Origin of the sequence: Pseudomonas sp. BJa5, assembly GCF_030272875.2 — a bacterium.
Classification (GTDB): Bacteria; Pseudomonadota; Gammaproteobacteria; order Pseudomonadales; family Pseudomonadaceae; genus Aquipseudomonas.
The window spans coordinates 112072-166539 of the sequence record NZ_JALRNG020000002.1; the positions used below are offsets into that span (position 1 = coordinate 112072).

58 protein-coding genes (2 of these 58 cut by a window edge) are annotated in these 54468 nt (G+C 65.6%); 17 read left to right on the top strand and 41 right to left on the bottom strand.

The window, feature by feature from the left end; genetic code table 11:
* Both M2D63_RS01700 and M2D63_RS01705 read right to left on the bottom strand, forming a co-directional pair.
* Positions 1 to 331 carry the 5' end (the start) of an ABC transporter permease gene (locus tag M2D63_RS01700; protein WP_285861008.1) on the bottom strand. 593 nt of this gene lie to the left of the window's left edge, so the window shows 331 of its 924 coding nt (coding positions 1-331); its start codon is at positions 329 to 331; its stop codon lies beyond the left edge, outside the window.
* Positions 328 to 1353 (bottom strand): ABC transporter substrate-binding protein, encoded by a 1026-nt coding sequence (locus tag M2D63_RS01705; protein ID WP_285861009.1) that lies wholly within the window; start codon positions 1351 to 1353, stop codon positions 328 to 330. The genes M2D63_RS01700 and M2D63_RS01705 overlap by 4 nt, the downstream gene beginning before the upstream one ends.
* A 281-nt stretch (positions 1354 to 1634) precedes the next feature.
* Between M2D63_RS01705 and M2D63_RS01710 the strand changes: the two genes are divergently transcribed.
* Positions 1635 to 1823 carry a hypothetical protein gene (locus tag M2D63_RS01710; RefSeq protein ID WP_285861010.1) on the top strand — a complete coding sequence of 63 codons (189 nt, stop codon included), beginning with the start codon at positions 1635 to 1637 and terminating at the stop codon, positions 1821 to 1823.
* A gap of 116 nt (positions 1824 to 1939) precedes the next feature.
* On the opposite strand, the gene ribBA is transcribed toward M2D63_RS01710, so the two are convergent.
* Entirely contained in the window at positions 1940 to 3052 is a 1113-nt protein-coding gene (gene ribBA, locus M2D63_RS01715; RefSeq protein ID WP_285861011.1) for a bifunctional 3,4-dihydroxy-2-butanone-4-phosphate synthase/GTP cyclohydrolase II, read from the bottom strand.
* Positions 3053 to 3127: 75 nt separating this feature from the next.
* Between ribBA and M2D63_RS01720 the strand changes: the two genes are divergently transcribed.
* Positions 3128 to 3421: a DUF1330 domain-containing protein gene (locus M2D63_RS01720; protein ID WP_285861012.1), complete on the top strand. Its 294-nt coding sequence runs from the start codon at positions 3128 to 3130 to the stop codon at positions 3419 to 3421.
* A gap of 69 nt (positions 3422 to 3490) precedes the next feature.
* Here the strand turns inward: M2D63_RS01720 and M2D63_RS01725 are convergent, their stop codons facing one another.
* Positions 3491 to 8053: an NEL-type E3 ubiquitin ligase domain-containing protein gene (locus M2D63_RS01725; protein ID WP_285861013.1), complete on the bottom strand. Its 4563-nt coding sequence runs from the start codon at positions 8051 to 8053 to the stop codon at positions 3491 to 3493.
* Positions 8054 to 8229: 176 nt separating this feature from the next.
* On the opposite strand from M2D63_RS01725, the gene M2D63_RS01730 reads away from it, so the two are divergent.
* A complete protein-coding gene (locus M2D63_RS01730; protein WP_285861015.1) occupies positions 8230 to 9237 on the top strand; it encodes an Ldh family oxidoreductase in 1008 nt (335 codons plus the stop codon).
* Positions 9238 to 9355: 118 nt separating this feature from the next.
* Here M2D63_RS01730 and M2D63_RS01735 read toward each other — a convergent pair whose 3' ends face one another.
* The 25 genes from M2D63_RS01735 to M2D63_RS01855 form a co-directional block, all read right to left on the bottom strand.
* Positions 9356 to 10936: an aldehyde dehydrogenase (NADP(+)) gene (locus M2D63_RS01735; protein WP_285861016.1), complete on the bottom strand. Its 1581-nt coding sequence runs from the start codon at positions 10934 to 10936 to the stop codon at positions 9356 to 9358.
* Between the two features lie 24 nt (positions 10937 to 10960).
* Positions 10961 to 12346, bottom strand: coding sequence for a fosfomycin efflux MFS transporter AbaF (abaF, locus tag M2D63_RS01740; RefSeq protein WP_285861017.1), 1386 nt, complete (start codon positions 12344 to 12346; stop codon positions 10961 to 10963).
* 69 nt (positions 12347 to 12415) lie between these two features.
* A complete protein-coding gene (locus tag M2D63_RS01745; protein WP_285861018.1) occupies positions 12416 to 13333 on the bottom strand; it encodes a dihydrodipicolinate synthase family protein in 918 nt (305 codons plus the stop codon).
* Between the two features lie 123 nt (positions 13334 to 13456).
* Entirely contained in the window at positions 13457 to 14485 is a 1029-nt protein-coding gene (locus M2D63_RS01750) for a trans-3-hydroxy-L-proline dehydratase (RefSeq protein WP_285861019.1), read from the bottom strand.
* 113 nt (positions 14486 to 14598) lie between these two features.
* Positions 14599 to 15321 (bottom strand): amino acid ABC transporter ATP-binding protein, encoded by a 723-nt coding sequence (locus M2D63_RS01755; protein ID WP_285861020.1) that lies wholly within the window; start codon positions 15319 to 15321, stop codon positions 14599 to 14601.
* Positions 15314 to 15964: an amino acid ABC transporter permease gene (locus M2D63_RS01760; RefSeq protein ID WP_285861021.1), complete on the bottom strand. Its 651-nt coding sequence runs from the start codon at positions 15962 to 15964 to the stop codon at positions 15314 to 15316. The genes M2D63_RS01755 and M2D63_RS01760 overlap by 8 nt, the downstream gene beginning before the upstream one ends.
* Positions 15965 to 15974: 10 nt before the next feature.
* Positions 15975 to 16640 (bottom strand): amino acid ABC transporter permease, encoded by a 666-nt coding sequence (locus M2D63_RS01765; protein WP_285861022.1) that lies wholly within the window; start codon positions 16638 to 16640, stop codon positions 15975 to 15977.
* Entirely contained in the window at positions 16633 to 18414 is a 1782-nt protein-coding gene (locus tag M2D63_RS01770; RefSeq protein ID WP_285861023.1) for an aconitase X, read from the bottom strand. Before M2D63_RS01770 ends, M2D63_RS01765 begins: the two co-directional genes overlap by 8 nt.
* A gap of 10 nt (positions 18415 to 18424) precedes the next feature.
* Positions 18425 to 19243: a transporter substrate-binding domain-containing protein gene (locus tag M2D63_RS01775; RefSeq protein ID WP_285861024.1), complete on the bottom strand. Its 819-nt coding sequence runs from the start codon at positions 19241 to 19243 to the stop codon at positions 18425 to 18427.
* 242 nt (positions 19244 to 19485) lie between these two features.
* The gene (locus tag M2D63_RS01780; protein ID WP_285861025.1) at positions 19486 to 20235 is read right to left on the bottom strand and encodes an AraC family transcriptional regulator; all 750 of its coding nucleotides are present in this window, start codon (positions 20233 to 20235) and stop codon (positions 19486 to 19488) included.
* A 56-nt stretch (positions 20236 to 20291) separates the two neighbouring features.
* Entirely contained in the window at positions 20292 to 21548 is a 1257-nt protein-coding gene (locus M2D63_RS01785; protein WP_285861026.1) for an FAD/NAD(P)-binding oxidoreductase, read from the bottom strand.
* On the bottom strand, positions 21545 to 21781 hold the full coding sequence (locus M2D63_RS01790; RefSeq protein ID WP_285861027.1) for a (2Fe-2S)-binding protein: 237 nt from the start codon (positions 21779 to 21781) through the stop codon (positions 21545 to 21547). Before M2D63_RS01790 ends, M2D63_RS01785 begins: the two co-directional genes overlap by 4 nt.
* Entirely contained in the window at positions 21774 to 22889 is a 1116-nt protein-coding gene (locus M2D63_RS01795; protein WP_285861028.1) for an FAD-binding oxidoreductase, read from the bottom strand. The genes M2D63_RS01790 and M2D63_RS01795 overlap by 8 nt, the downstream gene beginning before the upstream one ends.
* Complete coding sequence (locus M2D63_RS01800) at positions 22886 to 23818, bottom strand: 4-hydroxyproline epimerase (protein ID WP_285861030.1); 933 nt, start codon at positions 23816 to 23818, stop codon at positions 22886 to 22888. The genes M2D63_RS01795 and M2D63_RS01800 overlap by 4 nt, the downstream gene beginning before the upstream one ends.
* A 190-nt stretch (positions 23819 to 24008) precedes the next feature.
* Positions 24009 to 24680, bottom strand: coding sequence for a GntR family transcriptional regulator (locus M2D63_RS01805; protein WP_285861031.1), 672 nt, complete (start codon positions 24678 to 24680; stop codon positions 24009 to 24011).
* A 248-nt stretch (positions 24681 to 24928) separates the two neighbouring features.
* Positions 24929 to 25492 carry an NUDIX hydrolase gene (locus tag M2D63_RS01810; RefSeq protein ID WP_285861032.1) on the bottom strand — a complete coding sequence of 188 codons (564 nt, stop codon included), beginning with the start codon at positions 25490 to 25492 and terminating at the stop codon, positions 24929 to 24931.
* A 2-nt stretch (positions 25493 to 25494) separates the two neighbouring features.
* Complete coding sequence (locus tag M2D63_RS01815; RefSeq protein WP_285861033.1) at positions 25495 to 26247, bottom strand: GntR family transcriptional regulator; 753 nt, start codon at positions 26245 to 26247, stop codon at positions 25495 to 25497.
* Positions 26248 to 26291: 44 nt separating this feature from the next.
* Positions 26292 to 26681, bottom strand: coding sequence for a carboxymuconolactone decarboxylase family protein (locus M2D63_RS01820; RefSeq protein ID WP_285861034.1), 390 nt, complete (start codon positions 26679 to 26681; stop codon positions 26292 to 26294).
* A 62-nt stretch (positions 26682 to 26743) separates the two neighbouring features.
* The gene (locus M2D63_RS01825; RefSeq protein WP_285861035.1) at positions 26744 to 27229 is read right to left on the bottom strand and encodes a flavin reductase family protein; all 486 of its coding nucleotides are present in this window, start codon (positions 27227 to 27229) and stop codon (positions 26744 to 26746) included.
* A 12-nt stretch (positions 27230 to 27241) separates the two neighbouring features.
* Positions 27242 to 28723: an aldehyde dehydrogenase gene (locus M2D63_RS01830; RefSeq protein WP_285861036.1), complete on the bottom strand. Its 1482-nt coding sequence runs from the start codon at positions 28721 to 28723 to the stop codon at positions 27242 to 27244.
* Positions 28720 to 29553, bottom strand: coding sequence for an alpha/beta fold hydrolase (locus M2D63_RS01835; protein WP_285861038.1), 834 nt, complete (start codon positions 29551 to 29553; stop codon positions 28720 to 28722). The genes M2D63_RS01830 and M2D63_RS01835 overlap by 4 nt, the downstream gene beginning before the upstream one ends.
* Before the next feature lie 26 nt (positions 29554 to 29579).
* Positions 29580 to 30170 (bottom strand): amino acid synthesis family protein, encoded by a 591-nt coding sequence (locus M2D63_RS01840; protein WP_285861039.1) that lies wholly within the window; start codon positions 30168 to 30170, stop codon positions 29580 to 29582.
* A 199-nt stretch (positions 30171 to 30369) separates the two neighbouring features.
* The gene (locus M2D63_RS01845) at positions 30370 to 31416 is read right to left on the bottom strand and encodes a class I SAM-dependent methyltransferase (RefSeq protein ID WP_285861041.1); all 1047 of its coding nucleotides are present in this window, start codon (positions 31414 to 31416) and stop codon (positions 30370 to 30372) included.
* A gap of 96 nt (positions 31417 to 31512) precedes the next feature.
* Positions 31513 to 32109, bottom strand: a complete 597-nt coding sequence (locus tag M2D63_RS01850; protein ID WP_285861042.1) for a DUF4157 domain-containing protein — start codon at positions 32107 to 32109, stop codon at positions 31513 to 31515.
* On the bottom strand, positions 32096 to 32650 hold the full coding sequence (locus tag M2D63_RS01855; protein ID WP_285861043.1) for a TetR/AcrR family transcriptional regulator: 555 nt from the start codon (positions 32648 to 32650) through the stop codon (positions 32096 to 32098). The genes M2D63_RS01850 and M2D63_RS01855 overlap by 14 nt, the downstream gene beginning before the upstream one ends.
* Before the next feature lie 91 nt (positions 32651 to 32741).
* On the opposite strand from M2D63_RS01855, the gene M2D63_RS01860 reads away from it, so the two are divergent.
* The 4 genes from M2D63_RS01860 (at position 32742) to M2D63_RS01875 (ending at position 35711) form a co-directional block, all read left to right on the top strand.
* Complete coding sequence (locus M2D63_RS01860; protein WP_285861044.1) at positions 32742 to 33473, top strand: SDR family oxidoreductase; 732 nt, start codon at positions 32742 to 32744, stop codon at positions 33471 to 33473.
* Positions 33474 to 33505: 32 nt separating this feature from the next.
* Positions 33506 to 34096, top strand: a complete 591-nt coding sequence (locus M2D63_RS01865; protein WP_285861045.1) for a 2-hydroxychromene-2-carboxylate isomerase — start codon at positions 33506 to 33508, stop codon at positions 34094 to 34096.
* Between the two features lie 106 nt (positions 34097 to 34202).
* Positions 34203 to 34823, top strand: coding sequence for a LysE family translocator (locus M2D63_RS01870; protein ID WP_285861046.1), 621 nt, complete (start codon positions 34203 to 34205; stop codon positions 34821 to 34823).
* Between the two features lie 18 nt (positions 34824 to 34841).
* Positions 34842 to 35711, top strand: a complete 870-nt coding sequence (locus M2D63_RS01875) for an alpha/beta fold hydrolase (protein ID WP_285861047.1) — start codon at positions 34842 to 34844, stop codon at positions 35709 to 35711.
* A gap of 141 nt (positions 35712 to 35852) precedes the next feature.
* Here M2D63_RS01875 and M2D63_RS01880 read toward each other — a convergent pair whose 3' ends face one another.
* Positions 35853 to 36761, bottom strand: a complete 909-nt coding sequence (locus tag M2D63_RS01880) for a LysR family transcriptional regulator (protein ID WP_285861133.1) — start codon at positions 36759 to 36761, stop codon at positions 35853 to 35855.
* Positions 36762 to 36857: 96 nt separating this feature from the next.
* Here M2D63_RS01880 and M2D63_RS01885 point away from each other — a divergent pair, with 96 nt between their 5' ends.
* From M2D63_RS01885 to M2D63_RS01900, 4 genes are all read left to right on the top strand, one after another.
* Positions 36858 to 37733, top strand: a complete 876-nt coding sequence (locus M2D63_RS01885) for a pirin family protein (protein ID WP_285861048.1) — start codon at positions 36858 to 36860, stop codon at positions 37731 to 37733.
* Between the two features lie 97 nt (positions 37734 to 37830).
* Positions 37831 to 38517, top strand: a complete 687-nt coding sequence (locus tag M2D63_RS01890; protein ID WP_285861049.1) for a hydrolase — start codon at positions 37831 to 37833, stop codon at positions 38515 to 38517.
* A 54-nt stretch (positions 38518 to 38571) separates the two neighbouring features.
* Positions 38572 to 39198: an isochorismate family cysteine hydrolase YcaC gene (ycaC, locus tag M2D63_RS01895; RefSeq protein ID WP_285861050.1), complete on the top strand. Its 627-nt coding sequence runs from the start codon at positions 38572 to 38574 to the stop codon at positions 39196 to 39198.
* Between the two features lie 106 nt (positions 39199 to 39304).
* Positions 39305 to 40237 (top strand): DNA-3-methyladenine glycosylase, encoded by a 933-nt coding sequence (locus M2D63_RS01900; RefSeq protein ID WP_285861051.1) that lies wholly within the window; start codon positions 39305 to 39307, stop codon positions 40235 to 40237.
* Here the strand turns inward: M2D63_RS01900 and M2D63_RS01905 are convergent.
* From M2D63_RS01905 to M2D63_RS01915, 3 genes are all read right to left on the bottom strand, one after another.
* Entirely contained in the window at positions 40225 to 40452 is a 228-nt protein-coding gene (locus M2D63_RS01905; protein WP_285861052.1) for a DUF6555 family protein, read from the bottom strand. The genes M2D63_RS01900 and M2D63_RS01905 overlap by 13 nt on opposite strands.
* A gap of 92 nt (positions 40453 to 40544) precedes the next feature.
* Positions 40545 to 41105 carry an ATP-dependent Clp protease proteolytic subunit gene (locus M2D63_RS01910; RefSeq protein WP_285861054.1) on the bottom strand — a complete coding sequence of 187 codons (561 nt, stop codon included), beginning with the start codon at positions 41103 to 41105 and terminating at the stop codon, positions 40545 to 40547.
* A 49-nt stretch (positions 41106 to 41154) separates the two neighbouring features.
* Entirely contained in the window at positions 41155 to 41340 is a 186-nt protein-coding gene (locus M2D63_RS01915; protein ID WP_285861056.1) for a KGG domain-containing protein, read from the bottom strand.
* A gap of 306 nt (positions 41341 to 41646) precedes the next feature.
* Between M2D63_RS01915 and M2D63_RS01920 the strand changes: the two genes are divergently transcribed.
* On the top strand, positions 41647 to 41907 hold the full coding sequence (locus M2D63_RS01920; protein ID WP_285861058.1) for a DUF1652 domain-containing protein: 261 nt from the start codon (positions 41647 to 41649) through the stop codon (positions 41905 to 41907).
* Positions 41908 to 41937: 30 nt separating this feature from the next.
* Here the strand turns inward: M2D63_RS01920 and M2D63_RS01925 are convergent, their stop codons facing one another.
* The 3 genes from M2D63_RS01925 to M2D63_RS01935 form a co-directional block, all read right to left on the bottom strand.
* The gene (locus M2D63_RS01925; RefSeq protein WP_285861060.1) at positions 41938 to 42225 is read right to left on the bottom strand and encodes a hypothetical protein; all 288 of its coding nucleotides are present in this window, start codon (positions 42223 to 42225) and stop codon (positions 41938 to 41940) included.
* A gap of 187 nt (positions 42226 to 42412) precedes the next feature.
* Positions 42413 to 42808: a DUF4440 domain-containing protein gene (locus tag M2D63_RS01930; protein ID WP_285861062.1), complete on the bottom strand. Its 396-nt coding sequence runs from the start codon at positions 42806 to 42808 to the stop codon at positions 42413 to 42415.
* 2 nt (positions 42809 to 42810) lie between these two features.
* The gene (locus tag M2D63_RS01935; RefSeq protein ID WP_285861063.1) at positions 42811 to 44013 is read right to left on the bottom strand and encodes an MFS transporter; all 1203 of its coding nucleotides are present in this window, start codon (positions 44011 to 44013) and stop codon (positions 42811 to 42813) included.
* 114 nt (positions 44014 to 44127) lie between these two features.
* Between M2D63_RS01935 and M2D63_RS01940 the strand changes: the two genes are divergently transcribed.
* Entirely contained in the window at positions 44128 to 45024 is an 897-nt protein-coding gene (locus M2D63_RS01940) for a LysR family transcriptional regulator (RefSeq protein WP_285861064.1), read from the top strand.
* A 70-nt stretch (positions 45025 to 45094) separates the two neighbouring features.
* Here the strand turns inward: M2D63_RS01940 and fusA are convergent, their stop codons facing one another.
* Entirely contained in the window at positions 45095 to 47200 is a 2106-nt protein-coding gene (fusA, locus tag M2D63_RS01945) for an elongation factor G (protein WP_285861065.1), read from the bottom strand.
* 179 nt (positions 47201 to 47379) lie between these two features.
* Here fusA and dsdA point away from each other — a divergent pair, with 179 nt between their 5' ends.
* The gene (gene dsdA / locus M2D63_RS01950; RefSeq protein WP_285861066.1) at positions 47380 to 48732 is read left to right on the top strand and encodes a D-serine ammonia-lyase; all 1353 of its coding nucleotides are present in this window, start codon (positions 47380 to 47382) and stop codon (positions 48730 to 48732) included.
* A gap of 2 nt (positions 48733 to 48734) precedes the next feature.
* Complete coding sequence (gene dsdC / locus M2D63_RS01955; RefSeq protein WP_285861067.1) at positions 48735 to 49658, top strand: DNA-binding transcriptional regulator DsdC; 924 nt, start codon at positions 48735 to 48737, stop codon at positions 49656 to 49658.
* Between the two features lie 152 nt (positions 49659 to 49810).
* On the opposite strand, the gene M2D63_RS01960 is transcribed toward dsdC, so the two are convergent.
* From M2D63_RS01960 to M2D63_RS01975, 4 genes are all read right to left on the bottom strand, one after another.
* On the bottom strand, positions 49811 to 50062 hold the full coding sequence (locus M2D63_RS01960) for an Ada metal-binding domain-containing protein (protein ID WP_285861068.1): 252 nt from the start codon (positions 50060 to 50062) through the stop codon (positions 49811 to 49813).
* A 2-nt stretch (positions 50063 to 50064) separates the two neighbouring features.
* Positions 50065 to 50712 (bottom strand): TIGR04211 family SH3 domain-containing protein, encoded by a 648-nt coding sequence (locus M2D63_RS01965; RefSeq protein WP_285861069.1) that lies wholly within the window; start codon positions 50710 to 50712, stop codon positions 50065 to 50067.
* A gap of 181 nt (positions 50713 to 50893) precedes the next feature.
* The gene (ppnN, locus tag M2D63_RS01970) at positions 50894 to 52267 is read right to left on the bottom strand and encodes a nucleotide 5'-monophosphate nucleosidase PpnN (protein WP_285861070.1); all 1374 of its coding nucleotides are present in this window, start codon (positions 52265 to 52267) and stop codon (positions 50894 to 50896) included.
* 94 nt (positions 52268 to 52361) lie between these two features.
* Positions 52362 to 53474 carry a P1 family peptidase gene (locus tag M2D63_RS01975; RefSeq protein WP_285861071.1) on the bottom strand — a complete coding sequence of 371 codons (1113 nt, stop codon included), beginning with the start codon at positions 53472 to 53474 and terminating at the stop codon, positions 52362 to 52364.
* A 178-nt stretch (positions 53475 to 53652) separates the two neighbouring features.
* Here M2D63_RS01975 and M2D63_RS01980 point away from each other — a divergent pair, with 178 nt between their 5' ends.
* Together M2D63_RS01980 and M2D63_RS01985 are read left to right on the top strand one after the other, a co-directional pair.
* Complete coding sequence (locus M2D63_RS01980) at positions 53653 to 54447, top strand: LuxR C-terminal-related transcriptional regulator (protein ID WP_285861072.1); 795 nt, start codon at positions 53653 to 53655, stop codon at positions 54445 to 54447.
* 3 nt (positions 54448 to 54450) lie between these two features.
* Positions 54451 to 54468, top strand: partial view of a glutathione S-transferase family protein gene (locus M2D63_RS01985; RefSeq protein ID WP_285861073.1) — the start only. The gene runs 606 nt beyond the window's last position; 18 of the gene's 624 nt are visible here — the first part of the coding sequence; the start codon lies at positions 54451 to 54453; its stop codon lies beyond the right edge, outside the window.

Sequence of the window (54468 nt, forward strand, 5' to 3'; positions counted from 1 at the left end):
TCGCCCAGGCCAGCGGAAAGCCCAGCAGCACGCTGATCAGGGTCACAAGGCCCGCCACCGAGAAGGTGTTGAACAGCACCCGGGCATAGGCCGAGTTGGCGAACAGCTGCTCGTAATTGCCCAGGCCCGGCACCGGCTCCAACACCCCGCGCAACAGCAGGCCGATCAGCGGGGCGAAGAAAAACAGGCCGAGGAACAACAGGGCCGGCAGCAGGTTGCGGCTGCCGCGCCAGCGCAGGCGCAGGGGCGGTGTCTGCTTCATCGCGGCTCCCTTGGTGCCGGCACCCGGGGTGCCGGACGGGGTTTGCAGGGCATTGATCGCGACTTTCATTTGACCAGCCACTCATTCCAGCGGGTGGCGATGGCCGGGCCGTTCTTGGCCCAGTAGGCAAAGTCCAGGGTGACCTGATCCTGAGCGTAGGCGGTCGGCAGGTTCGGCGCGAGGTCGGCCTTGAGCTGGCCGATGCTGTCGAGGTTGACCGGGGCATAGGCGGTGAGGTTGGCGAACTCGGCCTGGCCCTTGGCGCTGCTGGCTTCGGCCAGGAACTTCATGGCCGCGTCCTTGTTCTTGGCGCCCTTGGGCACGACGAGGAAATCGGCCATGACCAGGTTCTGCTTCCAGCTCACACCGACGGGGGCGCCGTCCTGCTGCAGGGCGTAGACCCGGCCGTTCCAGAACTGCCCCATGCTCGCCTCACCGGAGGCCAGCAGTTGCTGGGACTGCGCGCCGCCGCCCCACCAGACGATGTCTTTCTTGATGGTGTCGAGTTTCTTGAAGGCGCGGTCCAGGTCCAGCGGGTAGAGCTTGTCGGCGGGCACGCCGTCGGCCAGCAGGGCCAGTTCCAGCACGCCGGGGCTTGGCCATTTGTACAGGGCACGCTTGCCCGGGTAGGTCTTGGTGTCGAACAGCGCGCTCCAGTCCTGGGGCTTGTTTGCGCCGAGCTTGCCTTCGTTGAAACCGAGCACGAAGGAGAAGAAGAACGAGCCCACGCCGTGGTCGGAGACGAAACGCGGGTCGATGCGCTCACGCTTGATGGTGGTGAAGTCCAGGGGCTCGAGCAGGCCTTCGGCGGCGGCGCGCAGGGCGAAGTCGGCCTCGACGTCGACCACATCCCACTGCACGTTGCCGCTTTCGACCATGGCCTTGAGCTTGCCGTAGTCGGTGGGGCCGTCCTGGACCACCTTGATCTTGCTGGCGTCACTGAAGGGTTCGGCCCAGGCCTGCTTCTGCGCATCCTGGGTGGTGCCACCCCAGCTGACGAAGCTCAGGCTGTCGGCGGCAAGGCCGACCTGGCAGGTCAAAGTCAGCAGGCTGGCGGCCAGCACTGCACTTGCGCGTTTGGTGAACAGCATAGGTACGCCCTCGTTTCTTGTGTTTATCGGCGGGCTGTCGTTGCCCGCCTTGTAATGGGGAGCATCAGTTCAAGCGTGGTTGTGGCTGGCGGACCTGTCAGGAGCCGTTCAGCAGGTTTTTCGGTCTACGGGATATCATATTATGGTATTCCAAACTTTTGGCAAGCATCTGGAGGCTACCGGCTATCACCCGGCACTGGCGTTCGGGCAGGCAGGTGCGGGCCAGAGCCTTCGCCGGCCAGTGTCTATAGTGAAGTAATCTTTCCGAGCGGAGCCCGGTCATGGAGCTGATCAGTCGAGAACCCTGGTGGCGCGAGCCGCCCAAGCCCGGCCAGCGGGAGGAGGATCTGCATTGGGGGTACCTGGAGATCTACAAGGACGGCCATGCGGTGTTCGTCGACCAGCGTCCCAGTGACCGGGAGCTGGCCGAGCGCAAGAGTTGCCGCAATTTCCCCAAGGCCCAAGAATAGGTGCGGCGGGGCGGGGTGGGAGCGGGCTTGCCCCGCGATGCGATGCGACGGGCCCCGTGCAATCGCGGGGCAAGCCCGCTCCCACAGATCACCAGTCCCCCACAGATCGCCCGTGCCTACACGCCGGTATAGGGCACACATTGCACCACTTCCAGGTCATACCCGGTCAGGCCCGCGTACTTCAGCGGCGGCCCCAGGTGACGCAACTTGCCCACGCCCAGGTCCTGGAGGATCTGCGCGCCAGTGCCCACTTCCGAATAGGTGCGCGACTGACCGCGCTGGTAGGGCCGCGGCAGCTGGGTCAGCTGCGGCACGCGTTCGAGCAGGGCTTGGGAGGACTCGTGGTTGGCCAGGATCACCACTACCCCGCAGCCTTCGGCAGCGACCTTCTGCAAGGCCGCCCACAAGGTCCAGTTGGCGGGGCCGGCATATTCGGCACCGACCAGGTCGCGCAAAGGATCGATCACATGCACGCGCACCAGGGTCGGCTGCTCGCGGCGGATATTGCCCATGACCATGGCCATGTGCACACCGCCTTCGATACGGTCCTCGTAAGTCACCAGGCGGAAGGTGCCATGCACCGTCGGCAGGTCACGCTCGCCGATGCGCTTGACCGTCTGCTCGGTGCTCAGGCGGTAGTGGATCAGGTCGGCGATGGTGCCGATCTTGATGCCATGGCGGGCGGCGAAGATTTCCAGGTCCGGGCGGCGGGCCATGGTGCCATCGTCGTTGAGCACCTCGACGATCACCGAGGCCGGGCTGAAGCCGGCCAGGCGCGCCAGGTCGCAACCGGCTTCGGTGTGCCCGGCGCGGGTCAGCACGCCGCCCTCGCGGGCGCGCAGGGGAAAGATATGCCCCGGCTGTACCAGGTCTTCGGCCCGGGCGTCGGGGGCCACGGCGGCGGCCACGGTGCGGGCGCGGTCGGCGGCGGAAATGCCGGTGGTGACGCCCCTGGCGGCTTCGATCGACACGGTGAAAGCGGTACTGAAGGCGCTGCCGTTGCTCGGCACCATCTGCTCCAGGCCCAGGCGCTGACAGTGCTCGTCGCTCAGGGTCAGGCAGATCAACCCGCGCGCTTCGCGGGCCATGAAGCTGATGGCCTGGGCGTCGCAGCGTTCGGCGGCGATCAGCAGGTCACCTTCGTTTTCCCGGTCCTCGTCGTCCACCAGCAGCACCATCTTGCCCTGGCGGTAGTCTTCGAGGATCTCTTCGATGCTGTTGAAAGCCATTGCTGCGTACTCGCTGTCAGGTAGAGATTTTTATGGTATACCATAATACCAAACAACTTGAAGCGGGAGCGTGCAATGAAGGCTTACTGGATTGCCCATGTCGACGTCAGCGACCCGGAGCAGTATCAGCAGTACACCCAGCGGGCGCCGGCGGCGTTTGCCGCGTTCGGCGGCAAGCTGCTGGCCCGTGGCGGGCGCAGCGAGGCGATGGAGGGCAGGGCGACGCCGCAGCGTAGCGTGGTGATCGAGTTCGAGTCCTACGAGCAGGCTGTGGCCTGTTATCGGTCGGAGCAGTATCAGGCGGCGTGCCGGTTTCGTCAGGGGGTGGCGCAGGCTGAGGTGATCATTGTCGAGGGATGCCAGGCTTGAGGCCTCATCGCGGGGCAAGCCCGCTCCTACAGATGCTGTGGGAGCGGGCTTGCCCCGCGATGACGGTGGTCAACTGCGCGAGGAAGGGCCGGCTTGCGGTTCGCTCTCCCTACGCAGGTAAGCCTCCAGCAACGGCATGCTCAAGTCGAGCCAGGCTTTCTTGACCAGCACCTCCAGCTCCTTGTAGGCCCTGGCGTATTGATCCGAGTTCAGCGACAGGCCGACGCTGCTCACCTCTGAAAGCGGTACGCCCAGTACCACCGCCAGCACCTTGTGCAATTGCTGGCGTTCGAACTCGGAGAGCTCGGCGGGCAGTTCTTCGCCCTCGGCCAGGCTGTCCAGGTAGCCTCCCTGCTGACCTCGCCAGGTGTCGATGTCGGCCATCACCCGGGCATAGGCGAATCTCAGGTAGCGTTGCCAGAACACTTCGCTGACCAGGTAGCCAGGGAACAGGCTCGCCTGGGTGCTCTGCACGGCCGTGGCCGCCTGGTCGAGCATGGCGTCGGTGACCCAGCGGGTATAGACACTGAAGGCCTGGTCGGTGGGGGCGTGCCTGATGCCCAGGCGCGCTGCCAGGTGGCGGAGAAAGTACAGCTGCACCTCCACCGGATCGCGGACGTCGTGCCCCTGGTTGTGCCAGGTGGTCATGTTGCCGGCGACATGCTCCTGCAGGCGCATCCAGCGCCACTGGCTGAGGGCCAGACCGAGCATCTCGGTGTGCACGGCATCCTCCGGGGTTGCGGACATCAGTCGGTCCGCCTCGGCCAGGTGCAGCATCTGCGAGAACATCAGGGCATCGCGGTCGACACAGGTTACCTCGTCGACGATCTGGAACAGGGCGATACGGGTGTTGTCGCGGAACGCGGCGCGAATGAGGGTCTGGATGTCATCCAGCCTTGTACGGTAGCGGCCGTGGATGCGCCGCAGGACAGCGAAGAAGTTCTCGGCAGCAGGTAGTTCGGACAAGCTGTCGGCTTGCTGCCGCTCGCTCTCCGGCATGCCGGTGAACAGTTGTGTCGTCAGGGGGCGAAGGTGATGCCCCGAGTCGAGCAGATCGGCATCGGAACCGCTGTTGAGTTCGCTGGAGTGGTCGCTGGGCAAGAACTCCCCGCCCGCGGTCTCCAGCTCCTGGGCGAAGCGTGCCTGGTCCGCTTCGGGCACAGCCTCCAGGCTGATGATCAGGGCGGCGTTGCTGCCTGCGCCCGGCGGCACGCTGCTGAAGTACAGGCCGCGCAGGTTCACCGACGCCAGACGGTGCAGCTGGTCGAGGCCGATGGGCCATTGGGACAAGCCGGTATTGCGCAGGTCGATTTCTTCCAGGTGTGGCATCTGCCTGAAGTCCGGGCTGGCCAGCAGATGGTTCCCGGACAGGTCCAGCACCCGCAGTGCACTCAGTCGGCCCAGGGACGCGACGTCATCGGGCGTCAGTTGCAGGTCGTTATCGGTCAGGTGCAGGATCTCCAGGCCGGGTGCACGGCTGAGCATGTCGACGACACCCGCTTCGAAGCTGACCTGGGAGCGTTCCATGATCAGTGCCGAAAACACTGGGCTGGCGGTGACGGCGTGCATGTCGGCTACGGTCCAGTGCATGCCGTCGAGGGTCATGTCGTTGAGGTGAAGGTACTGCAGGCGCGTCGCCCGGCCCAGCATCCGCAAGGCCGAAGGCGCGACCCGAGTGCGCGACAGGTCGAGGTTCTGCAGGAACTGCAGGTCGCCCAGAGCCTGCGGCAATGTAGTCAGTGGTGCTCCATGGATGCTGACGCGATGCAGGTTGGGCATTTGCCGGATGAAGTCCTCGCTGATTTCGTGGATGGGCAGGTCGGTGATCGACAACGCCTCGACGGCAGGCAGGGGTACCGGGATGGGCGGTAGCCTGTCCAGGTCCGGGTTGCGCAGGTCCAGCGTCACCGTGATCAGGTTGAATTGCGACTCCCAGGCATAGCGCACGCGCAGCACCGCATCGTCACGTGCCTCCCGGATCGCTTCGTTGGGGCTGCTGTCCACCCAGGCCTGCAGGCCCTGCAGCTGTGCATGTTCGCGTTCCCGCGCCTGGACCCAGGGCAGGATGGGCTCTTCACGCCTGAGCAGGTCGTGCAGCAGCCAGGTAATAAAGGTGCCATCCAGGCGCAGGATGCCCAGGTTACTGTGCAGGGCCTGCAGGCGAGTAGCGGCCGGTTCGCGTTCGAACAGGCCAGGCCCTGCGCCCAGGGGATCGTTGCGCTGCCAGGGATCGAGCGCTGGCGGGGCGAGCCAGGGATTGTGCACCGGCAGGCCCAGCAGCAAGCGGGCGCGTATCGGTCGCTCCATGGCAAGCTGGGTAAGCTGTTGATGCAGGCGTTCGGGTTCATTGGGCCCCAGCCCCAGACTGCGGCAGACCGGCTCTCCCAGGGCGTACAGCAGGCTGCGGTAGAAACCCAGGTCGGTGTTGTCCAGCCCAATGGGGATATGGTCGGCTCTGGTGGCGAACCAGCCTTCATCTTCGTCATGGTACAGGCTGTTGGACTCCACGTCGGTCCTGCCGACCGAGGCCAATACCTCACCCAGGTGCCCGGCCCGCAGGACCAGGGCGGTACCGCTCGGCCAGCCGGGCAGGAACTCCAGCAGGCCGATCGCCAGTCTGAAGGTGTCGTGATTGGCCAGGGTCGGGTAGATGAAGCCTTCCAGTGCCCGGGTCTGGGGCAAGTCGTCCTGCACCTGGTCGATGGCCTGGGTCAGGCTACGCGGAACCGCATGATTGCGCAGTTGCAGTTCTGCGACCAGGTTCGGCCTGACACGATCGAGCAACAGCTGGGCGAGAGGCCTGGGCATCCTGGGGAAGCGGCGCTCTAGTTCGAGCACCGCCACATCCGGGTGGATGTGGGCCAGTTCATAGCGATAGTTGAAAATGGCCGCGTGCAGGCGACTGAACCAGTCCGCGAACAGATCCGCAGGCGGCGCGTCGCAGGCCTGGTCAGCCGGGCACTGGCCCGGGGGCGGCGAGTCGCCCGGGCTGCGCCGCGGACGATTGCCGCCGGGGTGGCGGCCCAGACGAATGTCTACCAACTGGCGGAAGGTGAGCAGTTGGGGGATATGGGCTTCGTCGGGCAGCGTTTGTCCCGCAGCGATCCGCTGCATGTCCCGGCTGACGGCGGCATGCAGGCGCGCGCGCAGGAGCGTGTCGCGCAGCATGGCCGGCGCAGGCTCGTCACAACTGTAGACGCGTCGCAGCTGGGCATTGCTGGTGTTGCTGATACAGGCGAAATCCAGCAGCTGTTGATCGCTGAAGCCTTCGACCATGGGCCCCAGGCGTCGCAGCAGCGACAGCCGGCTCCAGTACTGCGGCTGCTCCAGGCTGTGGTGCCAGGCGCCGCGCTGGTTGTGTTCGAGAATCGGCTGGTAGACGCCATCGGCCGTCGCGCTGTCGAGCCGCCATTTGCCCAGCGCCGCATCCCGGACAATCGGGTAGACGTGCTGGTTGATGCGGATGGCCGGGCGGCCCTTGACCTGGTAGATGCCCTGCACATCGGGTTGGCCGGCATCGACATCGTCAGCAAAGCGGTAGCGGCTAAGGTCGATGCGCCAGCGTTCGAGGCTGCCGTCCGGCAGGCGGACCCAGCGCAAGGACTCGACGCTGTCGGACGGGCTGCGACCTTCATCTTCCTCGCCGGCTGCAATGCCGACCCCGGCACCGAGCATCAAGTGGCTCTGCATGAGCGTGGAAAAATCATGCAATGGATAGCTCGCAAGCGTAGCGCCAGGCTGGGTGGCTTCGGTCAGGAACCTGGCATCGTCGATCAGGCGCTCGACCATTTGGTCCAGCACCCAGTTGTGCCACGACCTAGTCAATGGCGCCGCGTCCAGGGCCGGGCTGGTGTAGGTCGCGGCCGCGTCCTGCAAGCGCGTGCGGAGCATGGCGCGCTGACGCAAGGGGATGAAACGTTCGAAGAACGCCTGGAACGTCGGGTCCACCAGGTCCCGTTGCAGGCTGGCGAAAAAGTGCTGGCGGCTCGGGTACTCCTTCAAGGGGTGTTGCGGGTGACCGGGGATGAACGCCACACAGTGGGGGATATGCTCCCGAGGGGCATCGAACAGCAGGATTTCAGGCAACCTGATGTTCCCCGGCAAGAACAACGACCTTAACGGGGGGCGCGCGCCCTGGTCTGCCGGCGTGTCCTGACGAACACCCTGGGCGAACAGGGCCAGTGCCCGCTTCAGGATGCTGGCCCCGGTTGGTTGCAGATGCCCCTTGATTTCGGCGATCAGTTGTTCTTCGCGCAGCGTTGCCTCGTAGGCATCGAGCTTGAGGCTGCGCAGGCGGGGCGAGCGCAGGCTTTTCATGAGGTAATCGGGGTAGGTTCTCAGGTCGGCATTGCTGTGCCTGTACAGGTCGGCGGGGGTAACGCCCTGGGTGTCCTTGATGGCGAACGGGTCCCACTGCTTGGCAAAGTCATACAGGGTGAACAGGGGGAAGCTCGCCATGGCCGCTTGGCGCGCCTGCCGGCCACGTTGTTGCTGGCCGCCGAGCAGGTGACGCTGGTCTGGCGTGGCCTGGCGCAGCCACAGGGGTTCGTCGGCGGTTTCCAGGGGTGAGCGTCGGGTTCGGATATGGCGTGTCGGCGCCGGGTTGTCGGCGGCAGGTTGGGGAGCAGGCATGATGAAGTCCTCGCGGTGAATGGAGGGCTATCGAATCAAGCGCGGGAGCGGGGCCTGCGGTATCTATGTATGGGGACTGGCGGATTGTGCCAAGTTCGTCATCGCGCCGGCCTAAAGCGATCAAGCCGTAGGCCCTGGGCTCGGGCAGGCTGGAGTGTCTGCTCAAGGAGATGACCATGATCCGATTGACCCTGTCCGAGGCCCGCACGCTTGCGTACTCGATCCTCTTGCACAACGGCTTTACGGCCGACCATGCCAATGCTGTGAGCGACACCATAGTCGCCGGCGAACGCGACGGTTGCGCATCCCACGGCCTGTACCGGGTGCTGGGCTGCGTCAGCTCGCTCAAGGCTGGCAAGGTAGTGCCAGACGCGCTTCCTGAAGTGATCGACCAGGCGCCCTCGATCGTACGCGTGGACGCTGCCGGCGGCTTCTCGCAACTGGCGTTCCAGGCTGGCCTGCCGTTGCTCCAGGCAAAAGCCCGCAGTACGGGTATCGCCGCCCTGGCAATCAACCGTTGTGTGCACTTTTCCGCATTGTGGGTGGAGATCGAACAACTGGCCGAAGCTGGTCTTGTCGCCCTGGCGTTCACCCCCAGCCATGCCTGGGTCGCACCGGCCGGCGGACATCAGCCGGTGTTCGGCACCAACCCCATCGCTTTCGGTTGGCCGCGGGCGGGTAAGGATCCTTATGTATTCGATTTCGCCACCAGCGCCATCGCCCGGGGCGATATCGAACTGCATCGGCGGGCGGGCAAGGCCATTCCCGAAGGCTGGGGCGTGGATGAGCATGGCCGGCCCAGCACCGACCCCAACGTGGTGCTCGACCGGGGGGCGATGCTGACCTTTGGCGGGCACAAGGGCTCGGCGCTGGCGACGCTGGTCGAGCTGATCGCAGGCCCCTTGATCGGCGATCTGACCAGCGCCGAGTCGCTGTCCCATGCCGGTGGCAGCAAGTCTTCGCCCTATCATGGCGAGCTGTTGATTGCCCTGGACCCCAAGCGCTTCCTGGGGGACGCCGCCGATCAGCACCTGGCCCGCGCTGAAGCGGTGTTCGAGAGTATCGAGGGGCAGGGGGCGCGGTTGCCGTCGCAACGCCGTTACGCGGCGCGGGCGCGCAGCCTGGAGGAGGGGGTTCAGATTCCAGAGGCCTTGTACAACGATCTCAAGGCGCTGCTGGATTAACGGGCAATCCTCGGCAGGCTTGCTGTGGGAGCGGGCTTGCCCCGCGATAGCGATAGGTCAGTTGCATCGCTTCGCGGGGCAAGCCCGCTCCCACCGAGGTGCGTGGCAGTGGCTGATCCTATAGTGCGGCGCGGCTGCTCTGGCCGTCTACCAGGCGGGCGATGCCCAGCGGGTTGGCGTTCTGCAGCGCTTCGGGCAACAACGCATCCGGGCAGTTCTGGTAGCAGACCGGACGCAGGAAACGGTCGATCGCCAGGCTGCCCACCGAGGTGCCCCGAGCATCCGAGGTGGCCGGATACGGCCCGCCATGCACCATCGCATCGCAGACCTCGACGCCGGTGGGGTAGCCGTTGAACAGCACGCGACCGACTTTCTGCTCCAGCAACGGCAGCAGCCCGGCATGGGCCTGCAGGTCTTCTGCCTCGGCGATCAGCGTTGCCGTCAGTTGGCCGTGCAGGCCGTCCAGGGCCTGATGCAGTTCCTGCGCATCGGCCACCTCCACCAGCACCGTGGCCGGGCCGAAGACTTCTTCCTGCAACAGCGGGTCACCCTCGATCAGCAGGCGTGCGTCGGCCTTGAACAGTTGCGGCTGCGCCTGGTTACCCTGTTGCGCGCGACCGGCCAGGTGAATGATGCCCGGATGCGCCAGCAGCGCCTGCACGCCCTTGCCGTAGCTGGCGAGGGTGCCGGCATTGAGCATGGTCTGTGCCGGCTGTTCGGCCAGTTGCCCCGCCAGTTGCTCGGCGAAGGCACTGAAGGCCGGCGAGCGCAGGCCGATCACCAGCCCCGGGTTGGTACAGAATTGCCCGCAGCCAAGCACCACCGAGGCGGCCAGTTCGCGGGCGATCTGTTGGCTGCGACTGGCCAGCGCCTGGGGCAGCACCAGCACCGGGTTGATGCTGCTCATCTCGGCGAATACCGGGATCGGCTGTGGCCGTGCCGCCGCCAGGTCGCACAGCGCACGTCCGCCCTTGAGCGAGCCGGTGAAACCAACCGCCTGGATCGCCGGGTGCTTGACCAGCGCTTCGCCGACGCCGGCACCGAAGATCATGTTGAACACGCCCTTGGGCATGCCGGTCTGTTCGGCGGCGCGGATGATTGCATCGGCGACCACTTCGGCGGTGGCCATGTGGCCGCTGTGGGCCTTGAACACCACCGGGCAGCCGGCGGCCAGCGCGGCGGCGGTGTCGCCCCCGGCGGTGGAGAAGGCCAGCGGGAAGTTGCTGGCGCCGAACACCGCTACCGGGCCGACCCCGAGGCGGTACTGGCGCAGGTCGGCGCGCGGCAGCGGCTGGCGATCCGGTTGGGCGCGGTCGATGCGGGCGCCGAGAAAATCGCCCCGGCGCAGCACCTGGGCGAACAAACGCATCTGCCCGCTGGTGCGCCCGCGCTCGCCAAGGATGCGGGCATTGGGCAATGCCGTTTCGCGCGTCACCAGCTCGATGAAGTCATCGCCCAGCGCCTCCAGTTGCGTGGCGATGGCGTCGAGGAATGCCGCCCGCCGTGCAGGCGACAGGCTGCGAAACGCCGGGTACGCCTGTTGTGCGGCGCGGACGGCAGCGTCCACCTCGTCAGGCGTGGCCTGGTGGAAATGCCAGGGCAGGGCTTCGCCGCTGCTCGCCTCATGGCTGTGCAGGGTGACAGTGCCGGCGGCGCTGCGCGCGCCACCGATGTAGTTGTGGCCGATGATATCCGGCATGGAACACTCCATTTCAATAGTGGGTCAGGCCAGCGAATTGCCCTGGCGAACGGCGGCGCTCTGCCCGCTGGCGATGCGCTCGGCGGCCTCGGCGTCGACCTGATGCAGCGACTTGCCACGGGTCTCGCGGGTCAGGCCGACGGCGATGATCGAGATCAGCGAGGCGCCGACCAGGTACAAGGCAATCGGTGTCGAGCTGTGGTACTCGTTGAGCAGGGTGATGGCGATCAGCGGCGCCAGGGAGCCGGCGAAGATCGGCGCGACCTGGTAGCACAGCGACAGGGCGGTGTAGCGCACATGGGTCGGGAACAGCTCGGCCATCAGCGCCGAGTAGGGCGCGTAGGTCATCGACTCGATGGCCAGGCCCAGGGTGATCGCCGCCATGATCAGCAGGTTGTTGCCGGTGTCCATCATCGGGAAGCCGACGAAGCCCCAGAACGCCGTGAGCACCGCGCCGGTCAGGTACACCGGCTTGCGCCCGACCAGGTCGGACAGGTAGCCCATCAGCGGGATCAGGAAGAAGTGCAACAGGTGCGCGCCGAACATCAGCAGGAGGATCTGCGAAGTGTCCTTGTGCACCACCAGCTTGAGGTAGGTGATCGAGAAGGTCACCACCGTGTAGTAGAGGATGTTCTCGGCAAAACGCGCACCGATCCCCACCAGCACCGCACGCCAGTGATGGCGCAATACCTCGACCACGCCCAGTTGCTGCACGGCCTTCTTCGCCTGGCGGGCCTGGGCTTCCTTGAAGATCGGCGCATCATCGACGCTGGTGCGGATCCAGTAGCCGATCAGTACCACCACGGCCGAGAACCAGAAGGCCACACGCCAGCCCCAGGCCAGGAACTGCTCTTCGGACAGGGTGCTCGACAGCAGGAGTAGGGCCAGGGTCGCGATCAGGTTGCCCGCCGGCACCCCGGCCTGCGGCCAGCTGGCCCAGAAACCGCGGCGATTGGCCGGGCAGTGTTCGGACACCAGCAGGATGGCGCCGCCCCATTCGCCACCGAAGGCGAAGCCCTGGATCAGCCGCAACAGCACCAGCAGCACTGGCGCTGCGTAGCCGATGCTGTCGAAACCGGGCAGGCAGCCCATCAGGAAGGTGGTGATGCCGACCACCACCAGGCTCAGTTGCAGCAGGCGCTTGCGGCCGAACTTGTCACCGTAGTGACCGAACACCAGGCCGCCCAGGGGGCGGGCGAGAAAGCCCACGGCATAGAGGGCGAAGGCGGCGATGATGCCGTCGATGGGGCTGTCGGTCTGGCGGAAGAACAACTGGCCGAAGACCAGGGCCGAGGCCGTACCGTAGAGAAAGAATTCATACCATTCGGCGACGGTGCCGGCCATGGCCGCGGCCACGACGCGTTTCAATCCCGAAGGGGTGGTGGTTGCGCTTGCAGAGTGATTGGACATGGGGAGGTTTCCTGTATGGGCGCAAAACAGGCGGGCCGGCCTCCATGGGGGAGCCGGCCCGGTCATCACTCAGAGGCCGACGTCCGGCAGCTGCGGACGGTTGGCCAGGGCCTTGGCCATGATCTGCTCGACGAACACACGATCCGCTTCCGGCAGGGCCAGGCGTGGCGGACGGGTCAGGGCGCTGCCGCGACCGGCGATGGCTTCGCACAGCTTGATGCACTGCACCAGGTCAGCGCGGGCATCCAGGTGCAGGATCGGCATCAGCCATTCGTAGATCGGCAGGGCCTCGGCGAAGCGGCCGGCCTTGGCCAGGCGGAAAATGGTCTCGCCTTCTTTGGGGAACACGTTGGACATGCCCGACACCCAGCCCTGGGCACCCACCGCGATGCTTTCCAGGACCACGTCGTCCAGGCCTGCGAACAGAATGAAGCGATCGCCCACTTCGTTGCGCACGTCGATGAAGCGGCGGGTGTCGCCGGAAGAATCCTTGAAGCACACCACGTTGTCGCAGTCGGCCAGGGAAATCAGGATGTCCGGGGTGACGTCGTTCTTATAGATCGGCGGGTTGTTGTAGACCATCAGCGGCACGTCGGCGTGCTTGGCCACATAACGGTAGTGCTCGGCGGTCTCGAACGGCTTGGAGCCGTAGACCAGCGCCGGCATCAGCATCACGCCGTCGACGCCGGCCTTGTGTACCGCATTGGCCACCTTGGCCGCCTGCACGCTGGTGAACTCGGCCACGCCGCAGATCACCGGGACCCGGCCGCGGGAGGCGTCGACCGCGACTTCGGTCACGGCGATCTTTTCTTCGGCGGTCAGCGAGGTGTTCTCGCCCACCGAGCCACAGACCACCAGGCCCGAGACGCCGTCGCGGATCACGTTGGAAATCACCTCGTGGGTTTTCTCCAGGTTGATCGAGAAGTCGTCGTTGAATTGAGTGGTGACCGCAGGGAAGACGCCGCTCCAGTTTACGTACTTGCTCATGGTGTTCTCCGGTTGTTTATTGTATTTCGTATACGATATTAAAAGTGTAAGAAATCGACCAGCGTTTTTTTCATGTTTTCCTGATCGGGTTTCAGCCGTGGTTCTAAATCAAGGGGTTAGCGATCAGGCGCCGGGCCAGGTGTCCGACAGCCGGTAGCCTTGCGGCCACGGATCGCTCGGGTCGAGCAGCAATTGGTGGGTGCCGGTGATCCAGGCGCGGCCGGAAATGCACGGGTAGATCGCCGGACGGCCGGCAATTTCAGTCTGCGATTCGATGCGGCAGTGGAACTCCGAGCCGATGATCGAACGGCCGATAAAGCGATCGCCGACCTTGAGCAAGCCCTTGGCCTGCATCACCGCCATGCGCGCCGAACAGCCGGTGCCGCAGGGCGAGCGGTCGATCTTGCCGGGGCGGATGACCACGGCGTTGGCGCCGGTGGCGACACCGTCTTCATACTCGACAGGCGCGGCGATCTGGCAGAAGGAGATGTGTGACCAGTCCGGGTTCAGCGGGTGGCGAAAGCCCAGCTGCTCGTTGGCGGCGCGGGTGATCTTCAGGCCGATCTCGACGATGTCTTTCGCTTCGTCCGGTCGAATGGCAAAACCCAGTTGCCGGGCATCGGCGATGACGAAACTGTCGCCGCCGTAGGCCGTGTCGACCTTGAGCGAACCGTAGCCTTCGACCTCGATCCAGGCGTCGAGCTGGTCGGCGAAGGAGGGCACGTTCTTCACCTCCACTCGCTGTACCTTGCCGTCGCGGCATTCGGCGACCGCCTCGATCAGCCCGCCCGGGGCTTCGAGCACCAACCGGGTTTGTGGCTCGGTCATCGGCAGGATGCCGCTGTCGAGCAGCACAGTGGACACGCACAGCGAGTTGGAGCCGGACATCGGCGGGGTGTCGGCCGGCTCCATGATGATCCAGGCCATCTGCGCGCGCGGATCCTTCGGCGGGACCAGCAGGTTGACGTGGCGGAACACGCCGCCGCGCGGTTCGTTGAGGACGAAGTTGCGCAGGGTGTCGTCGTTGGCGATCCAGCGCGACTGCTCCCAGACCGTGGCGCCAGGGGGCGGGGCGACGCCGCCGACGATGACGTCGCCGACTTCGCCTTCGGCGTGACAATTGACGATGTGGACGATTTTCGATGAGCGCATGGGGGGACTCCTTGTGTTGGATGGGAGGGCCTCATCGCGGGGCAAGCCCGCTCCCACAGAAGGAGGTGTGATCACCCTGGACCCTGTGGGAGCTGGCGAAGCCTGCGATGCTCTTATTTCACCGATTTGAGAAATGCCGCCGTCTCCGGCTGCAACGGGTTGCCGATCACTTGCTCCGGCGCGCCGATTTCATGCACCAGGCCGTTGCGGAAGAACGCCACCCGGTCCGACACATCCCGGGCAAAGCGGATCTCATGGGTCACCAGGACCATGGTCATGCCGTCTTCGGCGAGCATGCGCATGGTGTCCAGCACCTCGCCCACCAGCTGCGGGTCGAGGGCCGAGGTGGCCTCGTCGAACAGCATGTAGTCCGGCGACATCGCCAGCGCCCGGGCGATCGCCATGCGCTGCTGCTGGCCGCCCGACAGCTTGCCGGGGAAGGTCTTGAGCTTGTCGCCCAGGCCCACGTGGGTCAGTTGCTTGACCGCCAGTTCCTCGGCCTGCTCCTTGGTCTTGCCCAGTACCTTGCGCGGCGCCAGCATGACGTTCTCCAGCACCGTCAGGTGCGGGAAGGCGTTCCACTGCTGGAAGACGATGCCGATCTTCTGCCGCAGGCGATTGAGGTCGGTGGCGCGGTTGTGCACCTCGACGCCGTCGACGCGGATGCTGCCTTTCTGGATCGGCTCCAGGCCATTGATGCACATCAGCAAGGTCGACTTGCCCGAGCCCGAGCCGCCGATGATCGACACCACTTCACCCTTGTCCACGGTCAGGCTCACGCCCTTGACCACTTCCAGGTTGCCGAAGGATTTGTGTACGTTCTGGATCTCAATCATTTTCCTGCCACCTTTGTTCCAGACGGGCGCCCAGGCGGGCGACCACCAGGCTCATGACGTAGTAGATGAGGCCTGCGATGCACAGCACCAGCAGGGGTTCCTGAATCCGCGTAACGATGGTCTGCGAGGCGCGCAGCAGTTCGACGATGCCGATCCACATCACCAGCGCCGTGTCTTTCATCACCCCCAGCACCAGGTTCAACCAGCCGGGAAACGCCACCCGGGTGGCCATCGGCAGGACGATCCAGCGCAAGTCCTGCAGGTAGCTCATGCCCAGCGAGCGGCTGGCCCGGCGCACGCTCAGCGACACCGCCAGCACACCGCCGCGGACGATCTCGGTGAAGTAGGCCGCGGTGTACACCCCCAGCACGATGCAGCCGACGCTGAAGGCGCTGATGTTCAGCCCGACGATGCTCTTGAACGAGTTGAACAGCACGAACTGGATCAGCAGCGGAACGCTGCGAAATACATCCAGCACCCACGCCAGCGGCAGGCTCAGGCGTGGCCACAGGGCCCGGGCCAGGCCGAACAGCAGCCCGGCGAAGGTGCCCAGCAGGATGGCCCAGAAGGTCAGTTGCACGGTGACCCGGGCCCCGTCGAGCAGGAACATCATGTCGTTCCAGGTAAATCCGGTAGAGAACATGCCGGGCTCCTCAGTAACGGAACAGTCGCCAGGCCATCAGCCGGGCTACCGCGACGATCGCCTTGGCGATCACGTAGTAGAGCGCTGCCGCCAGGGCGAAGTATTCGAAGGTGCGGAAGGTCTTGACGTTGTAGTCCTGGGTCACGCCGGTGAGGTCGTTGTTCAGGCCCACGATCACCCCCAGCGAGGTCATCAGCACCGCCCAGACCATCTGGTTGGTCAGCGGGTAGAACACCACCCGCAACAACTGCGGAACGATGATCATCCGGTAGGCCTGGAATGCACTCATGCCCAGCGAGCGTGCCGCACGCATTTGCGTGCCGGGCACGGCCTTGAGGCCGCCGCGAAAGTTCTCGGCCAAGTAACCCGCGTTGTTGAAGGTGATCCCCGCCAGCAAGGCGATCCAGGAGCTGACATGCAGGCCCATCGAGCCCAGGCCGAAGTACAGGATGTAGATCTGGAACAGCGACGGCGTATTGCGGGCGATCGACACCCAGCCATCGGCAAAGCCGCGCAACAGCGGCTGCTTGCCTTCGCGCATGACGGTCAGGGCCAGGGCGATCAGCACCCCGAAGATCATCGACAGGGCAGCGGTTTCGAAGGTGACCCAGGCGCCGGTGAGCATGTCCGGCAGGGCGCGCAGCGCCGAGCGCCATTGGAAGGTGTAGTCAAACATGCGCGGGGCTCTCCTTGCAGGCGGCAGGTTGCAGCCAGGTGGGCAGGCGGCCGCTGGCCTGGCCGGTGCAGGCCGATTCGACGCATTCGCCGAGGCTGGCAAAATGTACCGGGCGACCGGCCAGGCCCGGCCCGTAGTGGGCGTACTTGCCGGAGTTGGTCATCAGCGTGCGCGCCGCCGGCGGGATTACCGGTTCACCGAGCATGCACCAGCAGGTGTCGGTTACCAGGGTCACGCCGAAGCGTTCCAGCACCTCGATATGGCCGGCGGCGCGGGCCTGTTCGAGCACGGCGCGACCGCAGGTGATCGCCACGACCACGTCCGGGTGTTTGTGCCGGCCCTGGCACAGGTGGGCGAGGGCGGCGAACTCGCTGAGCGAGAAGTGCGGGTTGCCCAGCGACACCACATCGACCTGAGGCTCGCGGGCGCTGTTGAGTTCGCGCCAGCTGTGCAGCAGGCCGGCCGGTTGCAGGCGCTCGGTGGGCAGGGTTGCGCCGGGTTCGAGCACCTGCGCCGGGTCCAGCGCTTCGGGGGTGACCCCGGCGATATGAAACAGCGGTGCGGCGGAGGTGGTGGCAAAGGCGGCGCCGAAGGCCTTGAGGTCGTCAAGGCTCGGTTGCGCCTGTTCCAGGCCGCGCACCAGGGGAATCCGCGAACCGGCCAGGGCACCGATGTGGTAGCCCAGCAGCGGGTAGAAACTGTCATCCAGCCTGTGCAGTGCCGGCACCTCGACGATCAGCTGGGCCTTGCGCTGGCTGTCCAGGTGGCAGCCGATGCGCGGTGCGCGGCCGGTCAGGGCGATGCAGATGTCCAGGTAGTCGGGGTACTTGAGCGTGCATGCGCCGAGCACGCTGTTGGCGTAGACCACCGCGTTGGATTCGGCCCAGACCACCTGTTCGCCCAGCGTCGGCGCGCTGTCCAGCAGGTAGGGCGCGCAGGTGAAGCTCAGTTGCGCGCCCATGGCCATGTAGGCATCGCCCAGGGCGCTGGCCGGTTCGCCCAGCGCCGGGTCGATGCCCAGCTCGCGCCAGCGGCGCTGGTCGACCGAAATGGAATTGAGCGTGGTCGGCACCCGCACCTTCGCCCCCCATTGCACCAGTTGCTGGGCAAAGCGCAGGCTGGCGGGGCCGGTGTAGATGCAGCCGTCGATATGGGCCTGGGTGACGTCCAGCAACTGCTCGGCGCCTTGCAGCTCGGCCATGCGCAACACGATCTGCATCGCCATCTGCGCGGCCTTGCCGTGGTGGCCGTCGAGCAGGGCGTGATCCTGTTCGCTCAGGTTCAGAGCCGTCTCGAAAGAGGGGGCGGCCTGTGCAAACGCAGGCGCTTGCCAGGCATCGACCGGCGCCTGGGCAAAGCAGTTCAGCCGCTCGCCCTCGACCCGCGCAAAGCCTGCGCCGCGCAAACCGGCGAAGGCCTCCCGGCCGATGCACAGCACCGGCAGGGAACGCCCGAACAGGATTTGCGCGACCAGCACGCCAAGGGTCAGGATCTCATCGGCTTCGGCCAGTACCAGTGCTGCCGGTGCGTGGCCGTTGCTGATCAGCTCCATCATCACGCTGCTGCCGGTGCACGAGCCGCGTCCGCTGGGGATGGCCAGTACGCGTCCGGCGATGCACTGGCCGCTCAATGGATGATGGCGGTCGATCACTTCGCCGCTGAACGGGTCGACCCCGCCCCAGAAGCTCAGCCCGGTGTCGGCGAACAGCAGTTCGCCCTGGGCCGCGCCCTCGACCAGGCAGCGCCCGGCCAGGGGAGTGGTTGTGCTGGTCATGCCGGGCACCTCAGTAGTAGACCTGTGGCACGGTCAGGTCGGTCGGGGCAATCTCGGTCCCCACCCACTTGGTGAACAGCTCCTTGTAGCGCCCGGTGCGCACCTGCTGGTTGACGAACAGGTCGAGGTAACGCAACAGGCCGTACTCGTTGCGCTTGGCGCCCAGCGACACGTAGTCGATCACGTAGGGGGCGTTGCCGGCGACCTTGAGGTTCTTGTACTTGCCGGACTTGAGGGTGGCGGCGGCGACGGTGTTGGTGACCACGGTGGCGTCGATATGGCCCTGGGCGACGGCCAGCAGGGTGTCGTTCTGCGACTGGTAGGCGCGGAAGCTGCCGCTGCCCCAGCTCTTGACGTCCTTCTCCAGGGCGATGGCTTCATAGGTGCCGCTGGTATTGCCCAGGGCCTTGCCCTTGAGGTCGGCGAAGCTGTTGATACCAGTGTTGTCGCGGGTCAGCACGACCATCTGGAAGGCGAAGTAAGGCACGGTGAGGCCGACCGTCTTGGCCCGCTCCAGGGTGTCGGAGGTGGACGCCACGATCACGTCGGCACGGCCGGAGACCAGCGCCGGGATGCGATCGGGGAAAGGGGTTTCGACCACTTCGGGTTCGACGCCGAGGATCTTCGCCAGGTCGTTGCAGTAGTCGACGTCGAAGCCGGCGGGCTTGTTGGCTTCGTCGCGAAAGCCCATGGGCGGGAAGTCCAGGGTCACGGCGCAGCGCAGCTTGCCGGAGCCGATGATGTCGTCGAGTTTGTCGGCCTGGGCGTTGGCAATGCAGGCGGTACTGAGAACAGCGCTGAGGGCTACGGCAAATGTGCGGTTTTTCATAGAGGCCTCGTGGTCGGTGAAGTGCTGTTAGATATCGTATTGTAGATTTCGTATACGATATTTTTAAGTGCAATGGCCGTGCCTGTTTTTGTGGTCCCGCAGGAAATATCTGTCAGCCCTTGAGTTAGGGCGTCTGCCAGAAAGGAAGGTTGCGCTGGGCGGTTTTACCGCGCCGGGTCGGGTGTGTAGCAGGTGTTACATATCGGAGCACTGCCCGCGCGCAGCGCCCCGTAAAGGAACACTCAGTGCTGGCTGTCGCGGTACTGGCTGGGCGAAAGCCCGGTGAGGGCGCGGAACTGGCGGCTGAAGGCGCTGTGGTCGGTGTAACCGCAGCGCAGGGCGATCTCGGTGATGGGCAGGCCCGGGTCCTGCAGCAGGCGCGAGGCTTCTTCCAGCCGGGCCTTGTGGATCATCTGCCGTGGCGTGAGCTGGAAGATGCGCTTGCAGTGACGCTCCAGTTGCGCCACCGACAGCCCGGCGATGGCGGTCAGCTCGGCAAGGCTGATGGGGCGGCTGAAGTGGGCGCGGATATGCCCGTCGACGGCGGCGAGTTTCTGGAACGCCGGGTGGTTGGACTGGGGCAGTTGCAGGTCGCGGGAGATCCCGGCCAGGCCAACGATATTGCCACCGGCATCCTTGAGCGGGCGCTTGTGGGTCAGGCACCAGATCGGCTGGTTGCCGTAATACAGGTGCAGTTCCAGCTGGTCGGCCAGTTCCCGGCCGCTGCTCAGCACGCGGCGGTCCTGCTCGGTGTAGAGCGGGCCAAAGCGGGCGGGAAAGACGTGTTCGGCGGTGAGCCCGAGCAGCTCGTCGCCGTGCTTGCGGCCGCAGCGACGGGCCAGGGTCTGGTTGACGAAGGCGTAGCGCGCCTCGCGGTCCTTGATGAAGAACACCACATCGTTGAGGGTGTCGAGCAGCGGCGCGATGGCGTGCAGACTGCCGAGCAGGGTGGGTAGATCGCAGGGCGGGAAGTGGTTGAGCGTGGCGTGCATGGCGCAGACGTTCCGGGGGCGACCGTCGGGATCATAGTGCGCCCCCGGCGTCTATCTCAAGGGCCGGGCGTGTCGTCCAGGCACATCAGGGTGTCGATGCGCGCCGGGCTGAACGGCGGGCGCGGCGCCGAAGGCTGCCAGCCGAACAGGTGGCGGGTGGCCGCACCGCACACCCGACCCTGGCAGGCGCCCATGCCGCAGCGGCTGGCGAGCTTGGCCTGGCGCCAGTCGCTGAAGCCTGTGAGGGCGGCATAAGGGACGTCTTCGCAGCGACACACCAGGGTATCGGCCGTTGCCAGCGACTTGAGCGCAGGATTCAGGGCGAAGGCCTTGTTCAGGGCGTCGGCAAAACCATGCCAGCGCTCGCGACGACGGAACAGTTGCTGGGCCGCCTGGCGATTGCCGACCGCTGCGAGACCTGCGATGGCGCCTTCGACCAAGGCCCGTTCGCTGCCACCAAAGCCGGTGCATTCGCCCGCCGCGTAGACGCCCGGCAGGGTCGTTTCCTGCCAGCTGTTCACGGCAATCGCGTCCTGGGCCACGGCGCAGCCCAGGGCCTGGCCCAGCTGGATATTGGGGATCAGGCCGAAGCCGCAGGCCAGCCGGTCACAGGCCATTTCCACGACCTTGCCGTTCTGCATCAGGCGCACGCCCTCCAGGCGATCGCTGCCCAGGGCGGCGAGCACATGGCTGGCGCTGCGGTACTGGCGGTCGAACAGGCTGAAGGACTGCAGCAGTTTGTACGGCCAGCGTGGCAACTGCGCAGCGAAGCCGGCGACGGCGGTTGTCGACGCCTGTTCGGCGATGCGCAGCACCCTGGCGCCGTTGTCCCGGGCGGTGGCGGCGCTGGCCAGCAGCAAGGGCCCGCTGCCGGCGATGACGATACGCTGGTCGCGCACCGCCAGGCCGGCCTTGATCAGCGCCTGCAAGCCACCGGCCCCGGTCACCCCGGGCAGGGTCCAGCCGGGGAAGGGCAGCAGCAGTTCGCGGGCGCCGGTGCAGAGGATCAGCCGGTCGTAACGGATCTGCCAGCCTCGCTCGGGGTCTTCCACCAGCAGGGTGTCGGGGCCGGACTGGGCGATCACCCGGGTGGCGCTGTAGTAACGCACATTGGCGCAGGCGAGCACCTGCTCGCGCAGTTGCCGTGCCTGGGCGGGGACCTTGGCCTGGGGGCCGTCGCGCCAGATCTGCCCGCCGGGCAGCGGGTTGTCGTCGAGCAGCACGATGCGTTCGGCACGGGGGGCGGCGGCCAGTGCCGCGGCCAGGCCGGCGGGGCCGGCACCGATGATCAGCAGGTTGGCGTGTTCGTTCATGCGCGGGTCTCCACCTGCATGCCGTCGCGGCACAGGGTCTGGCAGGCCAGGCGCCGGCGACCGTCGATGGTCACCCGGCACTCCTGGCAGATGCCCATGCCGCACAGCGGCGCGCGACGTTGCCCGCTCACCGAGGTCCGCGAGCAGCCGTCGCTGCCGAGCGCCAGCGCTGCGGCCACGCTGGTGCCGTCGGCTACCCGCAGCGGGCGGCCATCGAGTGTCAGGTCAGGCATGGGCGAGTGCTCCGGCAAAGCGTTCTGGCAGGTAGGGGCGGGCCGCCAGGGGCGGCGTTTCGTTGAACAGTTGCGCGGTCAGCAGGTCGGCCGTGGCCGGGGCGGTGGTGACGCCCAGGCCCTCATGACCCACCGCAAGCCACAGGCCCTCCTGCTGCGGATGGCGGCCCACCAGGGGCAGGCCGTCGGGGCTGGCGGCGCGAAAGCCGGTCCAGGCGCGGATACCGTTCAGCTGCGCCAGGCCCGGCATGTATTCGGTGGCGCGTTTGAGCATACGCGCGAGCATCCAGCCTTCCACGGCAGGGTCGGTGGTGCCGAACTGGCGCGAAGCGCCGATGAACAGCTGGCCGGTCGGGCGCGGCTGGATGTTGCAGGCGGTGGACGGGCCGCTGGCGTTATGGGCACTGGTCACATAGCCCAGTTCCACCAAGGTGTGGGTCACGGTGCCGGGGTAACGGTCGGTGATCAGCAGGTGGCCTTTCTTCGGTTCGATGGGCAACTCCGGGCACAGGTCGGTGGCCTGGATGCCGTTGGCCAGCACCACGGCATCGGCGCTCAGCCACTGGCCGTCGTCCAGGCGCACGCGCTTGCCCTGTACCGCGTTGACCCGCGCCCGGCGTTGCTCGATGCCTGCTGTTTGCAGCATCCAGCGGGCGGTAGCCGGGGCGTAGAGGATGCCGTCGCCGTTGATCAGCAGGCCGCCTTCGAGGCCCTCGCGCAAGGCCGGTTCGCGCTGGCGCAGGGCTCGCCCTGCGACCAGCTCGCAGGCCACGCCGCGGGCTTGCAGCACGCTGAATTTGTGCTCGGCCACGGCCATCTCTTCGGCATTGGCCGCCAGCCACAGGGTGCCGTTGCTGCGGTAGGCACAGTCCTCGGGTAGTCGGGGCGCCAATTCGCGCCAGCGTTGCAGCGAGTGCTGGCTGAGCGCCAGCTCCGCCGCATTGTCGTCGAGCACCAGCAAGTGGCCCATGCCGGCGGCGGTGGCGCCGTGCAGCCCGGCGTCCAGCACCAGCACGCGCAGGCCACGGGCGGCCAGCGACTGCGCGCAGGCCGCACCGATGATCCCGGCGCCGATCACGATCACATCGGCTACGGCGCCAGCGCTCACGGGTGGATGCCCCAGGCGAAGGGGTCGTCTTGTTCAATGATCAGCGTGGCTTCGGCGCTGATATGGGCACGGCCGCGAATGGTCGGCACGATGCGTTCGCCAGAGGCCTCGTACGAGCCTTCGAACAGGCTGCCGATGACACTGGCCTGGCGCCAGACCTGCCCCGCTTGCAGCGTGCCGTCGGCCGCCAGGCAGGCGAGCTTGGCGCTGGTGCCGGTGCCGCAGGGCGAGCGGTCGTAGGCCTTGCCCGGGCAGAGAACGAAGTTGCGGCTGTCGGCGTCGGGGTCGTCTGCGAACAGTTCGATATGGTCGATCAGGCCGCCGTCCTCACCGCGGATGCCCTGGTGTTCCAGGGCTTGTTGCACGGCGTAGGTGTAGGCGGTCAGTGCCTCGATATTGTCGCCGGCGACCTGCAGGCCGTGGTCGGCGATCAGGAAGAACCAGTTGCCGCCCCAGGCCACATCGCCGACCACGCGGCCGATGCCCGGCACCTCTAGCGTCAGGTCCTTGCGGTAGCGGTAGGCGGGTACGTTGCGCACGCTGACCGAGTGGTCGTCGTGCAGGGTCGCCTGCACCGTGCCCACCGGGGTTTCGATGCGGTGCACGCCCGGCCCGATCCGGCCCAGGTGCGTCAGCGATACCACCAGGCCGATGGTGCCGTGGCCGCACATGCCCAGGTAGCCGGTGTTGTTGAAGAAGATCACCCCGGCACAGGCGCTGGGGTCTACCGGTTCGCACAGCAGGGCGCCGACCAGCACATCGCTGCCGCGAGGTTCGAGCATGCAGGCGCTGCGCCATTGATCGTGCTGCTCGGCAAGGCGCTGGCGGCGTTCGGCCATGCTGCCGGTGCCCAGGTCAGGGAAGCCGTCGGTGACCAGGCGGGTGGGTTCGCCGCCGGTGTGGGAGTCGATCACGGTAATGCGTTTCATGGGGAGGCCGCGTCCGTTCTGGGAGGTGAAGGACAGGGTGGCGTGTTCCCAGGGGTGCCGGCTTGATGCCTTTACGTTATGGCAACGACGAAATCGGCACAGGGGGTTGCGACTGCTGCGCAGTCGATCGCCGGCTTCGCCAGCTCCCACAGGGACCGATGGCTCCTACGCGGGCTGGTGGCAGTGCCGCTCACCTGGTTTGCGGCAGGTGCTCGAACAGGGTCTTGCAGACGCCAGCGATATGCTCGTCGAGCAAGGTCACCGCACGCTCGACATCCTTGGCCCGGCAGGCATCGAGGATTTCGCGATGTTCGTGATCGGCGCGTTCCTTGCCCGCCGACAGGCTCATCTGCATCCGCAGGTAACGCTCCAGCTTGTCGTTCACCGAGCGGATCATATTGACCAGGAACGGCCGCTGCGCCGGCTCGTACAGGCAGGCATGCAGCTCCCAGTTGAGCTCGGCCCAGCGCCCGACGTCGTTCTCGCCGACGAACTCCTGGCAGATCCGCTCGGCGCGGGCGAAGGTCTCCTCGGTCATGTTCGGAATGGCCAGGCGCAGCGCCTTGTCTTCGAGCAGCATGCGTACCTCGAACATCTGCGCCAGCTCCGGTTCCGACATGCGCGTGACCATCGCCCCGCGGTTGCGCTGGAACATCACCAGGCCTTCGGCTTCCAGGCGCTTGAGCGCCTCGCGCACGGGGATCTTGCTGACGTTGAACTGGCGGGCGATGTCGTCCTGGCGGATCGGCTCGTCTTCGGCGAAATGCCCGGCAATGATCGCATCACGCAGGTGGCGGGTGATGATTTCCGAAGTCGAAGGCGTATTGCCCAGGTCCGGGGCGTTGAGGCGGGGTACGGTCACGGTGGCATCGTCCGAAGCTATTTTTGGATATGGTATACGAATTTTACCGATCCTGGCGCCACATATGCCCAAAGGCTGGTTTCAGGAGAGAGTTTGCCTGCGCGAAGCCGCTGCCGCCAGGCGGTAATCGGTAGGAGCGGGCTTGCCCCGCGATGCGATGGGGCTGACAACCCGCAATCGCGGGGCAAGCCCGCTCCCACCGATCGCAGGGCTACACGGCGAGGTAATCGAATCACAGCCGAACAGGGTTAGCGGATGAAATGCACCTTGCCGCTGTCGTCGTTGCCCATGTAGATGCCGTAGACGCCAGCCTGGCGCTCTTCGATGTAGCGTTCGAGAATCTGCCGGATCGCCGGGTAGTAGATCTCGTCCCAGGGGATCTCCTCGGGGGCGAAGAAGCGGTAGTCGAGGGTTTCCGGGCCGTACTGGCCGGTGACTTCCAGGGCGATGGCGCGGAAGATGATGTACACCTCGCTGATCTTCGGCACGCTGAAGATCGAGTAGGGCGAGATGATTTCGGCGCGTACGCCGCTTTCTTCCCAGACTTCGCGCAGGGCCGCCTCTTCGGTGGTCTCGCCGGCCTCCATGAAGCCGGCCGGCAGGGTCCAGGTGCCGGGGCGCGGCGGGATGGCGCGCTGGCACAACAGGTACTTGCCGTCCTGCTCGATGATGCAGCCGGCAATCAGCTTGGGGTTCACATAGTGGATGTAGCCACAGGCGCTGCACAGCAGGCGCTCGTGGGTGTCGCCGGCGGGCCGTCCCTGGTGCAGCGCGGCAGTGCATTGCGGGCAGTAGCGAGGGACGGCGGGCATGATCAGCGACCTATGCGGGGTTCTTTGAGAACGATGGGCGTGGCGATGTCACGCACCTTGCTGGTGTCGTCGTGCTTCTGGCGCAGGTAGTCCAGGGCTACCTTGGCCGCGGCACGCACATGGTCGACCGAAGCCTGGTGGGCGGCCAGCGGGTCGCCGCTCTTGATCGCGGCGACGATTTTTTCCATTTCCAGGTTGCTCGCCCCACGGCGGTTCTCCTGGGACACGGAGGTTGCGCGCAGGTAGCTGATGCGTGCCTGCAACTGGCGCAGCTGGGTAGCGGCGACATGGTTGCCGGAGCCTTCGAGCAGCACGTCGTAGAAGCCTTGCACCGAGTCGAGCACCTGTTGCAGCTCGCCTTCTTCAAGCGCCTTGCGGTTCACCTCCAGGGCCTTTTCCAGGGCGCGGATGTCCTTGGCCTTGGCGTTGAGGGTGAACAGTTGCACGATCAGGCCTTCGAGCACGCAGCGCAGCTCGTAGATGTCGCGGGCGTCTTCCAGGGTGATGATGGCCACGCGCGGGCCCTTGGCGTCGGCGAATTCCACCAGGCCCTCGGACTCCAGGTGACGCAGCGCTTCACGCACCGAGGTGCGGCTCACGCCGAGGCGGTCGCACAGGTCGCGCTCGACCAGGCGGTCGCCGGGCAGCAGCTGGAAGCTCATGATCGCCCCGCGCAGTTTGTCGAGCACGATTTCGCGCAGGGTTACAGGGTTGCGGTTGACCTTGAAGCTGTCGTCGAGGGGCTGGCGTTTCATCATCGGTGCTCTGCAGAGGGCTGTAGCAGTTGAACAGCCCGTCGTTATCGGGTGGGCTCCGAGTCGGCCTCGGCGAAGGCTTCGCGGGCCAGCCGGAAACTGTCCACGGCTGCGGGCACACCGCAATAGATACCGACTTGAAGCAGGATTTCGCGTATTTGCTCACGACTCAGACCGTTACGCAAGGCGCCGCGTATGTGCAGCTTGAGTTCGTGGGGGCGATTGAGCGCAGAAATCATTGCCAGGTTGATCATGCTGCGCTCCTTGAGCGACAGGCCTTCGCGGCCCCAGACATGCCCCCAGCAGTATTCGGTGACCAGCTCCTGCAAGGGGCGGGTGAAGTCGTCGGCGTTCTCGATCGATTTGTTGACGTAGTCCTGGCCCAGCACCTGGGTGCGGATCTCAAGGCCTTTCTGGTACTTCTCGTTGCTCATGATCAGCTCCGAAAAAACGGGGGCCGCAACCGAGGTGTGGCGCGCGGCCCCCAAAAGGGAAATCAGGCCAGCGGCGGCAGGGCGCCGAGCTTGCCCTTGTGGTAGATCATCGGCGTGGCCGGCTGCTCGGGCAGGATCAGGTTCTTCACCGCGCCGACGATGATGGCGTGATCGCCACCGTCGTACTCGCGCCACAGCTCGCATTCGATGATCGCCGTGGCATTGCCCAGCAGCGGGTTGCCCAGTGCGCTCAGCTGCCAGTCGATGCCTTTGGCCTTGTCCTTGCCCTTGCCAGCGAAGGCATAGGCCTCGGCGGTTTGCCCTGCGGCCAGCAGGTGAATGGCGAACTGCTTGCTGTCACGCAGCACCGGGTAGGTGTCGGAGGCGTAGTTGGGGCAGAACAGCACCAGCGCCGGGTCGATCGACAGCGCGCTGAAGGCGCTGGCGGTGATGCCGACGATGGCCCCGTCGGCGTCCAGGGTGGTGACCACCGTGACGCCGGACGGGAAGGAGCCCATCACGTCTTTGTAAATGCCGGGTTCGATCATGACGCAGGTCTCCTAACGCATGACAAAGGGGTCGGGCATCGGCGCGGTCGAGAGGTTGATCCACACCGTCTTGAGTTCGGTGTAGGCCAGTACCGAGTCGATGCCGCTCTCGCGCCCGTAGCCACTGTTCTTGAAGCCGCCGATCGGCGCCATGGCCGAGACCGCGCGGTAGGTGTTGACCCAGATGATCCCCGAGCGCACGTCGCGGGCCAGGCGGTGGGCACGGCCCAGGTCGCGGGTCCAGATGCCGGCGGCGAGGCCGAACTGCGAGTCGTTGGCCATGGCCAGGGCTTCTTCCTCGGTCTTGAAGCGGATCACCGCCGCCACCGGGCCGAAGACTTCTTCCTGCATGATCTTCATCGAGTTGCTGTCGCATTCGAACAGGGTCGGCTCGTAGTACCAGCCGTCGCTGTCGACCTCGGCGCGCTTGCCGCCCAGGCGCAGGGTGGCGCCTTCGGCCTTGGCCGCGGCCACCAGGCCTTCGACCACGGCCAGTTGCTGGGCGGTGGCCATGGGACCCATTTCGCTGCTGTCGTCCTGGGGGTTGCCGATCTTGATGCGTTTGGCCCGCTCGACCAGACGCTCGACGAATTCATCGTAGATCTCGTCCTGCACCAGCAGGCGCGAGCCGGCCACGCAGCTCTGCCCGGAGGCGGCATAGATGCCGGCCACCGCGCCGTTGATGGCGCTGTCGAGGTCGGCGTCGGCGAAGATGATGTTCGGCGACTTGCCACCCAGCTCCAGCGACAGCTTGGCGAAGTTCTCGGCGCTGCTGCGCACCACATGGCGGGCGGTGGCGGCGCCGCCGGTGAAGGCGATCTTGCGCACCAGCGGGTGACGGGTCAGGGCTGCGCCGGTGCTCGGGCCGTAGCCTGTGACGACGTTGACCACGCCCGGCGGGAAGCCGGCTTCCAGGGCCAGGCGCGCCAGCTCCAGGATGGTCGCCGAGGCGTGCTCGGACGGCTTGAGCACGATGGTGTTGCCGGCGGCGAGGGCCGGCGCCAACTTGATCGCGGTCAGGTACAGCGGGCTGTTCCAGGGAATGATCCCGGCGACCACGCCGATCGGCTCGTGCACGGTGTAGGCGAACAGGTCGGGCTTGTCCAGCGGCAGGGTGCCGCCTTCGAGCTTGTCGGCCAGGCCCGCGGTGTAGTGGAAGAACTCCGGCAGGTAGCCGACCTGGCCGCGGGTTTCGCGGATCAGCTTGCCGTTGTCGCGGCTTTCCAGCTGGGCCAGGTGTTCCTTGTTGGCGCTGATCAGATCACCCAGGCGGCGCAGCAACTTGCCCCGGGCGGTGGCGGTCAGGCCACGCCAGGCCGGGTTGTCGAAGGCGGTTTGCGCCGCCTGCACGGCGCGCTCGACATCCGCTTGATCGGCATCGGGCAATTGCGCCCAGGCCTGCGCGGTGGACGGGTCGAGGCTGTCGAAGGTCTTGCCGCTCTGGGCATCGAGCCACTGGCCGTCGATGCACATCTGAAATCGTACGAGAGTCATGCAACGATCCCCTTGGCTGAATCGGAAAGGGTTTTGGCGTCGCCGAGAAAGTCCAGCAGCATCTGGTTGACCAGGCGCGGCGACTCTACCGGCATCATATGCCGTTGTTCGGCCAGCACCACGCTCTGCGCGCCGGGTATGCGCCGGGCCAGTTGCCGGGTCATGTCCGGGGTCGAGCCCAGGTCCCATTCGCCGGTGGCGATCAGGGTCGGCACCTGGATGCTGGCCAGGTCGTCGGCGCGGTACATGTCCTGGGTGGCGAACAGTTCGTAAGTGGTCAGGTAGCCCTGCGGATCGTTGCTGGCCAGGGTCTGGCGGATAGCGGCGATCTGCGCCGGGTTGGCGGCCTGGTACTCGCGGCTGAACCAGCGCGCCAGGGCCGCTTCGGCGTTGGCGTCGGGGCCGTGCTCGGCCGCCTGGGCGGTACGGGCGATGACCCCGGCGCGTTGCTCGGCGCTGCGGTTGAACACGCTGTTGAGCACCACCAGCGCGGCCAGGCGCTGCGGGTAGTGCAGGGCGAAGGCGCGGGCCACCAGGCCGCCCATGGAGAAACCGATGATGGTCGCCTGGGGCAACTGCAGGTGATCGAGCAGCTCGGCCAGTTGCGCGGCATAGCCGGGCAAGCCGCAACCGGGTTGCGGGCGCGGGCTCTGGCCGTGGCCGAGCATGTCGTAGGCGATGACCCGGTAATCACTGGCCAGGCCCACGACCTGGCCGCCCCACATTTCTTTGTTCAGGCCCACGCCGTGGATCAGGACCACGGGCTGGCCTTGGCCGGTCGCCAGGTAACTGGTGCCGGCCGGGGTGCGTTCAGCAGCAGGCTGAATCATCGGTCGCTCCTAGGGCGTCGTTATTGTTATTGCGCTTTTTCAGCGGCCAGCTCTTCCAGATCGATGTAACGGTTGCCGATGCGCGGGTGCAGGCGGCCACCGTCGGCGCAACCCAGGACCACGACGATCTCGTCGGCGCGGGGGGCGTCTTCGATCTGCATTTCCAGGGTGATGTAGTGCGAGCGCAGGCCTTCGTCGTCCTTGTGCATCATCGGGATCTGGATCGAAGTGCCCGGACCGCCGCGCTTGTTGGTGAAGCTCAGGTAGCTCTTGGCCTTGACCGCCTCGCGGTAGTGGTTGCCGAAGCGCAGGGTGTGGATCACCGCCGAGGCGTGCTCGATCTCTCCGTCGGCGCCGACCACGGCAGCCTTGCCATAGGCTTCGATCTTGTCGGCACCGCCGATGGCGGCGCACAGACGCTCGACCATTTGCGCACCCAGGTCCGAGCAGTTGGCGCGGATTTCAGGCTTGAGGTCTTCGACAAAACCGCGGCCCAGCCACGGGTTCTTGATCACCACGGCCAGGCCGACCATGGTCACCGGCTTGTCGGTGGCCTTGCCCCCTTCGATGAAGGTTTCTTCGGCGTAGGTGACGATCTTGCGGATTTCGAAACTCATGGGCTGCTCCTGTGCAGGGGGTGGTCTAGGTCTTGTTGTCTGATGGTATACCATAATACTTTGCATGCAAGCGCTTCCTGCAAATTTCTCTGCCGGGGCGACGTGTGGGGGATGACGGGGGGAGGTGCAATCGCGGGGCAAGCCCGCTCCCACAGGGTGGAATGCACCCTGTGGGAGCGGGCTTGCCCCGCGATAGGGTTTATTTGCGCGCTTCGAGGATCAGGTTGAACGGCGTTTCCGTAGCCCGCCGGAAGGTCTTGAAACCGGCTTCTTCAAACACGGCCCGCAACCGTGCCTCGCCGGCCTGCGCACCCAGGCCCAGGCCGACTTCCTGGGACAGCGAGTTGGGCGTGCAGATGAAGGTGGAGGCGGCGTAGAACAGGCGGCCCACCGGCGTGCTGTTGGCATCGAGGTTGTCACCGGCATAGGGCTCGACCAGCAGCACCGTGCCGTCGGCCTTGAGCGCCTTGTAGGCATGCCTGGCGGCGCCCACCGGGTCGCCCATGTCGTGCAGGCAGTCGAAGTAGCAGATCAGGTCGTAGTCATGGTCGGGGAAGTCCTTGGCGCTGGCCTTGACGAACTGTGCGCGCTCGCCCACGCCTGCCTCGGCCGCACGCTGGTTGGCCACGGTGATCGAAGGCGCGTGGTAGTCGTAGCCGATGAACCGCGAGGTGGGGAAGGCCTGGGCCATGATCACCGTGGACGCACCATGGCCACAGCCGACATCGGCGACCTTGGCCCCGGCCTTGAGCTTGTCGACCACCCCGGTCAGCGCCGGCAGCCACTGGCTGACCAGGTTGGCCTTGTAGCCGGGGCGAAAGAAACGCTCGGTGCCGCTGAACATGCACGGGTGGTGATCGCCCCAGGGCAGGCCGCCATCACCGCGCATGGCCGCGACCAGTTTGTCCTTGTCATGGTAGAGGGCGGCGATCACCGAGGCGCCACCGGCGGCGTACACCGGCGAATCCTCGATGGCCAGGGCCATGGCCTGTTCCTCGGGCAGGCGAAAGCGTCCGTCCTGGTGTTCCATGTAGCCCGACGCCGCCTGGGCGCTGAGCCACTCGCGCAGCAGGCGGGCATTGCAGCCGGTCTTTTGCGCCAGTTGTTCGGGGGTGATGAACTGACTGTCAGCCATGGCCCGGTACAAACCCAGTTCATCGCCGAGGATCAGGTTGGCCAGCAGGGCGGCAGCGCCCATGTCATTGACCAGCTTTCCCATGAAGTCCTGTAGCTTGGCTTCGTCCATTGCGTGATCTCCTGCAAGAAGTCCAACGTCAACGGGGCCGCCGCAGCCCGCGACGGCCTCGGCCATTTGTCAAAAGGGGCAACCTATCAGTGTAGTTCAGCGGGCCTGGCCGGACGCGCGCTCGCGCAGGGCCTTGCTGATTTTTGCCTGGACTTCGTAGGCCGGTGCCTCGACGGCGTCGTAGTCGCGGGAATAGCGCCGGGCGAACTCGTCCACGCCCCATTGCTGGTACTGTTGCACATGGTGCAGCTCGTGGGCCCAGAGGGCGACGTCGTCCTGGGCGTCGGCCTCGTCGCGAAAGACGATGATGTCGATCAGGGTCACGGCGTTGACGTCGGGGTTCTGCAGCACGGCACTGGCGCTGTCCAGGGCCTCCTGGTCGCCGACCTTGTAGCGCGCCGCATCCAGCACCTGGAAATCGTAATAGGGCTCCAGCTGGGCACGGATGTGCAGCGGGATGGGCAGCACGGTGCCGGCCGCCGCTTCGTTGCGCGCTTGCTGCAGGGCCATGGCCAGGGAGCTGCTGGCCATGCGGCCCAGATCGTCGAGCACGGTGCGGGCTTCGCCCGGGTCGATCGGCGAGCAGATGCAGCCGCCCAGGCAGATCTCGTACTGGCCAGCGGGGCAGGCGGCGAGGGCGTTGAGCGGAAGTGTCAGGGCAAGACCGAGCAGCAGCGTTTCAACGACTCTCATGCAAGGCCCCGGCGAGAAAATCACGGGAAGCCTTGAGCACCTCCTGCTGGCGCGCTTCGCTGGCGAGCATGCGCGCAATCAGCAGTGCGCCCACGCACTGGCTGAGCAGCGCCCAGGCCAGGTCCGGGTCGCCCAGGGTCTGGGCCCAGGCCTGCTGCAGGTTGCATAGCCAGTGTTCGGCCTCTTCGCGTACCGGCAACGGCGCCTGGGCAATCTCAGCGCCCAGGGCCGGGATGGCGCAGCCACCCTCGCGGTTATGCACGTGGGCCAGGGTCAGGTACTGCTCCAGGCAGCGGCCAAGCCGTTCGCGGTCGATCGGCTGCTGGGCCATGGGGCTGTGGGACAGCTCGCGGCGCACGATCTCGGTGAACAGATCGTCCTTGGACGGAAAATGGTTGTAGAAGGCCCCACCGGTCAGGCCGATGGCCTTCATCAACCCGGCCACACCGGTGGCGTTGAAGCCCCCGCGCTTGGCCAGGGCACCGCTGCTTTCCAGCAGCTTCTGCCGGGTATGTTCCTTGTGATCGGTGGCGTAACGCACGCTGGCTGTCTCCGGTACACCTGCTTGACGAGGCCTGGATCATAGCATAGCGTTCGTTTAGTAAATGATCGTTTACCAATGGAGGCGATGGATGAACACGAACAAGAAAGTGGTGCTGGTGGTGGGGGCCGGGGATGCGACCGGTGGCGCGATTGCCAAGCGCTTTGCCCGTGAGGGCTACGTCGCTTGCGTGACCCGGCGCAGCGCCGACAAGCTGCAGCCGCTGGTGGACGAAATCCGCGCCGCAGGTGGCGAGGCGCACGGCTTCGGCTCCGATGCGCGCAAGGAAGAGGAGGTGGCGGCGTTGGTCGAAGAGATCGAAAACAGCATCGGCCCGATCGAGGCCTTCGTGTTCAACATCGGCGCCAATGTGCCGTGCAGCATTCTCGAAGAAACCCCGCGCAAGTACTTCAAGATCTGGGAAATGGCCTGTTTCGCAGGCTTCCTGACCGCTCAGGCAGTGGCCCGACGCATGATCACCCGTGAGCGCGGGACTATCCTGTTCACCGGTGCCACCGCCGGCTTGCGCGGCGCCGCAGGTTTCGCCGCGTTCGCCGGGGCCAAGCATGGCATTCGCGCCCTGGCCCAGAGCATGGCGCGCGAACTTGGGCCGCGAAACATCCATGTCGGCCATGTGGTGGTCGATGGCGCCATCGACACCGCCTTCATCCGCGACAGCTTCCCCGAGCGCTACGCCTTGAAGTCGCAGGATGGCATCCTGGATCCGGCGCATATCGCCGACAGCTACTGGTTCCTGCACGCGCAGCCGCGCGATGCCTGGACCTTCGAGCTCGACCTGCGGCCGTGGATGGAACGCTGGTAAGCCCCTGACAACAACAAAAAAAGGACTGTGCAATGAGCAAGAGCGTTGAATTTTTCTTCGACCTGGGCAGCCCCGCCAGTTACCTGGCCTGGACCCAGCTACCGGCGCTGTGCGCCCGCCATGATGCGCACCTGGTGTACCGGCCGATGCTGCTGGGCGGGGTGTTCCAGGCCACCGGCAACGCCTCGCCGGTGATGGTGCCGGCCAAGGGCCAGCATCTGTTCGTCGACCTGCAGCGCTATGCCCGGCGCTATGGCGTGACCCTGGCCTTCCCGCCGGGCTTTCCGATCAACACCCTGAACCTGATGCGCGGCACCGTGGCGGTGCAGCTGTTTGCGCCGCAGCGCTTCGAGGCTTATCTGACCGCCGTGTTCCAGGCAATGTGGGTGCAGCAGCGCAACCTGGGGGATCTGGCGGTGCTGGCATCTGTGCTGGATGAAGCGGGCTTCGATGCCGAACAGTTCCACGCCTGGACGGCCGACCCCGCAGTCAAGGCAGCCCTCAAGGCGGCCACCGACGAAGCGGTGCAACGCGGCGTGTTCGGCGCGCCGACCTGCTTTGTCGGCGCGCAGATGTTCTTCGGCCAGGACCGCCTGGACTTCGTTGCCGAGGCCCTTGGTTAGGCAGGACAGTCGGGTGTAGCGGCAATATTTTCGCCAACTGTATGGCCTGGGTAGGGCAGGACTCCGTTACTGTCGATACAGCCTTGAACCCGACGGATTGCCTGCCATGCTCAGCTCACTCGACCTGATTACCGCCTTCGTGCTGTTCGCCTTCGTGTCCTCGATCACCCCGGGGCCCAACAACACCATGTTGCTGGCCTCCGGGGTGAACTTCGGCGTGCGCCGCTCGATTCCCCACGCCGTGGGCATCAGCGTCGGCTTCATGGTCATGGTGCTGGCGGTGGGCTTTGGCCTGGGTGAAGTGTTCAAGGCCTACCCGCCGATCTATAGCGTGCTGCGCTACGTGGGCGCCGCCTACCTGCTGTACCTGGCGTGGAAGATCGCCACCTCGGGGCCGCTGTCGGCGAGCAACCCCGAGCGCCGCAAGCCCCTGGGCTTCTGGGGCGCAGCGGCGTTCCAGTGGGTCAACCCCAAGGCCTGGGTGATGGCGGTGGGGGCGATCACCACCTACACGCCGGCCCAGGGCTACGTCACCAACGTTATCGTCATCGCCGCCGTGTTCGCCCTGGTCAACCTGCCCAGCGTCTGCGTCTGGGTGATGTTCGGCAGCGCCTTGCGCAATGTGCTGCAGAATCCGCGCTGGCTGATGCTGTTCAATGTCCTGATGGCCGCTTTGCTGGTGATATCCCTGTACCCACTGCTCTTTGTAGAATCGGGGTTTTCCTGAAGATGAGTGCAGCGGCACATGCAGTTGATTCCCTGGTCCCATGACACGAGTGCTGGCTTCACCTTGCGCGGCTGGCGCTCACCCGCCAGCGGCAAGCCGCTGCTGCATTTCCTGCACGGCAACGGTTTTTGCAGCCTGACCTACCAACCCTTGCTGGCGCGTCTGGCCGAGCATTTCGACCTGTGGCTGTGTGACGTTCAGGGCCATGGCGACAGCGATCACGGTGGCCCGTTCCAGGGCTGGAATCGCACGGCGGAACTGGCTATCGAAGCCTTTGACAGCGGGCGGGCGGAGTACGCCGATGTGCCGCGTTTCGCGCTCGGTCACAGCTTCGGCGGGGTGCTCACCGCACTGATGCTGGCGCGCCAGCCGCAACTGTTCCAGCGTGCGGTGCTGCTCGACCCGGTACTGTTCAGCCGCTCGATGATGGGCCTGATGGGCGCTGCCGCACTGGTCGGCCTGCACCGTCGCCACGCCCTGGCGCGCAAGGCCGCTACCCGCCGCAGCCACTGGCCGGACCGCACGGCAGCACGTGCTTCGCTGGAAGGGCGGGGGATCTTCAAGGGCTGGAGCGAGCCTTCGCTGCAGTCCTATATCGAACATGCCATTGGCGATTGTGGCGAAGGCGTGGTGCTCAAGTGCCGGCCGAGTCGGGAAGTGGAGATCTTCAGTTCCTTCCCCCGGCGCATGTGGGCCTCGTTGAGCCGGGTGCAGACCCCGAGCCTGGTGCTCTACGGCGAGACCACCTATCCCTTCGTGCCGCAGTCGGTGCAGCGTTGGGCCCAGGTCAATCGCCACGTTACCGCGACCCAGGTGCCGGGTGGCCACTGCTTTATGCAGGAAGACCCCAGCGCCAGCGCCGAGCGCATCTGCGGCTACCTGTTGTAGCCGCTGCCGCCAGGCTGCGATCGGCTGCATGTAGGAGCGGGCTTGCCCCGCGATTGCGCCGTATCAGTCTCATCGCATCGCGGGACAAGCCCGCTTCTACCGATCGCAGCCTGGCGGCGGCTACAGGACGGTCGAGTCGGATCAGTCGATATCGCTGGTGGCGAATTCGGCAGCGAGAAAGTCCAGCAAATGCCGCACCGCCGGCAACAGCCCCCGGCGCGAGGCGAACACCGCGTGCACCACGCCGCATTCCGGCGCCCACTCGGGGATAGCCCGCACCAGCGTGCCGCTGGCCAGTTCGTCGCGCACCACCACCAGCGGCACATGCACCACGCCAACGCCGGCCACCGCGGCCTGACGCAGCACCAGCAGGTCGTCGGTAACCAGTCGCGGCTGGTGACGCAGGCTGGCGCGGGCGGCGTCGGGGCCGACCAGTTCCCAGTGATAGTCGCGTTGTGGCTTGCCCCAATGCAGGCTCGGCAGGGCGCCGAGGTCGGCCAGCACCGGCCGCGTCGGCAGACGTTCGAGCAGCTCGGGTGCGGCCACCAGGCACTGGGTGCTGTGGGCCAGGGTCTTCATCACCAGGTCGCTGCTTTCCAGCGGCGGCACGCGCACGCGCAGGGCGATGTCGATGCCTTCCTGGATCAGGTCGACCTGGCGGTTGGTGCTTTCGATGTGCAACTGCACCAGCGGGCACTGGACCATGAAGCGGCTCAGCATCGGCCCGACCCAGAAGTCCAGCAGGGCAGTGGGGCAGCTCAGGCGCACGATGCCCTGGGGCTCGGCACGGTTGCGCTCGATCAGTTCGGCCGCGCCTTCGGCCTCCACCAGCATGGCCACGCAGTGGCGGTAGTAGGCCTGGCCGATTTCGGTGACCGAAAAGTGCCGGGTCGAGCGCTGGATCAGGCGTACGCCCAGGCGTTCTTCCAGCCCGGCGATGCGCCGGCTGAGTTTGGATTTGGGCATGTCCAGGGCACGGCCGGCCGGGGCGAAGCCGCCGTGATCGACCACCTGGGCGAAGTAATACAGGTCGTTGAGGTCTTCCACCAGTGTTCTCCATATGGAACGCTGAGGGCAGTTTAACCGATCTACCGCCGATGTCGTTGCGCTCGTATGGTTGTATCCATACACGAGAGGAGGCATCTCATGAAAAAGATCCAAGGCGTCTACAGCAGCCCCAACCCGCACTGGGTCGGTGATGGCTTTCCGGTTCGCAGCCTGTTCACCTACGACAACCTGGCCCAGCACATCAGCCCGTTCCTGCTGCTGGACTATGCCGGGCCGCATGACTTCAGCCCGACCAAAGCCCGCCGTGGTGTCGGCCAGCATCCCCATCGCGGTTTCGAGACGGTGACCATCGTCTACCAGGGCGAGCTGGAACACCGCGACTCCACCGGCGCCGGTGGCCTGATCGGTCCGGGCGACGTGCAGTGGATGACCGCCGCCGGCGGCATTCTCCATGAAGAGTTCCATTCCCCGGCCTTCGCCGAGAAGGGCGGCACCCTGGAGATGGTCCAGCTGTGGGTCAACCTGCCGGCCAAGGACAAGTCGGCCCCAGCCGGTTACCAGACGCTGCTGAGTACCGACATTCCGGTGGTGCCCCTGAGCAACGGCAGCCTGCGCGTGATCGCCGGTGAGTACCGCGGCCACAAGGGCCCGGCGCGGACCTTCTCGCCCATGGATGTCTGGGACCTGCAACTCAAGCCCGGCGCCCAGGTGCGCCTGCCCAGTGCAGCCGGACGCAGCACGGCGCTGGTGATGCTGCGCGGCAAGCTGCAGGTCAATGGCGAGCGTGAGGTTGGCCCGGCGCAGCTGGTGCTGTTCGAGCGGGCCGGTGACGAGCTGTTGCTCGAAGCACAGACCGAGGTGTCGGTGCTGCTGCTCAGCGGCGAGCCGCTGGACGAGCCGATTGTCGGCTACGGCCCGTTCGTGATGAACAGCGAAGCAGAGATTGCCGAGGCCTTCGAGGACTTTCGCAGCGGACGCTTCGGCCAGATGAACGGGCCGGCTACCTCCCGTTAACACTACTAGGCTCTTAAACCCGAAGGCCGGCCGGCACGGTCGGTCTTCGCCCTGGGCTGCCGGTACAACGGGCAGCTCGTCCCAAGGAGAACGTGCCATGAGTACATTTGCCAACGTTGCCAACTTCAATGGTCAGGTCCCGCGTATCGACCCCGATGATGCGGCGATGCTGCTGATCGACCATCAAAGCGGCCTGTTCCAGACGGTCAAGGACATGCCCATGACCGAGCTGCGGGCCAATGCCGTCACCCTGGCGAAGATTGCCACCCTGGCGAAAATGCCGGTGATCACCACCGCCTCCGTACCCCAGGGCCCCAACGGCCCGCTGATTCCGGAAATCCACGAAGCGGCGCCGCACGCTCAATACATCCCGCGCAAAGGTGAAATCAATGCCTGGGATAATCCGGAATTCGTCGCCGCGGTCGAGAAGACCGGGCGCAAGACCCTGATCATCGCCGGCACCATCACCAGCGTGTGCATGGCGTTCCCGAGCATCAGCGCAGTAAATGCAGGCTATAAAGTATTTGCGGTCATCGATGCCAGCGGCACCTACTCGAAGATGGCCCAGGAAGTCACCCTGGCCCGCGTGATGCAGGCCGGTGTGGTACCGATGGACACCGCCGCCGTGTGTGGCGAAGTACAGCGCACCTGGAACCGTGAAGACGCGCAGCAATGGGCCGAAGCCTACAGTGCGGTGTTCCCGAGCTACCAGTTGCTGATCGAAAGCTACCTCAAGGCCCAACAAGTAACCCGCGACAACGAAACCCTGGATTCACAACGCTGATCCCTCATGTCCGGTGCCTGCGGGCGCCGGCTTACCACAGCAAGGAGTTGTACCATGAGCAAACCCTACGTACGCCTGGACAAGAACAACGCCGCCGTCCTGCTGGTCGATCACCAGACCGGCCTGCTGTCGCTGGTACGTGACATCGAACCGGACAAGTTCAAGAACAACGTGCTGGCCGTCGGTGACCTGGCCAAGTACTTCAAGCTGCCGACCATCCTCACCACCAGCTTCGAGACCGGCCCCAACGGCCCGCTGGTGCCCGAGCTCAAGGCGCAGTTTCCGGATGCGCCGTACATTGCCCGCCCGGGCCAGATCAATGCCTGGGACAACGAGGACTTCGTCAAGGCAGTCAAGGCCACCGGCAAGAAGCAACTGATCATCGCCGGTGTGGTGACCGAAGTGTGCGTGGCCTTCCCGGCGCTGTCGGCCCTGGAGGAAGGCTTCGACGTGTTCGTGGTCACCGATGCCTCGGGTACCTTCAATGAGCTGACCCGCCATTCGGCCTGGGACCGCATGTCGCAAGCCGGCGCCCAGCTGATGACCTGGTTCGGCCTGGCCTGCGAGCTGCACCGTGACTGGCGCAACGACATCGAGGGGCTGGGAACCCTGTTCTCCAACCACATCCCTGACTACCGCAACCTGATCACCAGCTACAACACCCTCACCCAAGGCAAGTAAGCCGTTCGCTACTCGTCAGCCGGGCGCTCATGCAGCCCGGCTGATGTCGTTTGTATGCCCGATTCTCTGTAATCTTGCAGTGATTACGCAGACTGCGGGGCAGTCAATGAGCACATCGCTCCCTCTCAAACGCTACTGGCGCAGCGTGCGGCACGGGCCGACGATCACGGTCTGGCTGAGCTACCGTGCGCCTTATCATTGGCCCTCGATGCTCGGCTTTCTCGCGGCACGTTCGATTGCCGGTATCGAAGCGCTGGAGGTGGGGGTGTACCGGCGCACTGTGGTGATGGCCGGGCGCCAGGGCGTCATCCACTGCCGTCCTGTCGGTGGGCAACGCCTTGCGCTGACGGTCAGTGGCTTGCCGGCCTCGCTATTGCCGGGCCTGATTGCCCGGGTACGCCGGGTTTTCGATCTGGATGCCGACCCGCACGTTATCGCCCAGCAGTTGGGGCGTGACCCACTGATGGCGCGCCTGATCGCTGCACGCCCGGGCCTGCGCGTGCCCGGCGGCTGGGAACCCTTCGAGCAGGTCATGCGTACAGTGCTGGGCCAGCAGATCAGCGTGGCCGCAGCCATGACCCTGGCCGGGCGCCTGGTGGCCCGTCATGGGCAACCGCTGGCCAGGGCGCTGATCGCCGATCGGCAGTTGACCCATGTGTTTCCGTTGCCGCAGGCGATCGCCGATGTCGATCTGAGCGACCTGGGCCTGCCACGCTCACGGGCGGCGACCCTGTCGGGCATGGCCCGGGCGCTGCTGGAGGATCCACGTTTGCTACGGGCCGATGCCGATCTGCACACCTGGATCACGCGCCTGTGCCGGTTGCGCGGTATCGGGCCCTGGAGCGCCCAGTACCTGGCCCTGCGCCAGCTGGGGGCGGCCGATGCCTTCCCGCTCGGCGATGTGGCGCTGGCCAAGGCCCTGCGCCTGCTGGAGAGCGCCGAGGCGCAACTGGCCGAGCGGGCTCTGGCCTGGCGTCCGTGGCGGGCCTACGCGGCGCAACACCTGTGGGCCTGGCTGGCGGCGCCTCAGCGCGACTGACGCCAGGTCACTTCGGTAATGCCGTAGCGCTCGGCCAGGGGCTTGCTGACCTTCTTCACCTTTTCCCGGCCATAGCGGCCGATCCTGCCCACTCCGGCATCGCAGCTTGCCCAGTGCCAGGCTTCGGCGTTGTCCATCTTCTCGGCGCGAATGATGAAGGACTTGGCAACACCGTGAAGGTGGTAGTCGATCACGAACAGTTTGGCGTCAATCATGGGCCTTCGGGGATCCTTTCACAGCAGTCGTCAGGAAATGCCATCCACTGCAATGAATGAGTGCGCCAGCGGGGAAAAAATTCAATCGGATTTCAGTCCTCGCCGCTGACCGTGAAGTGTCTGGCATCGTTGGCGAACACCACCTGTTCCAGGCGATGGGCGATCCCGCAAGCCAGCGAGTCGTAGGCAGGGATGACCTTCTCCTCGGCGGACAGGCAGTGGAAGATATCGAGCTTGCGTTCGGCCTGTTGGGTTTCCAGTTCGAAGATGCGCACGTAGCGTTCCAGGTCGTTGTTCAGGCTCGACAGGTATTCACGCAGGCGCGAGTGGTCCACCGCGCTCTGGCTGAAGTGCCAGGTCATGGGGTGGATCAGGAAGCGTGAATGCGGGGCGGCGATGCGCACCCCGGCGGCCAGGTACATGATGATGCCCATGGACTCGATGTTACCGGCATTGATTGCGCTGACGGGCACCGGCAATGACTTGAGAAAGCTGTAGATGGAGAAACCGAAATTGGTACTGCCGCCAGTGGTCGACAGGTACAGCAACAGCTCGCTGGCCCCTTCGTCGATCGCCTGCAGGCAGCGGTCACGAAAGCGCTCGGTGGTGCGCTGGTCGATCTGGCAATGGAAGTGAATCACCTGCTGGGTCATGGGCAGGCCTCATGACCGACGCACCGAGGGCGCGCCGGTCGCGGGTGGATCAACTACGGCCGCCACCACTTGGCTTGCGGTCCTGTTTGCCCATGTCAGGCTTGCGGGGCTGGCCACCGGCGCCGCCACCGGAAGCCTGACCGCCTTTCTTGCCAGCGTCGGAGGCTTTTTGCCGGTCTTCGGCAAAGTTGCCGCGGTTACCCTGATTGCCCGGTTGGGTGTCTTTGTTCGCCATGATGTGCTTCCTCTGGTTGCAATGGAAGTGCGAGGCAGTTGCCTCACACAGGTTGGGCGGCACGGGTGTTGGCAAAGTTTGAAATTTATTGGCTGCTGCTGGACGAACGGTCGTACGGCTCCGCCCGTCGGGGCCGGGCGCTTGCGCGGTGAACTTCCCGTCGCGGCGGGTCTTCCCAATCAAAAGGGCCTGCTGCGATTGCCGGTGTGCATGAGGTGAACGGTGCAGCATCGGCAATATCAATTGGCATTCACCGGCTGTCAGGTGATTACTGAGCAGTCGCTCTCTGCGACAGAGGATCGCCCCATGTCACTGATTGGCGTCTCAACCCTTGAACTGCGACAACTGATCGAGCGGGCGTTCTTGCCCGAAAACTGCGAAGTGAGCTGCCCGGATGGTGTGTGGTTGACAATCCGCTTGGGGCAGGGGGACGACCTGATCGTTTCCGAGGTTCGTCTGGACAGCCTGACCACCTGTCACGAGGTGCACGCCCTGGTCGAGCAGATATATGAAGAGCGTCGCTTGAACCGAACCCCCGGCGATCCCCGGCACAGCACCATCGTCTGAACCCAGACGCCGATCCCCGTACGGCAGCGGCTACTGCAGTTCCAGTTGCAGCTGCAGGCCACCATCGTCACAACGGCGGTGGTAGTGGACGATGCCCCGGTAGATCCGGCCTTCCCAGGTAAAGGCCAGGCTGTGGCTGCGTTCGAGCTTGTCCGGCACCGGCGCGCGGACCTGCATCTGCATCCCGGGCAGGCCGTTGAGGTTCAGCGGCGCCAGTTGCACTTCGCATTGCGCGCTGTGTGCCACGGGACCGAACAGGGTGTCCTGGACAAAGTCGATCTGCAGGCAGGTCGGGTAGGCTGCATTGACCTTACTCATGGCTGGCGGTACTCGCTTGCAGTGGCCTGGTCGCTTGCAGGTGGTGCTGCAGGGTCGGCAAGGCACAGGTGGCAAAATTGCCCAGATCCTCCAACGGCGGGTTACTTTGAGTGTGAGCCTCGTTCTGCAAGCGGGCAACGCCTTTGACCCTTCTCTTGGCTGACTGGCCGTCGGCAGGATGGGCGGGTCAGCAGCAAGGCGTCTCATGCAAGTGCAGCCAGCGCAGGCCGCCATCTGCCAGTGATTCGAACACCGCCGTGGAACGGCGCACGCTGTGTTGGCCCAGGGCATCGTGCTGGCGCTCCCGATAGCTGACCAGGCTCAGGTGCTGGCTGAGGCTGATCAGCTGTGGTTCGTCGATCTGGATGACCAGGTGCGGCCGCGTGCCATGGGCCCTGAGGAACAATTGCTGCAACCCGGCATGGTCCAGCCGCTGCCCGTTAAGCCCGATCATCGAAAAGTGTGGGCTGAAATGCGCCAGCAGGTCGCTCAACTGCTCGGTTGTGGCCTCGCCGGCCAACCAGTGCTGGATCAGCGCATGCACGTCGAGGATTTCGTCAAAACAGCGGTTTTCAGTGGGCATGATCATGACTCGGTAGAGGAAGTGAGAGGCTTGAGGGCCGACGCCCCGGGCAATGTGAGCACGGCGGGCAGCGCCAGCAAGGACAGCGCCGCCGCCACCAGTAACACTTGTGCATAGGCTTCAGGTGCGGGCAGCAGGTGGTTCAGCAGTGCACTCAGGACGGCTGCGCCGAGGCAGAAACTGAGCTGGCGGTTGAGGCTCCACAAGGCGCTGGCGGCGGCCATGCGTTCGGGGGCGATGGCAACGAACGCCAGGCTTTGCGTGCTGCTGCTGCACAGGCTGCTGCCCAGGCCCAGCAGGGCGAAGACCAGCACCAGGCCGTAGGGGGACAGGGCCAGCCCGGGCTCGCTGAGGCCAACCAGGGCGAGGCTCTGCAGCAGGATGCCAGCACCGAGCAGGCGGCGTGGCCCTGACCGGTTGAAACACCAGCGCACCACGGCAATGGCCAGCAGGGCACCCAGTGACCAGGGCAGCATCAGCGCGCCTGTGGCCGTGGCACTCAGGTGCAATCGATCTTGCAGGTAGAGCGTCGCCACCAGGTTGGCGCCGATGAACACCCCGGGCACGCACAGGTACACCAGCATGGCGGTGCGCAGCAGCGGCTGGCGCAGCAGGCCGAGGTCGAGCAGGTGCGCGCTCTGGCTGGCCGGCTCCCTGGCCGGCAGCCAGGCCAGGGCCAGCAGTCCGGTGAGCAGCACCAACGGCAACAGCGCCAGGAAGATCCAGCGCCAACTGGCATGATCCACCAGCAGTCCACCCAGTGCGGGCGACAGGGCCGGGACCAGCAGGGCAATCATCATCACCTGGGCGGTCAGCGCAGGTCGCTGCTGGGGCGGACAGGCACGGTAGGCCATGGCCTGGCCCACCGGAATCAACAGGCCGCCACCCAGGCCCTGGAGCAGCCGCCAGAGCAACAGGCTGTCAATCGAGGACGCCATTGCCGCCAGCAAGGTGCCCAGGCCGAACAGGGCCAGCGATACCAACAGCGTCTGGCGCTCGCCGATGCGCCTCGCCAGCCAGGTGCCGAACGGAATCACCAGGCTCAGGCCAATCAGGTACAGGTTGCCGACCCCGCTCAGTTGCATCACCGATGCATTCAGCTCCTGGCCCAGCAACGGATAGGCACTGTTGAGGGCAAACATGTTGAGCAGGTCCAGGGCAAAACCGAGCAGGTAGATCAGGCTGATTTTCGTGCGATAGGGCATGGTGTTGCGGTCGGCTAGGGGCGAGGGCGCAGTCTAGAGCGCTTGATGCACTTGAATAAGGCCGCAGGATTGGCCAGATTGTGCAAATTATTTTGACAATCCAGGGCGGCATCCATGGTCAGTCTCGACCGGTTCGAATTGTTTTGCGCAGTGGTCCAGGCCGGCTCCTTCACCGGCGCCGCCGAACGCCTGCGCCAGACCCGCGCCGCCGTCAGTTTCAATATCAAGCAACTGGAGGCCGAGCTCGGGGTGACCTTGCTCCGCCGCACCACCCGGCGCATTGCCCTGACCGAAGCGGGTGAACGCTTTCATGGTCACTGCCTGCAGGTGCTGGAGCACGCGCGTATCGCCATCGACGAGGCGCGGGGCGAGCATGCAGGGTTGCAGGGCTGCCTGAGTATCACCTCCACGGTGGAGTACGGCGTGATGGTACTGGCGCCGGCGCTGCAGGGCTTTTGCCGCGCGCATCCCGACCTGCGCGTGCGCCTGCAGACCCATACGGCCCAGGCCGATCTGCTGCGCGATGGCTTCGACGTGGCCATCCGCCTTGGCCAGCCGCATGATTCCAGTTATCGCGGGGTGTGCCTGGACAGCTACGAGGTGCGCCTGGTGCTGGCGCCGTCGTTGCTGGCTGGGGACGTCGACTTGCTCGACAACCCGGCGCGTCTTGCGCAGTTGCCGCAGGTGTTGCACAGCCGCTTCGAGCAGCAGCCCGATTGGTTGCTGCACGATGCCCAGGGTAATGAGGTGCAGTATCAGGGGCGCGGCGAGCGGCCACTGGTTGCCGACAACGCCTCGATCCTCCAAGCGTTCGCCCTGCAGGGCATGGGGGTGGCGCTGCTGCCGCACTGGCTGGTGGCCGAAGACCTGGCCTGTGGCCGACTGCTCGATGCCTTGCCGTCCTACCGGTTCGCCAGGCAGAGCGTGTATGCACTGTACCCGGATACCCGGCATGTACCGCGCAAGGTGCGGGCCTGGATCGACTACCTCAAGGCCTATCTTCAGACGTAGGAGCGGGCTTGCCCCGCGATGCGGTGGTGCAATCAATCGCGGGGCAAGCCCGCTCCTACAATTGGTTGTGTCATCCCTGCTTCTTGATGATCGCCTCACTGATGCTCGCCGGCGCCACGGCGTACTTGGTGAACTCCATCGAGAAGCTGGCCCGGCCCTGGGTCATCGAGCGCATCGAAGTGGCATAGCCGAACATCTCGCCCAGCGGCACCTCGGCGCGGATCACCTTGCCGGCCGGGGTCTCGTCGCCATCCTGGATCATGCCCCGGCGCCGGCTGAGGTCGCCGAGGATATCGCCCTGGTACTCCTCGGGCGTTACCACCTCGACCTTCATTACCGGCTCCAGCAGCACCGCGCCGCCTTTTTGCGACAGTTGCTTGGTGGCCATGGACGCGGCGATCTTGTAGGCCATTTCGTTGGAGTCGACGTCGTGGTACGAGCCGTCAAAGACCGCTGCCTTGAGGCTGATCAGCGGGTAGCCGGCCAGCACGCCGTTCTTCATCTGCTCCTCGATGCCTTTCTGGATCGCCGGGATGTATTCCCGCGGTACCACGCCGCCAACGATCTCGTTGATGAACTCCAGCCCTTCCTTGCCCTCGTCGGCGGGGGAGAAGCGGATCCAGCAGTGGCCGTACTGGCCGCGCCCACCGGACTGGCGGACGAAGCGGCCTTCGATCTCGCAGGTGTTGCTGATCTTCTCGCGGTAGGCCACCTGGGGCTTGCCGATATTGGCCTCGACGTTGAATTCGCGGCGCATGCGGTCGACGATGATGTCCAGGTGCAGCTCGCCCATGCCGGAGATGATGGTCTGGCCGGTTTCCTCGTCGGTCTTGACCCGGAACGACGGGTCTTCTTGGGCCAGCTTGCCCAGGGCGATGCCCATTTTCTCCTGGTCGGCCTTGGTCTTGGGCTCTACCGCCACCGAGATCACCGGGTCCGGGAAGTCCATGCGTTCGAGGATGATCGGCTTGTCCATGTCGCACAGGGTGTCGCCGGTGGTGACGTCCTTCATGCCGATCAGCGCGGCGATGTCACCGGCGCAGACGTCCTTGATCTCGGCGCGCTGGTTGGCGTGCATCTGCACCATGCGGCCGATGCGCTCTTTCTTGCCCTTGACCGAATTGAGCACGGCATTGCCGGAACTGAGCACACCGGAGTACACCCGGGCGAAGGTCAGGGTGCCGACGAAGGGGTCGGTGGCGATCTTGAAGGCCAGGGCCGAGAACGGCTCATTGTCGTCGGCGTGGCGTTCCAGGTGTTTCTCTTCGTCGTCCGGGTCGGTGCCCTTGATCGCCGGGATCTCGGACGGCGCGGGCAGGTAGTCGATGACCGCGTCGAGCATCAGCGGCACACCCTTGTTCTTGAACGACGAGCCGAGGATGGTCGGGACGATTTCGTTGTTCAGGGTGCGCTTGCGCAACCCGGCCTTGATCTCGTCGATGCTCAGCTCCTCGCCTTCGAGGAACTTCATGGTCAGCTCGTCATCGGCTTCCGCCGCCGCCTCGACCATGTGTGCGCGCCATTCGTCGGCCAGCGCCTGCAGCTCAGCCGGAATGGCTTCTTCGCGGTAGCTGGTGCCCTGGTCGTCTTCGTTCCAGTAGATGGCCTTCATCTTCACCAGGTCGATCTGCCCGACGAATTTCTCCTCGGCACCGATGGCCAGCTGGATCGGCACCGGGTGATGGCCCAGGCGCTGGTCGATCTGCTTGACCACGCGCAGGAAGTCGGCGCCCTGGCGGTCCATCTTGTTGATGTAGGCCAGGCGCGGTACATGGTACTTGTTGGCCTGGCGCCAGACTGTTTCCGACTGGGGCTCGACGCCATCGGCGCCGCTGAACACCACCACGGCGCCGTCGAGCACCCGCAGCGAGCGCTCCACTTCGATGGTGAAGTCGACGTGGCCGGGGGTGTCGATGATGTTGAAACGGTACTTGTCGGCGAACTGCTTGGTCGAGCCCTGCCAGAACGCGGTGGTGGCCGCCGAGGTGATGGTGATCCCGCGTTCCTGCTCCTGGGCCATCCAGTCCATGGTCGCGGCGCCGTCGTGCACCTCGCCCATCTTGTGGTTGACCCCGGTGTAGAACAGGATGCGTTCGGTGGTGGTGGTCTTGCCGGCGTCAACATGGGCGACGATGCCGATATTGCGGTACAGCTCGATGGGGGTGGTGCGCGCCATGATGGGTCACCTGAGGTTGTTGCTGAAGAAGGGATTCTCCCAAGGTAGCAGAAGTGGGGCGGTCTGCACGGCGCTCCACGGATGAACAGGGATCATCCATGGACGGCGCAAGCATCGGTTGTAAAGCGCGGGGCGGCTGTCGCTTAATGGTTCTATTCGACTGCCTCTGGAGCCCTTCAATGCCGCTGGAAAAACCCTTGGACGCCTGGTGCCGGAGCCACCCGCTGATCGCCGATCTGGTGGCGCTGCGCCCCATTGACTGGTTCAACCCGCAGATCGCGCCGAGCGCGCAGGCGTTGAGCGATGTACCGCTCAGTGGCGAGGATGTGCGCGAGGCCAGCGAGCGCTTGCAGCGTTTTGCCCCCTTCATCCAGTCGGCCTTTGCCCAGACGGCGGCCAGCAATGGCATCATCGAGTCGCCGCTGCTGCCGCTGCCGGCCTTGCAGGCGCAGTTGCGCGCCGAACATCGGTTGCCCGAAGGCGGCGCGCTGTGGCTCAAGGCCGATAACCTGCTGCCGATTTCCGGTTCCATCAAGGCCCGGGGCGGTATCTACGAGGTGCTCAAGCACGCCGAAGACCTGGCTTTGGCCGGCGGCCTGCTCAAGCCGGGCGACGATTACGCCAGGCTCGACAGCGCAGAGGCCCGGGCGTTCTTCAGCCAGTACAGCATTGCCGTGGGCTCCACCGGCAACCTCGGCCTGTCGATCGGCATCATCAGTGCGCGCCTGGGCTTCAAGGCCACGGTGCACATGTCGGCCGATGCCCGGCAATGGAAGAAGGACCGCCTGCGCGACCATGGTGTGGAGGTGCGCGAGTACAGCGCCGACTACAGCGTGGCGGTGGAGCAGGGGCGTCGCGAGGCCGAGGCCGACCCGCGCTGTCATTTCGTCGACGACGAGAACTCGCGCAACCTGTTCCTCGGTTACGCGGTGGCCGCCGAGCGCCTGCAGCGCCAGTTGAACGAGCAGGGCATCCCGGTCGATGCCGAGCATCCGCTGTTCGTCTACCTGCCTTGTGGCGTCGGTGGCGGCCCCGGCGGGGTGGCCTTCGGCCTGAAGCTGGTGTTCGGCGATGCGGTGCATTGCCTGTTCGCCGAGCCGACCCATTCGCCGTGCATGTTGCTTGGCGTCTATACCGGCTTGCACGATGGCGTGTCGGTGTACGACTTCGGCATCGACAACCAGACCGCCGCCGACGGCCTGGCGGTAGGCCGGCCCTCGGGCTTTGTCGGACGGGCCATGCAGCGCCTGATCGACGGTTACTACACGGTCGACGACGCCACCCTGTACCGCTTGCTGGCGCAGCTGCAGGCGTGTGAAGGCCATGAGCTGGAACCTTCGGCGCTGGCCGGGGTGCCGGGCATGGTCCGGGTGCTGCAGGAGCAGCAGGGCTATCGCCAGCGCCTGGGCCTCAGTGAGGCGCGCATGGCCCGGGCCACCCACCTGGTCTGGGGCACCGGCGGCAGCATGGTGCCGCGCGAGGAAATGGACGCCTACCTGGCCAAAGGCCGCGCCGAGCTGGCCGGGCACTGAACATGCTCAACCTGCCACCACGCCTCGGCACTCGCCTGACCGGCGCCCAGTTTGCCAATCTGCACACCTTTGCCGTGGCGGCGCGGCACCTGAGCTTTACCCTGGCGGCCGCGGAGCTGTGCCTGACCCCCAGTGCGGTCAGCCACCGCATTGCCCGGCTGGAGCAGGCGCTGGCCGTGCGCCTGTTCGAACGCCTGACCCGGCGCATCCGCCTGACCCCGGAGGGCGAACGCCTGTACCGGCTGGTGCAGGGGTTGGTGGAGGATCTGGAGGAAGCGCTGCATGAAGACTCGACGGTCAGCGGGCCGTTGACCCTGTATGCGCGGCCGTCCATCACCCAGTGCTGGCTGGTGCCCAGGCTTGCGGATTTCCAGCAGCGCTACCCGCAGATCAGCCTGGACATTCGCACCGGCAACGAGGCGGTGGACTTTCGTGCCCGGCACATCGACCTGGCGTTGCTCTATGGCGACGGCGAGTACCCCGGGCTGGTCAGCCAGCCGTTGATGGCCGAGCAACTGGCGCCGGTCTGCAGCCCGCAGTATGCCGAACGCCATGGCCTGATCGGCAATCCCGAACAATTGCGCCAGTGCACCCTGCTGCACGATGCCCTGGCCTGGGAGCATGCGGCCTTCGATGCCGAGTGGCAGCGCTGGGCGCGCGGGCGAGGGCTGCAGGCCTGCCTGCCGGGTGCCTGCCTGACGTTCGACCGTTCGGACCTGTGCGCGGTTGCCGCGAGCAACCATGTGGGGGTGGCGATGGGGCGTCGGCAACTGGTGCAGCCGCTGATCGACCAGGGCTTGTTGATGCTGCCCTTGGGCGACTTCGAACCGGTGGCCGGGCAGGGCTACTACCTGGTGCATCCGCCACGCGAGCCGATGCCGATGCGGGTCCGGGTGATGATCGAGTGGTTGGGGCAGATGTACTGAGGCGGTCTGGTTTTACGGCCGCTTCGCGCCCGATCGCAGCCTATCGGCAGCGCCCACAGCGTCCGGGGCAGGCCGGGAGCCCCTGTGGGCGCTGGCGAAGCCTGCGATCGACTGCGCAGCAGTCGCAACCGGGTCAATGCGTGGGGGCAGGTTTACGGTCGTGTGTGCTTAGCGCCGCGCATGCACACCGCACAGGGCCGGTACCCCGCCGCCCGGGCCGTTTCGGCGTCGAGAAAGAACACCCGGTGCTGCACATAGCCGCCCCGGGCGATAGCCCGCAAGGCGCACGGGCAATCGAGGCGGCCATAGACCTTGCTGCGCCGATGACCGCCCAGTTCACCGGGCTGGTCGCTCAGGTACTCGACACCATCGGCGCCGAGCAGGCGCCAGGGCCCGCTGCCCATGCTCAGAACCAGCGGTCGTTGCGCTTGCGCCCGCGGGTCAGGGCCGGGAGGATCAGGCCGACCAGCAGGCCGGCACCGGCGATGCCGCCGCCGTAGACCATGTAGCGCATCAGCACTTGCTTGTTCTCGTCGCCCAGGCGCGCCTGGGTGCTGCGCAGCTCCGACTGGGTGTCGCTCAGTTCGCCAGTGAGTGCCTTGTTGCGCGCTTCCAGCTCATCGATCAGCGCCTTGCGCGAATCCAGGGTCTCCTGCATGCCCTGGACCCGGGACTTCCAGCTGTCGTCAATGGTTTTCAGCTTGTCGCCCAGCTGGGTCACCTGCTCGGTCAGTTGCGGCAGGCGTTCGGCCTGGCCGGGGACGCTTTGCAGATCGTTGCTGGGAATCCATACCGTATCGCCGGCTTCGCCGCGCACCTGGCTGTAGTTGCCCTGGGTGCCGAGCAAGGTGACTTTCTGTCCGGACTTGAGGTTGCCGACGATGCGATGGCCATCGGTAGGGCCGCTGCGCACGTAGGTGGTCAGGCTGTCGCTGACCCAACGCTCGCTGCTGGTGGGTTCTTCGGCCTGCACGGTGCCGCTCAGGCCAATCAGGGTAGCGATCAAACCGATGACAAGTCGGTTGCGCGGGCGCAGGTGGGGAGAGTTGGGCATGGTGGTCTTCGCGTGAATAAACAAAAAAAGCCCGAGGAGTGGGCCGGTGAGTCTGGGCGTGCGCGCAGGCCGCCAGGCTGACAGACCATGTTTCTGCAGGCAGGTTCACTGAAGAGTGTAGGAAAATGACAGCAAATGTTGCGGGCACAGGTTGTGCCCGCAATCCGGGGGAGGGGCTGGATCAGCTGACGACGCGGTAGCAGGGCACGTATTCGGCGCCACCGGGCAGCTTCATGCGGTGCTGGGCGACGAAGGCCTCCAGCAGCTTGCCCAAGGGGTGCATCACGGCGGCATCGCCGTGGATTTCGTACGGGCCTTGCTCCTCGATCAGGCGGATACCCTTGTCCTTGACGTTGCCGGCAACGATCCCGGAGAACGCCCGGCGCAGGTTGGCGGCCAGTTCATGGGCCGGCAGGTCGTGGCGCAGTTGCAGGCCGGCCATGTTCTCGTGGGTCGGGTCGAAGGGGCGCTGGAAGCTTTCTTCGATCTTCAGCAGCCAATTGAAGTGGAAGGCATCGTTACGCTCGCGGCGGAACTGCTTGACCTCCTTGAGCCCTTCGACCATCTGTCGGGCCACTTCGGCGGGGTTGTCGATGATGATCTGGTAGTGCTGCTGGGCCGCGTCGCCCAGGGTGGCGCGGACGAAGGCATGCAGCTGCTGCAGGTAGGGCTCGGCGCTTTGCGGGCCGGTGAGGATGACCGGGAACGGCAGGTCGCGGTTGTCCGGGTGCATGAGGATGCCGAGCAGGTACAGGAACTCTTCGGCAGTCCCGGCGCCACCGGGGAAGATGATGATGCCGTGGCCGACGCGGACGAAGGCTTCCAGGCGTTTTTCGATGTCCGGCAAGATCACCAGTTCGTTGACGATCGGGTTGGGCGCCTCGGCGGCGATGATGCCGGGTTCGGTCAGGCCCAGGTAGCGGCTGCTGCTCATGCGTTGCTTGGCATGGGCGATGGTCGCGCCTTTCATCGGCCCCTTCATCACCCCCGGGCCGCAGCCGGTGCAGACATCCAGTTTGCGCAGGCCCAGCTCGTGGCCGACCTTCTTGGTGTACTGGTACTCCTCGCTGCTGATCGAGTGACCGCCCCAGCACACCACCATCTTCGGCTCCACGCCCGGGCGCAGGGTGCGCGCGTTGCGCAGCAGGTGGAAGACGTAGTCGGTGATGCCCTGGCTGCTTTCCAGGTCGATGCGCTGGCTGGCCAGTTCGCTTTCGGTGTAGACGATGTCGCGCAGGGCGCTGAAGAGCATTTCACGGGTGCTGGCGATCATTTCGCCATCGACGAAGGCATCGGCCGGGGCATTGAGTAGCTCCAGGCGCACGCCGCGGTCCTGCTGGTGAATGCGTACCTCGAAGTCCTTGTAGGCTTCGAGGATGGTCTTGGCGTTGTCGACATGCGCGCCGGTGTTGAGGATGGCCAGCGCGCACTGGCGGAACAGGGTGTAGAGACTGCCGGATCCGGCTTCACTCAGTTGCTGTACTTCTCGTTGGGACAGTGTTTCCAGGCTGCCTTTGGGGCTGACAGATGCATTGATAACTTCACGTTGGGGCATTCTGGTTTTCCTGTGAGCGATTAAACGTCCTTCTTCTGCACACCACCATACCGAGAAATTGTTGCTGCAACGAGTGTCTTTGCGCTCGGGCCCTTCAGCGAACTTCCGGGTCGGCTTTCCAGCCGACGGCCTGCAAGGCCTGGAGCAGTTGTTCGGGCTTGAGCGCCAGGGCCTGGTTGCCATTGGCATGCAGGTCGGTGGCGGCCAGCAATGCATTGAGTATGGCCTCTTCCACCGCGTCTGCCGCAGCGCCGAACAACGCCGAGATATGGTCATTGTTGACCATCTGCACGGTGCTGGTGGGCTGGCCCGGGCGGCCGACATTGGTCACCGGCAGGTCGCTGTTGCCCACCGAGAAGGCCAGGAAGATGTCGCCGCTGGTGTCTTCGGTGCCGCCGCCGACCCGCGCCAGGCCGACGCTGGCGCGCTGGGCCAGGCGGGTGCACTGGTGCGGCAGCAGCGGCGCGTCGGTGGCCAGGGTGACGACGATCGAACCCATGCCGGCCTCGCCAACGTTGTCGCGGCCAGCGAAGGGCGAGGGCAGCGCGCCCAGTACCCGGCCCACCGGATAGCCGCCGACCCGCAGCGCGTCACGCACGCCGTAGTTGGCCTGCACCAGGGCGCCGACGGTCCAGCCGCCGGCCTCGGCGCTCAAAACCCGCGAAGCAGTACCGATACCGCCCTTGAACTCGTGGCAGATCATCCCGGTGCCGCCGCCCACGCAGCCCTCGGCCACCGGCCCGCTGCGGGCGTCGGCCAGTGCCGCCTGGACGTGCTCGGCGCGCACGTGCTGGCCCCAGATGTCGTTGAGCACGCCGTCGTAGGTTTCCAGCACGGTGGGCATGCACCAGTAGGTGTGTTGCTTGCCCATCTCACGCTCGGCGCTGACCAGGGCATCGCGGACCACGCCGACGCTGTGGGTATTGGTGTAGGCGATCGGCGTGGTCAACAGGCCCGCTTCGCGGATCCACTCAAGGCCAGTGGCATCGCCATTGCCATTGAGTACGTGGACCCCGGCAAAGCAGGGCTGCAGGTGCGCCGCACCAGGCCGTGGCTCGATCACCGTGACCCCGGTATGCACCGCCCGCTCGCCGTCTTCGCGGTGCAGGGTGTGGTGGCCCACGCGCACGCCGGGCACGTCGGTGATGGCGTTGTACACGCCCGGCTTGCCCACGCCAATACGAATGCCAAGGTCACGAATACGCATGTTGCACTGCTCCGTCGGGAAGGTTCGAAGGCCGGCTGCCAGTATGCCCGCCCGGGGATCATGCCACGCATGACAAAGGGGACGAGCAACGGCAATACTGCGCGCCGGTGGTGCAGAGTCTAGGAACTCGACCCGCCCTTGGCGATTACCCCCAGTCGTTACCCCCCAGGAGTTATCGGTGCACAGCCTATTCGAAGCAGCCGCCCATCATCAGGGGCTGGCCAAGGTGGTCGAGCAGTTGGGCCGGCCGGGTTTCTGGCAACAGACGCTGGTGCTGCTCAACCAGATGCTGCCGTTCGACAACGGCCTGGTGATCTTCACCGAGTACGACCAGCCACCGCGGGTGCTGGCCGAATTCGATCGCGGCTTCAGCAGTGCGCCGTCGCCCATGCCCCTGTACCTGAGCGGCCTGTACCTGCTCGACCCGTTCATCCAGGCCATGGGCGAGGGGTTGGCCGATGGCGTCTACCGCATGGAAGAGGTGGCGCCCGATGAATTTCGCCAGAGCGACTACTTCCAGAACTACTTCCGCTCGGCCATCGGCGAGGACGAGCTGCAACTGATCCTCAACCTGGCCCCCGGGCAGATGCTGGCGATTTCCCTCGGCGCCAGCCAGCGGTTCGAGACCACTCACCTGGGCCAGATGAGCCTGTACGCGCCCTGGCTGATGGCGCTGGTACGCCAGCACTGGCGCCTGCAGCACCCGGCGCAGGACGAGCAGGCCCAGGTCACCCCGGTGGAGCGTGCCCTGGAACATTTTGGCAGCGACACCCTGTCGGCCCGCGAGCTGGAAATCGCCCGCCTGGTATTGCGCGGCAATTCCAGCAAGGCGATTGCCAAGCGCCTGGCCATCTCCCAGGAGACAGTCAAGGTGCACAGGCGCAACCTGTATGCCAAGCTGGGTGTTTCGTCACAGTCGGAATTGTTCAGCCTGTTCCTGCAACGGCTGGGTCAGGCACAACCACAGGAGTGAGTGATGCTGCGGATATTGGGC

What these genes read in the sequence shown, in the direction of transcription:
- ycaC (WP_285861050.1), top strand. Translation starts at nt 38,572, where the DNA reads ATGAGCAAACCCTACGTACGCCTGGACAAGAACAACGCCGCCGTCCTG.
- M2D63_RS01850 (WP_285861042.1), bottom strand. Translation starts at nt 32,109, where the DNA reads ATGAGAGTCGTTGAAACGCTGCTGCTCGGTCTTGCCCTGACACTTCCG.
- M2D63_RS01885 (WP_285861048.1), top strand. Translation starts at nt 36,858, where the DNA reads ATGAAAAAGATCCAAGGCGTCTACAGCAGCCCCAACCCGCACTGGGTC.
- M2D63_RS01800 (WP_285861030.1), bottom strand. Translation starts at nt 23,818, where the DNA reads ATGAAACGCATTACCGTGATCGACTCCCACACCGGCGGCGAACCCACC.
- M2D63_RS01905 (WP_285861052.1), bottom strand. Translation starts at nt 40,452, where the DNA reads ATGATTGACGCCAAACTGTTCGTGATCGACTACCACCTTCACGGTGTT.
- M2D63_RS01725 (WP_285861013.1), bottom strand. Translation starts at nt 8,053, where the DNA reads ATGCCTGCTCCCCAACCTGCCGCCGACAACCCGGCGCCGACACGCCAT.
- M2D63_RS01730 (WP_285861015.1), top strand. Translation starts at nt 8,230, where the DNA reads ATGATCCGATTGACCCTGTCCGAGGCCCGCACGCTTGCGTACTCGATC.
- M2D63_RS01780 (WP_285861025.1), bottom strand. Translation starts at nt 20,235, where the DNA reads ATGCACGCCACGCTCAACCACTTCCCGCCCTGCGATCTACCCACCCTG.
- M2D63_RS01735 (WP_285861016.1), bottom strand. Translation starts at nt 10,936, where the DNA reads ATGCCGGATATCATCGGCCACAACTACATCGGTGGCGCGCGCAGCGCC.
- ppnN (WP_285861070.1), bottom strand. Translation starts at nt 52,267, where the DNA reads ATGCCCCAACGTGAAGTTATCAATGCATCTGTCAGCCCCAAAGGCAGC.
- M2D63_RS01760 (WP_285861021.1), bottom strand. Translation starts at nt 15,964, where the DNA reads ATGTTCTCTACCGGATTTACCTGGAACGACATGATGTTCCTGCTCGAC.
- M2D63_RS01925 (WP_285861060.1), bottom strand. Translation starts at nt 42,225, where the DNA reads ATGAGTAAGGTCAATGCAGCCTACCCGACCTGCCTGCAGATCGACTTT.
- M2D63_RS01975 (WP_285861071.1), bottom strand. Translation starts at nt 53,474, where the DNA reads ATGCGTATTCGTGACCTTGGCATTCGTATTGGCGTGGGCAAGCCGGGC.
- M2D63_RS01745 (WP_285861018.1), bottom strand. Translation starts at nt 13,333, where the DNA reads ATGAGCAAGTACGTAAACTGGAGCGGCGTCTTCCCTGCGGTCACCACT.
- M2D63_RS01960 (WP_285861068.1), bottom strand. Translation starts at nt 50,062, where the DNA reads ATGGGCAGCGGGCCCTGGCGCCTGCTCGGCGCCGATGGTGTCGAGTAC.
- M2D63_RS01840 (WP_285861039.1), bottom strand. Translation starts at nt 30,170, where the DNA reads ATGAGTTTCGAAATCCGCAAGATCGTCACCTACGCCGAAGAAACCTTC.
- M2D63_RS01875 (WP_285861047.1), top strand. Translation starts at nt 34,842, where the DNA reads ATGCAGTTGATTCCCTGGTCCCATGACACGAGTGCTGGCTTCACCTTG.
- dsdA (WP_285861066.1), top strand. Translation starts at nt 47,380, where the DNA reads ATGCCGCTGGAAAAACCCTTGGACGCCTGGTGCCGGAGCCACCCGCTG.
- M2D63_RS01765 (WP_285861022.1), bottom strand. Translation starts at nt 16,640, where the DNA reads ATGTTTGACTACACCTTCCAATGGCGCTCGGCGCTGCGCGCCCTGCCG.
- M2D63_RS01830 (WP_285861036.1), bottom strand. Translation starts at nt 28,723, where the DNA reads ATGACTCTCGTACGATTTCAGATGTGCATCGACGGCCAGTGGCTCGAT.
- M2D63_RS01940 (WP_285861064.1), top strand. Translation starts at nt 44,128, where the DNA reads ATGGTCAGTCTCGACCGGTTCGAATTGTTTTGCGCAGTGGTCCAGGCC.
- M2D63_RS01750 (WP_285861019.1), bottom strand. Translation starts at nt 14,485, where the DNA reads ATGCGCTCATCGAAAATCGTCCACATCGTCAATTGTCACGCCGAAGGC.
- M2D63_RS01865 (WP_285861045.1), top strand. Translation starts at nt 33,506, where the DNA reads ATGAGCAAGAGCGTTGAATTTTTCTTCGACCTGGGCAGCCCCGCCAGT.
- M2D63_RS01810 (WP_285861032.1), bottom strand. Translation starts at nt 25,492, where the DNA reads ATGCCCGCCGTCCCTCGCTACTGCCCGCAATGCACTGCCGCGCTGCAC.
- M2D63_RS01755 (WP_285861020.1), bottom strand. Translation starts at nt 15,321, where the DNA reads ATGATTGAGATCCAGAACGTACACAAATCCTTCGGCAACCTGGAAGTG.
- M2D63_RS01705 (WP_285861009.1), bottom strand. Translation starts at nt 1,353, where the DNA reads ATGCTGTTCACCAAACGCGCAAGTGCAGTGCTGGCCGCCAGCCTGCTG.
- M2D63_RS01870 (WP_285861046.1), top strand. Translation starts at nt 34,203, where the DNA reads ATGCTCAGCTCACTCGACCTGATTACCGCCTTCGTGCTGTTCGCCTTC.
- M2D63_RS01845 (WP_285861041.1), bottom strand. Translation starts at nt 31,416, where the DNA reads ATGGACGAAGCCAAGCTACAGGACTTCATGGGAAAGCTGGTCAATGAC.
- M2D63_RS01825 (WP_285861035.1), bottom strand. Translation starts at nt 27,229, where the DNA reads ATGATCGAACCCGGCATTTACAAAGACGTGATGGGCTCCTTCCCGTCC.
- M2D63_RS01835 (WP_285861038.1), bottom strand. Translation starts at nt 29,553, where the DNA reads ATGATTCAGCCTGCTGCTGAACGCACCCCGGCCGGCACCAGTTACCTG.
- ribBA (WP_285861011.1), bottom strand. Translation starts at nt 3,052, where the DNA reads ATGGCTTTCAACAGCATCGAAGAGATCCTCGAAGACTACCGCCAGGGC.
- M2D63_RS01910 (WP_285861054.1), bottom strand. Translation starts at nt 41,105, where the DNA reads ATGACCCAGCAGGTGATTCACTTCCATTGCCAGATCGACCAGCGCACC.
- M2D63_RS01920 (WP_285861058.1), top strand. Translation starts at nt 41,647, where the DNA reads ATGTCACTGATTGGCGTCTCAACCCTTGAACTGCGACAACTGATCGAG.
- M2D63_RS01710 (WP_285861010.1), top strand. Translation starts at nt 1,635, where the DNA reads ATGGAGCTGATCAGTCGAGAACCCTGGTGGCGCGAGCCGCCCAAGCCC.
- M2D63_RS01820 (WP_285861034.1), bottom strand. Translation starts at nt 26,681, where the DNA reads ATGAGCAACGAGAAGTACCAGAAAGGCCTTGAGATCCGCACCCAGGTG.
- fusA (WP_285861065.1), bottom strand. Translation starts at nt 47,200, where the DNA reads ATGGCGCGCACCACCCCCATCGAGCTGTACCGCAATATCGGCATCGTC.
- M2D63_RS01900 (WP_285861051.1), top strand. Translation starts at nt 39,305, where the DNA reads ATGAGCACATCGCTCCCTCTCAAACGCTACTGGCGCAGCGTGCGGCAC.
- M2D63_RS01775 (WP_285861024.1), bottom strand. Translation starts at nt 19,243, where the DNA reads ATGAAAAACCGCACATTTGCCGTAGCCCTCAGCGCTGTTCTCAGTACC.
- M2D63_RS01720 (WP_285861012.1), top strand. Translation starts at nt 3,128, where the DNA reads ATGAAGGCTTACTGGATTGCCCATGTCGACGTCAGCGACCCGGAGCAG.
- M2D63_RS01790 (WP_285861027.1), bottom strand. Translation starts at nt 21,781, where the DNA reads ATGCCTGACCTGACACTCGATGGCCGCCCGCTGCGGGTAGCCGACGGC.
- M2D63_RS01860 (WP_285861044.1), top strand. Translation starts at nt 32,742, where the DNA reads ATGAACACGAACAAGAAAGTGGTGCTGGTGGTGGGGGCCGGGGATGCG.
- dsdC (WP_285861067.1), top strand. Translation starts at nt 48,735, where the DNA reads ATGCTCAACCTGCCACCACGCCTCGGCACTCGCCTGACCGGCGCCCAG.
- abaF (WP_285861017.1), bottom strand. Translation starts at nt 12,346, where the DNA reads ATGTCCAATCACTCTGCAAGCGCAACCACCACCCCTTCGGGATTGAAA.
- M2D63_RS01915 (WP_285861056.1), bottom strand. Translation starts at nt 41,340, where the DNA reads ATGGCGAACAAAGACACCCAACCGGGCAATCAGGGTAACCGCGGCAAC.
- M2D63_RS01815 (WP_285861033.1), bottom strand. Translation starts at nt 26,247, where the DNA reads ATGAAACGCCAGCCCCTCGACGACAGCTTCAAGGTCAACCGCAACCCT.
- M2D63_RS01935 (WP_285861063.1), bottom strand. Translation starts at nt 44,013, where the DNA reads ATGCCCTATCGCACGAAAATCAGCCTGATCTACCTGCTCGGTTTTGCC.
- M2D63_RS01965 (WP_285861069.1), bottom strand. Translation starts at nt 50,712, where the DNA reads ATGCCCAACTCTCCCCACCTGCGCCCGCGCAACCGACTTGTCATCGGT.
- M2D63_RS01930 (WP_285861062.1), bottom strand. Translation starts at nt 42,808, where the DNA reads ATGCCCACTGAAAACCGCTGTTTTGACGAAATCCTCGACGTGCATGCG.
- M2D63_RS01770 (WP_285861023.1), bottom strand. Translation starts at nt 18,414, where the DNA reads ATGACCAGCACAACCACTCCCCTGGCCGGGCGCTGCCTGGTCGAGGGC.
- M2D63_RS01785 (WP_285861026.1), bottom strand. Translation starts at nt 21,548, where the DNA reads ATGAACGAACACGCCAACCTGCTGATCATCGGTGCCGGCCCCGCCGGC.
- M2D63_RS01890 (WP_285861049.1), top strand. Translation starts at nt 37,831, where the DNA reads ATGAGTACATTTGCCAACGTTGCCAACTTCAATGGTCAGGTCCCGCGT.